46 protein-coding genes and 2 tRNA genes are annotated in these 57671 nt (G+C 34.8%); 24 read left to right on the forward strand and 24 right to left on the reverse strand.

Going from position 1 to position 57671, the window contains the following annotated elements; all coding sequences use genetic code 11:
* Nucleotides 1–40 precede the first annotated feature (40 nt).
* The 6 genes from DB891_RS14075 to DB891_RS14100 form a co-directional block, all read right to left on the reverse strand.
* The gene (locus DB891_RS14075; RefSeq protein WP_116764221.1) at nucleotides 41–2590 is read right to left on the reverse strand and encodes a S8 family serine peptidase; all 2550 of its coding nucleotides are present in this window, start codon (nucleotides 2588–2590) and stop codon (nucleotides 41–43) included.
* 340 nt (nucleotides 2591–2930) lie between these two features.
* A complete protein-coding gene (locus tag DB891_RS14080) occupies nucleotides 2931–3248 on the reverse strand; it encodes a hypothetical protein (protein ID WP_116764222.1) in 318 nt (105 codons plus the stop codon).
* Between the two features lie 649 nt (nucleotides 3249–3897).
* Complete coding sequence (locus DB891_RS14085) at nucleotides 3898–4350, reverse strand: nuclear transport factor 2 family protein (RefSeq protein ID WP_116764223.1); 453 nt, start codon at nucleotides 4348–4350, stop codon at nucleotides 3898–3900.
* A gap of 190 nt (nucleotides 4351–4540) precedes the next feature.
* Nucleotides 4541–4984, reverse strand: a complete 444-nt coding sequence (locus tag DB891_RS14090; RefSeq protein WP_223256110.1) for a nuclear transport factor 2 family protein — start codon at nucleotides 4982–4984, stop codon at nucleotides 4541–4543.
* Nucleotides 4985–5122: 138 nt separating this feature from the next.
* Nucleotides 5123–6862: a CocE/NonD family hydrolase gene (locus DB891_RS14095; protein WP_116764225.1), complete on the reverse strand. Its 1740-nt coding sequence runs from the start codon at nucleotides 6860–6862 to the stop codon at nucleotides 5123–5125.
* Nucleotides 6863–6992: 130 nt separating this feature from the next.
* Nucleotides 6993–8075 (reverse strand): NHL repeat-containing protein, encoded by a 1083-nt coding sequence (locus DB891_RS14100; protein ID WP_116764226.1) that lies wholly within the window; start codon nucleotides 8073–8075, stop codon nucleotides 6993–6995.
* A gap of 321 nt (nucleotides 8076–8396) precedes the next feature.
* Here DB891_RS14100 and DB891_RS14105 point away from each other — a divergent pair, with 321 nt between their 5' ends.
* Nucleotides 8397–9449 carry a sensor histidine kinase gene (locus DB891_RS14105; protein ID WP_116764227.1) on the forward strand — a complete coding sequence of 351 codons (1053 nt, stop codon included), beginning with the start codon at nucleotides 8397–8399 and terminating at the stop codon, nucleotides 9447–9449.
* 222 nt (nucleotides 9450–9671) lie between these two features.
* Here DB891_RS14105 and DB891_RS14110 read toward each other — a convergent pair whose 3' ends face one another.
* Complete coding sequence (locus DB891_RS14110; protein ID WP_116764228.1) at nucleotides 9672–12065, reverse strand: TonB-dependent receptor; 2394 nt, start codon at nucleotides 12063–12065, stop codon at nucleotides 9672–9674.
* 214 nt (nucleotides 12066–12279) lie between these two features.
* Between DB891_RS14110 and DB891_RS14115 the strand changes: the two genes are divergently transcribed.
* Both DB891_RS14115 and DB891_RS14120 read left to right on the forward strand, forming a co-directional pair.
* A complete protein-coding gene (locus DB891_RS14115) occupies nucleotides 12280–13335 on the forward strand; it encodes a sensor histidine kinase (RefSeq protein ID WP_116764229.1) in 1056 nt (351 codons plus the stop codon).
* Between the two features lie 15 nt (nucleotides 13336–13350).
* Complete coding sequence (locus DB891_RS14120; RefSeq protein WP_116764230.1) at nucleotides 13351–14049, forward strand: LytR/AlgR family response regulator transcription factor; 699 nt, start codon at nucleotides 13351–13353, stop codon at nucleotides 14047–14049.
* Between the two features lie 84 nt (nucleotides 14050–14133).
* Here DB891_RS14120 and DB891_RS14125 read toward each other — a convergent pair whose 3' ends face one another.
* Nucleotides 14134–14595: a hypothetical protein gene (locus DB891_RS14125; RefSeq protein ID WP_116764231.1), complete on the reverse strand. Its 462-nt coding sequence runs from the start codon at nucleotides 14593–14595 to the stop codon at nucleotides 14134–14136.
* 104 nt (nucleotides 14596–14699) lie between these two features.
* Nucleotides 14700–15329 carry a 16S rRNA (guanine(527)-N(7))-methyltransferase RsmG gene (gene rsmG, locus DB891_RS14130; protein WP_116764273.1) on the reverse strand — a complete coding sequence of 210 codons (630 nt, stop codon included), beginning with the start codon at nucleotides 15327–15329 and terminating at the stop codon, nucleotides 14700–14702.
* Nucleotides 15330–15435: 106 nt separating this feature from the next.
* Between rsmG and DB891_RS14135 the strand changes: the two genes are divergently transcribed.
* From DB891_RS14135 to purT, 3 genes are all read left to right on the forward strand, one after another.
* A complete protein-coding gene (locus DB891_RS14135; RefSeq protein WP_116764274.1) occupies nucleotides 15436–16527 on the forward strand; it encodes a fatty acid desaturase family protein in 1092 nt (363 codons plus the stop codon).
* A gap of 41 nt (nucleotides 16528–16568) precedes the next feature.
* A complete protein-coding gene (locus DB891_RS14140) occupies nucleotides 16569–17774 on the forward strand; it encodes a pyridoxal phosphate-dependent aminotransferase (protein WP_116764232.1) in 1206 nt (401 codons plus the stop codon).
* A gap of 331 nt (nucleotides 17775–18105) precedes the next feature.
* Entirely contained in the window at nucleotides 18106–19296 is a 1191-nt protein-coding gene (gene purT, locus DB891_RS14145) for a formate-dependent phosphoribosylglycinamide formyltransferase (RefSeq protein WP_223256115.1), read from the forward strand.
* Between the two features lie 212 nt (nucleotides 19297–19508).
* On the opposite strand, the gene DB891_RS14150 is transcribed toward purT, so the two are convergent.
* The gene (locus DB891_RS14150) at nucleotides 19509–20369 is read right to left on the reverse strand and encodes an AraC family transcriptional regulator (RefSeq protein ID WP_116764234.1); all 861 of its coding nucleotides are present in this window, start codon (nucleotides 20367–20369) and stop codon (nucleotides 19509–19511) included.
* Nucleotides 20370–20459: 90 nt separating this feature from the next.
* On the opposite strand from DB891_RS14150, the gene DB891_RS14155 reads away from it, so the two are divergent.
* From DB891_RS14155 to DB891_RS14195, 9 genes are all read left to right on the forward strand, one after another.
* On the forward strand, nucleotides 20460–20822 hold the full coding sequence (locus tag DB891_RS14155; RefSeq protein WP_116764235.1) for a DUF983 domain-containing protein: 363 nt from the start codon (nucleotides 20460–20462) through the stop codon (nucleotides 20820–20822).
* Between the two features lie 50 nt (nucleotides 20823–20872).
* Nucleotides 20873–21193 carry a DUF6370 family protein gene (locus DB891_RS14160; protein ID WP_116764236.1) on the forward strand — a complete coding sequence of 107 codons (321 nt, stop codon included), beginning with the start codon at nucleotides 20873–20875 and terminating at the stop codon, nucleotides 21191–21193.
* Nucleotides 21194–21772, forward strand: coding sequence for a Crp/Fnr family transcriptional regulator (locus DB891_RS14165; protein WP_116764237.1), 579 nt, complete (start codon nucleotides 21194–21196; stop codon nucleotides 21770–21772).
* 229 nt (nucleotides 21773–22001) lie between these two features.
* Entirely contained in the window at nucleotides 22002–24995 is a 2994-nt protein-coding gene (locus tag DB891_RS14170; RefSeq protein ID WP_116764238.1) for an amidohydrolase family protein, read from the forward strand.
* A gap of 1 nt (nucleotide 24996) precedes the next feature.
* The gene (locus tag DB891_RS14175) at nucleotides 24997–26298 is read left to right on the forward strand and encodes an amidohydrolase family protein (protein WP_116764239.1); all 1302 of its coding nucleotides are present in this window, start codon (nucleotides 24997–24999) and stop codon (nucleotides 26296–26298) included.
* A gap of 356 nt (nucleotides 26299–26654) precedes the next feature.
* Nucleotides 26655–27371, forward strand: a complete 717-nt coding sequence (locus DB891_RS14180; protein WP_116764240.1) for a pirin family protein — start codon at nucleotides 26655–26657, stop codon at nucleotides 27369–27371.
* Between the two features lie 97 nt (nucleotides 27372–27468).
* Nucleotides 27469–27753 carry a GNAT family N-acetyltransferase gene (locus DB891_RS14185; RefSeq protein WP_116764241.1) on the forward strand — a complete coding sequence of 95 codons (285 nt, stop codon included), beginning with the start codon at nucleotides 27469–27471 and terminating at the stop codon, nucleotides 27751–27753.
* 89 nt (nucleotides 27754–27842) lie between these two features.
* Nucleotides 27843–28160, forward strand: coding sequence for an OsmC family protein (locus tag DB891_RS14190; RefSeq protein WP_223256111.1), 318 nt, complete (start codon nucleotides 27843–27845; stop codon nucleotides 28158–28160).
* Nucleotides 28161–28162: 2 nt separating this feature from the next.
* The gene (locus tag DB891_RS14195) at nucleotides 28163–28393 is read left to right on the forward strand and encodes a (4Fe-4S)-binding protein (protein WP_116764243.1); all 231 of its coding nucleotides are present in this window, start codon (nucleotides 28163–28165) and stop codon (nucleotides 28391–28393) included.
* Here DB891_RS14195 and DB891_RS14200 read toward each other — a convergent pair.
* The gene (locus DB891_RS14200; RefSeq protein ID WP_116764244.1) at nucleotides 28390–28950 is read right to left on the reverse strand and encodes a sugar O-acetyltransferase; all 561 of its coding nucleotides are present in this window, start codon (nucleotides 28948–28950) and stop codon (nucleotides 28390–28392) included. The genes DB891_RS14195 and DB891_RS14200 overlap by 4 nt on opposite strands.
* A 178-nt stretch (nucleotides 28951–29128) precedes the next feature.
* Here DB891_RS14200 and fabD point away from each other — a divergent pair, with 178 nt between their 5' ends.
* Nucleotides 29129–30001, forward strand: coding sequence for an ACP S-malonyltransferase (fabD, locus tag DB891_RS14205; protein WP_116764245.1), 873 nt, complete (start codon nucleotides 29129–29131; stop codon nucleotides 29999–30001).
* A gap of 125 nt (nucleotides 30002–30126) precedes the next feature.
* Here the strand turns inward: fabD and DB891_RS14210 are convergent, their stop codons facing one another.
* The 4 genes from DB891_RS14210 to DB891_RS14225 all read right to left on the reverse strand — a co-directional run bounded on the left by DB891_RS14210 (nucleotide 30127) and on the right by DB891_RS14225 (nucleotide 33977).
* Nucleotides 30127–30321: a hypothetical protein gene (locus DB891_RS14210; RefSeq protein WP_116764246.1), complete on the reverse strand. Its 195-nt coding sequence runs from the start codon at nucleotides 30319–30321 to the stop codon at nucleotides 30127–30129.
* A gap of 102 nt (nucleotides 30322–30423) precedes the next feature.
* Nucleotides 30424–31626 carry a glycerophosphodiester phosphodiesterase gene (locus DB891_RS14215; RefSeq protein ID WP_116764247.1) on the reverse strand — a complete coding sequence of 401 codons (1203 nt, stop codon included), beginning with the start codon at nucleotides 31624–31626 and terminating at the stop codon, nucleotides 30424–30426.
* Between the two features lie 153 nt (nucleotides 31627–31779).
* Entirely contained in the window at nucleotides 31780–32793 is a 1014-nt protein-coding gene (gene galE / locus DB891_RS14220; RefSeq protein WP_116764248.1) for a UDP-glucose 4-epimerase GalE, read from the reverse strand.
* Nucleotides 32794–32846: 53 nt separating this feature from the next.
* A complete protein-coding gene (locus DB891_RS14225; RefSeq protein WP_116764249.1) occupies nucleotides 32847–33977 on the reverse strand; it encodes a DegT/DnrJ/EryC1/StrS family aminotransferase in 1131 nt (376 codons plus the stop codon).
* 181 nt (nucleotides 33978–34158) lie between these two features.
* On the opposite strand from DB891_RS14225, the gene DB891_RS14230 reads away from it, so the two are divergent.
* Both DB891_RS14230 and DB891_RS14235 read left to right on the forward strand, forming a co-directional pair.
* Nucleotides 34159–35394, forward strand: coding sequence for a 3-deoxy-D-manno-octulosonic acid transferase (locus DB891_RS14230; protein WP_116764275.1), 1236 nt, complete (start codon nucleotides 34159–34161; stop codon nucleotides 35392–35394).
* A 266-nt stretch (nucleotides 35395–35660) separates the two neighbouring features.
* Nucleotides 35661–35873 carry a hypothetical protein gene (locus DB891_RS14235; RefSeq protein WP_116764250.1) on the forward strand — a complete coding sequence of 71 codons (213 nt, stop codon included), beginning with the start codon at nucleotides 35661–35663 and terminating at the stop codon, nucleotides 35871–35873.
* Nucleotides 35874–36029: 156 nt separating this feature from the next.
* On the opposite strand, the gene DB891_RS14240 is transcribed toward DB891_RS14235, so the two are convergent.
* The 4 genes from DB891_RS14240 to mutS form a co-directional block, all read right to left on the reverse strand.
* On the reverse strand, nucleotides 36030–36377 hold the full coding sequence (locus tag DB891_RS14240) for a YegP family protein (protein ID WP_116764251.1): 348 nt from the start codon (nucleotides 36375–36377) through the stop codon (nucleotides 36030–36032).
* A 126-nt stretch (nucleotides 36378–36503) separates the two neighbouring features.
* Nucleotides 36504–36589: transfer RNA gene (locus DB891_RS14245), tRNA-Leu, on the reverse strand.
* 12 nt (nucleotides 36590–36601) lie between these two features.
* Nucleotides 36602–36677, reverse strand: a tRNA-Gly gene (locus DB891_RS14250).
* Nucleotides 36678–36826: 149 nt separating this feature from the next.
* Nucleotides 36827–39433 (reverse strand): DNA mismatch repair protein MutS, encoded by a 2607-nt coding sequence (gene mutS, locus DB891_RS14255; protein WP_116764252.1) that lies wholly within the window; start codon nucleotides 39431–39433, stop codon nucleotides 36827–36829.
* A 154-nt stretch (nucleotides 39434–39587) separates the two neighbouring features.
* Here mutS and DB891_RS14260 point away from each other — a divergent pair, with 154 nt between their 5' ends.
* From DB891_RS14260 to DB891_RS14270, 3 genes are all read left to right on the forward strand, one after another.
* A complete protein-coding gene (locus DB891_RS14260) occupies nucleotides 39588–40052 on the forward strand; it encodes a DUF1573 domain-containing protein (RefSeq protein WP_116764253.1) in 465 nt (154 codons plus the stop codon).
* A gap of 76 nt (nucleotides 40053–40128) precedes the next feature.
* Nucleotides 40129–40665, forward strand: coding sequence for an RNA methyltransferase (locus DB891_RS14265; protein ID WP_116764254.1), 537 nt, complete (start codon nucleotides 40129–40131; stop codon nucleotides 40663–40665).
* A 45-nt stretch (nucleotides 40666–40710) separates the two neighbouring features.
* Complete coding sequence (locus DB891_RS14270; protein WP_223256112.1) at nucleotides 40711–43605, forward strand: T9SS type B sorting domain-containing protein; 2895 nt, start codon at nucleotides 40711–40713, stop codon at nucleotides 43603–43605.
* A 2-nt stretch (nucleotides 43606–43607) separates the two neighbouring features.
* Here the strand turns inward: DB891_RS14270 and folK are convergent, their stop codons facing one another.
* Entirely contained in the window at nucleotides 43608–44744 is a 1137-nt protein-coding gene (gene folK, locus DB891_RS14275) for a 2-amino-4-hydroxy-6-hydroxymethyldihydropteridine diphosphokinase (protein ID WP_116764255.1), read from the reverse strand.
* A gap of 233 nt (nucleotides 44745–44977) precedes the next feature.
* Here folK and sppA point away from each other — a divergent pair, with 233 nt between their 5' ends.
* Nucleotides 44978–46735 carry a signal peptide peptidase SppA gene (sppA, locus tag DB891_RS14280; RefSeq protein ID WP_116764256.1) on the forward strand — a complete coding sequence of 586 codons (1758 nt, stop codon included), beginning with the start codon at nucleotides 44978–44980 and terminating at the stop codon, nucleotides 46733–46735.
* A 131-nt stretch (nucleotides 46736–46866) separates the two neighbouring features.
* Nucleotides 46867–49455 carry an AsmA-like C-terminal region-containing protein gene (locus DB891_RS14285; RefSeq protein WP_116764257.1) on the forward strand — a complete coding sequence of 863 codons (2589 nt, stop codon included), beginning with the start codon at nucleotides 46867–46869 and terminating at the stop codon, nucleotides 49453–49455.
* A 151-nt stretch (nucleotides 49456–49606) separates the two neighbouring features.
* Here the strand turns inward: DB891_RS14285 and DB891_RS14290 are convergent, their stop codons facing one another.
* The 3 genes from DB891_RS14290 to DB891_RS14300 form a co-directional block, all read right to left on the reverse strand.
* Nucleotides 49607–51475, reverse strand: coding sequence for an alpha,alpha-trehalase (locus tag DB891_RS14290; protein ID WP_116764258.1), 1869 nt, complete (start codon nucleotides 51473–51475; stop codon nucleotides 49607–49609).
* Nucleotides 51465–52685: an MFS transporter gene (locus DB891_RS14295; RefSeq protein WP_116764259.1), complete on the reverse strand. Its 1221-nt coding sequence runs from the start codon at nucleotides 52683–52685 to the stop codon at nucleotides 51465–51467. Before DB891_RS14295 ends, DB891_RS14290 begins: the two co-directional genes overlap by 11 nt.
* A gap of 83 nt (nucleotides 52686–52768) precedes the next feature.
* Nucleotides 52769–55417, reverse strand: a complete 2649-nt coding sequence (locus DB891_RS14300) for a TonB-dependent receptor (RefSeq protein ID WP_223256113.1) — start codon at nucleotides 55415–55417, stop codon at nucleotides 52769–52771.
* A gap of 157 nt (nucleotides 55418–55574) precedes the next feature.
* Between DB891_RS14300 and DB891_RS14305 the strand changes: the two genes are divergently transcribed.
* Entirely contained in the window at nucleotides 55575–56603 is a 1029-nt protein-coding gene (locus DB891_RS14305) for a LacI family DNA-binding transcriptional regulator (protein ID WP_116764260.1), read from the forward strand.
* A gap of 250 nt (nucleotides 56604–56853) precedes the next feature.
* Here the strand turns inward: DB891_RS14305 and DB891_RS14310 are convergent, their stop codons facing one another.
* On the reverse strand, nucleotides 56854–57648 hold the full coding sequence (locus DB891_RS14310) for a DUF2797 domain-containing protein (protein ID WP_116764261.1): 795 nt from the start codon (nucleotides 57646–57648) through the stop codon (nucleotides 56854–56856).
* Between the last annotated feature and the right edge of the window lie 23 nt (nucleotides 57649–57671).

Genomic DNA, 57671 nt, shown 5'->3' on the forward strand with positions numbered 1-57671 from the left:
AAACAAGAAAAGCCCCGGAATCTTTCAAATTCGGGGCTTGCTAAGGGCTTTTCTCGCCTAGTTTGCTAAATGTTGTACTCGCTTTTGACAAAGTATAGTTAGTTGGTTTTCTATCGTTAAAATTTTCCTTGAATGGTAGATTAAGAGCTGTTAATACCGGTTTATCAATTGGCTCTACATTTATAGCTCTTGATCTTTCAGAAATCAAACCACTTGTAATATCGATAGCACGAACAGTAAACCAATTGTTATCGCCAACTGTAAGATTAGTAAAAGTATATGTTGGATCATTAACAGTAGCAATCAAGTCAAACTGAGACCCATTTAATTTTAATACTTCATATTTTGCACCTACAATTGCATCCCAATCTAATTTATAAGATGTTCCTCCACAACCTGGAGCAACAATTACTAAATTTTTTGGTTCGGACATAATTGAAAAAGTTTCCGTTGAAACTTCAACTTTACTTCCTGCACTAATTCTAATTTTAGCATTTGGAACAAATCCGGCAGGTACTTTCCAAGCAAAATTTCTTGCAGCAGAAGGTACATCAGTCGCGACAATACTATAAGTACTCCCACCATCTACTGAATATTCAATATTAAAAGTTTTTTCATCACCTTCATAATCCCAACGGATGTATTCAGTTGTATCCGGATTAAATTTCTCTCCACCTATAGGATAGGTCAAAACTAATTCGGGTGCAACATAATCATAAACCACAGAAAACTCTTGTGTGTTTAATGGAATACTAGTTCCTGCAACGATAATTTTATAAGTCCCCGCAGCAGGTTTATCTAGTGTAATTTGTTCGATATTATTCAAATTATCTACTCCTCTTTTTGCATTTGCATTTGGAAGAGTTGGATCTAAAATCCAAGGAAGAGTTGTTACTCCATCCTTAACAATTTTAATATCTAAATTATTTACTAATATATCCGTAACTCCTGGAGTTGCTCCTATGTCAGAATAGGCAAGCATAACTTTTAAAGAAGTCAAACCCGCAGGAACAACAATTTCTTTTTCGTAAGATGCACCATTAGCAACCGAGGCAGTATAAAACATTTTATTGTCTAAAACTTTAATTGCTCTTAAGGCATTCAAATTCCCAAAACCATATTTGTAATCCGGCCCTGGATTTCCAGCATCTTTTGCAGTATTGGTAACTAATGCTTTCATCATCGAAGCCAAAGGCTTATCTGCATAAATATTTTTATATCTTTCATATAACAAAACTAATGTACCAGATGTCCCTGGAGTAGCCATTGAAGTTCCGTTCATAAATTGATATCCATTATTATAGTCTAATGAATAAACATTAGTCCCAACTGCTGAGATTTGAGGAACCAAACGCCCGTCCAATGTTGGTCCAAAGCTACTGTAAGAACTAATTAAATCATTAGGGTCATTTGCTGCAACATGAAGTGCGTTTTTTGAAGCTTTTGTAGAAGTATTAAAGCCTCCCGCATAAGCAGTTTGTGCGTTACCATTAGAATACACATTCAACAAATAAGGAAACTTAACCGTCACATCATCATCTCCACGATCTCCAACACCATACCTAACGGTATTATAACCAGACAAAAGATTTGATCCATAAGAATTTGAAGTAAGTTCTACACCATCATTAACAGCGGCAAGTTCTCTTTCCGCATAAACTGGCAAACCATTGGATTGAGTATTGAAATTCCATCCATACATTTGCACATCCGGTGCCATTCCTTTTGCTCTTGGATCTAATATACCTGCTCCACCTATAGTTCCAGAAACATGCGAACCATGTGATGATGGCGACTCATATTCCCTATTGATTAACCTTCCAGTATGATCTGTGTGTTTTTCGATGTTTCCATCCCAAATACCAATTTTCACCCCTTTTCCAGTTAGACCATAACCAAGTCCTGGAATATTAGAATTTAGCATATTGGCTTTGTGAGAAGTTACACCAGGAAGATTATCACTTTCAACTGGAGCAGAAATTAATTCTATATTTTGTACCCAGTTTAATTTTGCAATTTCATTTAATTTTTCATTAGTCACTTGGATATAGACCTGATAAAACGATTCCATATTCTTAAACCCTTTTATGCCTAATTGAGTTAAGTCTTCTGAAATAATTTTACTGTCCACTCCTTTAAAATAGCTGACTACCACTTTTACAGCATTACCCACTTTTGCGTACTCTGGAATGTCTCCGCTTACAATAGTTGGATCAATTTTAAAGTTTGAATCTATTGTAATTGATGTTCTAATATTTTTAGATACTGTCTTTTGACTGTAGTACTTTGAATCAATTGATACATAATACGCATTATTGGACAAATAACTAATAAGCGTTATTCCTTGATTCTTTAGCTCCTTTTGTTCAGCCAAAGTTGGGATTTTTGTAAATTGCAACAAAGTGTATTTATTTTTATCACTTTGTTTATTTACACTTTGTTTAAGCAGATTTGCTTGTTGCTTAAAATTTGAAGTTGTGGTAATTCTATGCCCATTGATTGAAATAGAATAATCATTTTGATAATTACTTTGCGACCATCCGGAAATCGCAAAAAGTATCACAATAAAATTGAGTACTGTTTTTTTCATTTGTGAGATTTTGGTTATTAAGAAGGCAAACCTAATTAATTAAAACACAAAAAACAAAGAATAAAAATTATTTTTTGTTATATAACCCACAAAACATCAATTATACTCATAAAAAAATAACAAACGATTGATTTTACTGCCTAAAAATAACAAAATCTCAAGTTCAAACCTTTCCGACTATATGTAAACTATTGTTTACAATAAATAATGATTAGTTCGGGTTTAAATTTTTTTGGTTGGTGATTTTGCAAAACCAGTATTGCCTTTATAGATTTATGATATTCTTCTACTCCCTACCGTTTTTTTTTGTAGATTGTAGTCACTTCGGCATAAGATAAGTTTAAATCACTACGGACCAAGTACATCTCCCCGACTGTATCATTTTCGTTTTTTGAAAACTTGCTTTGCAGGCAACAGCGGAAAAATCTAGTTCTTCAAACCAAACCTCCACGGTTTGTTGTCCTGACTGTAGTGTTTCAATACTTATGTATGCTTTATTTTCTTTATCCTCTAATGACAAAGCGACTTTTCGATTGCTTTTTAGAGCTATTATGAAACCTGAATTCAATTCTTTTTTACAACAATTCATATTCTCCGCTGAACTGTACCAACTGTCAGCTAAAACGTAATCAAATCTAAATTCCCCGATCGCACTCATGCAGCATTTATCAAAATAATTCATTTTCTGTAAATAACATTTCCGTTTTCTTAAACTAAAATAGCGCCGTTAAAAATATTATTTGCGTAGCAATGTTTCATTAACTTATCAATTTCCATTACCTTGTTTTGTCCGACAGTCAGATTTAATGTCGCTAGTTGAATGATGATGGTTAAAGCGATTACTTTTAATAAAGAATGATTTCATTTATTTTTCATTATTGTTTTTCAATTTATTTTGTTGATTATTATCGGTTTCTAAAAATGTTCAATAATGCCCCTTGCACCTTGACGAGGTCGGGGATTAAGGAAGCCTTCACTTTCGGATCAAGACAGACTTTGCAAATACAAAACTAACTTTAGATTCAGAACAAAGCCCCCAATCTTACCAAACTGCCCGTTGGTTTTTTATTTTTTTCCGTTATATATAAATTCGCTATTTCATCTATAAAATCCTGTGGGGGGGTTTGTTTATAATGGCTATTTAATAAATCTAGAATTGCAATTTTACGAAATTACCTGATGTCTGTTTCTTCTTCCACAGCAGTTTTCTTAGGCAATACTTGTTATATTTAATTTTCGAACCAAAGCATAAAGAAGAACGAATTCTAAATTATTTTGATTCCTACTAGAGTTAGAGTTTATTAACACTATTGATGTTCTGATACATTATTATACTGCCAAAGAACGTTAATAATTTTCCATTCTCCATTAGTCTTTACTATGTGCATGTAGTCAAACCATTCGTCAGCAATTAGCTTAACAGATGCAGTTAATGGAGACACATCCAATAATTTAATTTCTTTCTTCGGATTTTTCGAAAACTTATCACCATTGACATTATAGGTTTCTGCAAGAATAACCAAATTTTCCGCTGAAAATTCAGAAATATAATCTTTTTTCGCCTTTTTACTTTTGAAGACTGACCTTTTTACCACTCGAGGATGTAAAGCATCCTGCATTTGCTTGGGATTGGGATTATGTTGAGACTCAATATATGCAAGTGCCACTCTCCTGATATCAAGCGAGTCTTGAGTTGTCTGACCTTGAACTTTCAAAGCACCAACAATTAGAAATACAATAAAAAATGGAATTAATTTCATAAATATGTTTTAATTAAGATTTATCTTACGTTTAGTGATTTATTAACTCCTCAGATAGCAATTATTTACTTAGCAGTGACGATATTTTTACACTACTGCTTCCTAGCCTATTTACAAAATGACAGGACACAAAAACTAATATTTAGATTAAAAACAAAATCGCTCGTTTTGTGTCGTATTTTATTTTTTGTTATCGAGGTACTCTATAATATGCTTTTGAAACAATTCTCCAACCTTCTGAAAATTTGTAGAGTATCATATGGTCTGTGAAAATTTTCTTTTTATTTTTAAATAAGTTCAAAACCACTGTCGCAGCATTTCCTGAGGTAGTTATGCTTAAATACTCACATTCTGCCTTTGCTGTTGGGTTTCCTGCATTTTGCTTTCGTCCGTTTTCTATTCTTATTATCCAATCCTCTAATGAAAGTGGTGAAATGTCATTATTTTCTAAACTTAGCATTTTAAATGTAGGATGAAAACCTTTTCTTATTTCATCAATTGATCCACCATTATGTATTCCGCCTATATAAGCGTTTTCAATAACAGCTTTAATTAAATCGTCTTCGGTTTTAGTTTGCCCAAAAGTTAGTGTACTAATTAGAAATAAAAGGAGTATTAGTGTTGTCTTTCTCATAATTGATTTGTTAGTTGTTTTATTTTTGTTATAATTTTTACATTCTAAATTTCTATTAATCATTGACTTTAAAAGTACAAAAAGTTTTGAGGTTTGCCTTAAATTCTAAACTTCTAAAATTGACTTTTCATCTATCTATTATTTCCAAACCGGAATCTTTACAAAACTATCATTATACCATTTTACTTTTAATGGCTCTTTGGCATCTTCAATAGTTTCATCACTAACCCCTTTTCCTGTTCCATAATTTAATTGAGAAAATCGATTTTTATTCACATTGATAGCCACAAGTAAACGACTTCCTTTACTCAATTGCTTACTGACCAAATGTGTATTCGAAAAAGGGATAGATTCGATTTCATTTGGTTTCAACAAATTTCTTTTTGCAATGTCTTTGGCATAACTGGCACGACCTATAAAATAAGACAAATGAAAATAGTCTCCATTTGGCATTACTTCATATAAGGTAACACCAATATCCATATCTTTTTTGTTGATACTTACTTTTATCTCCCCTAAAAACGAACCATTAATTAACATCGATTCTTTCAAGGGTTCACTTATAAAAACAAATCCATTGCTGGTATCAATTTCTTTTCTAATAATGGGATCTGGGTAGTAATCATTATTTTCCGTTTGTCTATCAGCAAAATTAACTTCTTGATACAGATAACTTTTCTGAATCGGTTTTTTAGGATTTAAAGCGTAAAAATTCCCCGATTTACTATCAGTCAAATACATCTTCAAGAAATCATTGCTCATTTTGTCAAGAGACGGAGCACTTCGCCACTCATTTGCTCCCATTACTTGATAGTTAATTTTATCTTTAAGCATTTCTGGTTTCTGTCCGTTTTTCAAAATAAAATCGAACCATTGATATGTTATTTTTTGGGTATTGATCAATGCGTTTGAATCCACTTTATAGCCGTTCAATACAGCATCGCCTTCCCGTTGAGCACCCAAATGACTGTAAGGACCGATAATAAGGTAATGATTTGCTTTAGGATTATATTTATTATGCTCCCTCACATAATACAAACCTGAGTTCTGGGAGTCATTATAATATCCATCAATTGATAACACAGGAATATTTATTTGTGCAAATTCTTTTCCGTACGGTGCCATTTTCTGCCAATATTCGTCAAATAAAGGATGACTTATCCATCGTTGAAACAACCTATTGGGACTTCCGTCAATACTGTCTAGTTTTTTATAGGCAACACCTGTTTCCCACCATTTGTTTTGCATTTTTCTAAAGCGCTGTCTGTCATTCCCTGCAATAGTATCTAAGTATTTGTTATTCCCAACATAAAACGACCATTCGTAATTGGGATTTATAAAAACGTTGTTTTCCATTGGCAATCCCATTCCCGGTCTGTTGGCTACATAAGGAACTATAGTTTTAAGTGCAGGATGAAGTTTTTTACAAGCTGCCCATTGTGTAAATCCGTTATAACTACCTCCATACATACCTACACTTCCGTTACACCATTCTTGTTTACTTATCCAATCAATTACATCATAAGTATCGTTGGCGTCATTTTCATAAGGGAATATTTCATTTGAACTAAACCGCTTCCCTCTGGCATAAGCAATTACGCCAACATAATCCTTGTCTGCTGCTGCTTTTAAGGATTTAATATCTCTGCCTTTGTCCTGTACATAAATGGTATATTGAAGGATGACAGGTTTTGGAGTAGTGATTCCTTTTTTTCGCACCACCATAGCCGATATAAATGCACCGTCCCGGGTTTTAATCATCACACTGTCTTGAATGTTATATACACTTTTCGCATCTTCAAACTTTGTTGTTCTTGTTTGCTGTGCTGATGTGTTAAGTACAATCATAAAAAGAATAAAATTCAAAAATATTTTCATTGAGATGTGTTTTTTAAAATGTACATATTTGGTTTAGTAGGCGAATTCATGACCATAATACAACACAGTTTGTTAATTTTATAAAAATAAAAACCAGTACTTTTCTTAGATTTTGGTCTCAATTTAAAAATTATAACTGGAAACAAGAAATCGTATGAAAATTATCTATTTCTGTATTCTTCGGACCTTTAAAAGTATCATAGTTTACGACAAGCAATTTACCCTTATACATGATGGTTTCACAAGGATTATCCAATTGCCCGTCCGCACCATCATTGTTCCCATTTTCCCAAATCAAAGAGATCGTATTGGTATTTAAATCCAGTTGATGAACACTATTGTTGTCGTAATTTGCTATGAAAATAGAATTTCTTTTCTCATCGTAAAAAAAGCCATCGCAGCATTTTAATTTATCAGAATCAAAAACTACTTTTTTAGATTTTACTTTACCATCTTTAGTGAATTCAAATTTTGTAATCACACCATCTCCAAAATTCCCCGCATACAAATTCCCTTTTTTGTCGAATGCTATGCCGTCAATTCCAATTGAATTTCCTTTAATTTCGGGCTTCAAAGTAAATAGACTTACTAAATATTTTTCTTTTGTTGATGAATCTAGAACTATTTTGCTTCTATTTAATTCTTCTAATGAAAAACTATAAATACTGCTTTCTCTTTTCTTATCACCCAAAGCATCTGTTATATAAACTCTATTTTTAGACCATCTAACGGCTTCTCCAAAATTGAAACCTTCAGCCAAAACCTCCGCATATTTAGGGCTCCCTTTTTCGACAACGACCCTAATTAATCTCGAGAAATTTTCTTTCCCCGCGAAATATTGGTTATCCATCAAATATAAATTCCCGTCAGGACCAAATTCCATTCCCATCGGATGCACTCGTTTTGTGATTGGATGAAGTGGTAATTGATCAAACCAAGTTACTGGTTTGTCATTTTTATCGAAAGTTAAAATTTTAGATCCGTTTTTTTCAAACGAAGTAGGGTTTAATACCGATAAATAGAGGTTTCCTTTTTTATCCAAAGCCATTCCGTCTGGCGTTGTGCAGGTCTCCCCTAAATTGGCAAATAAAGTTGGCTTAATTGATCTGGAAGTTTCATTAATAGTAATCTCTTGTTTTGCTTCCTGCGAAAATAAGTTTAGGGAATAAACCACCATTGTGATAGTCATAGCATTTTTAAAAATTGATTTCATATTCTGATTTATTAGTTTTTAATTACTTTTTGACAACATTAAGACATACTCTGTTTCACTAGCCTTTCTAGTAACAACACGAACAATAGAATGATTTTAATTATCATGGCTTACTTTTTTTAAGCTAAAATAGCACAACAACATCATCCCTATTTTTATCAGCAGTTAAAAAAGCCGTTTCCGCATTCAAAGAATCGATTATTGAGCATTCCTGTATTCATGGGCTCAAATACTATTTTCAGAAGCTAAAATTCATTATTCGTCATACTGTATGAAGTATGCTTTGATAATTTATTAACTTTCCGCCTCCTAAAACACAATATGAATTTTCTCAAAAACACAGATTTAAAAAGAGTTGCAAGCCATTGCTTATTTTGGTTGTCCTTTATGCTACTATATATTTCTGGCAAGTCAGAGGATACGGGATATTATTCCTTTATTTTTATATATAGCTTCAAAATTTTAGTACAAGCGATTGCGGCTTACGGATTAATTTATTGGATTATCCCAAATTTGCTAAACAAAAAAAAACACCTCCTTTTCATACTGTTTTCCATCAGCTGGCTGTATTTTGTTTTTGCTTTTTTAATGGTATTGAAGTATTACTACCTCGAGCCAAAATTTCCAGGTTTTTTCGACGATTGGTTTGGACATAAAATGTCAGTCCCAGAAAGATTAACTTCTTTTAAATTGATATTCCGTGAATTCTCCTTTATAACGTACCCAATTATTATAATGGGCTTTATTAGCTTTAACAGAAAACAACAACGCCTTTTAAAACTAGAAGAAGAAAAAAAATCAATGGAGCTCAAAGTGCTGAAAAACCAACTGAATCCTCATTTTCTATTCAACACCCTAAACAACCTCTATGCTTTGACACTCAAAAAAGACGACAAAGCGCCCGAGATTATTGCCAAATTATCCGAAATATTAGATTTTGTCTTGTACCGTTGCAATGATGATTTTGTTCCTATAGAAAAAGAAATTTACCTGTTAGAAAATTATATTTCATTAGAGCAACTCCGGTATAATGAAAACAGATTGGACATTTCGTTTACCAAAGACATCCAAGAAAACAGCAAAATTTCACCGCTGATTTTGTTGACTTTTGTTGAAAACGCTTTTAAACACGGCGTAATCAATGAAACCGAAAAAGCAGTAATTCGCATAAATTTGCAAACCAAAAAACAGCAAATTATTTTTAGTATCGAAAACACAAAACCTCAAAACAAAACTGCGAAAGCATTTGAAAAATCACAAATAGGACTCGAAAACGTCCGAAAACAATTGGATTTACTGTATCCTAAAAAGCATCAGTTGGAAATAGATGAAACCCAAAGAAAGTTTGTTGTGAAACTCATGCTTACCGTTTAAAAATCTCTATGGTATAGGATCGAATTCCATAGTTCCATTTTATCAGATGCGGAATTTGGGATAAGAAAACTTTCAGATTTTGTCAGTGTGAGCATAGCTGAAGACCAGCCTGTGGGTCTTCGACTACGCTACCATTGACGTCTTTAGAATAAAAATTCCACCTCAGACTGACAGCTCTCCATACTTTTAGATTGTCTCTAGTGATTTTAAATTGCTGTCAAATTAGCTCCCCGTCCTGCTTCTTTCCTCTTCATTACCCGTTACTCTTTGCTTAGCGTCACTCTTTTTATTCCCAAATTTATACGAAACAGAAAGCTGAAAAGATTGATTGTCATAATAATTTTTACCTTCTTGATAAACACCATTAACGGTAGAACTACTATTTATTTTTTCGGTTTTAAATATATCTGTCCCTCTTAAGGACATTTTTAAATCTTTATTCCACAAAAGATATTGAAACGCCAGAGAAAAAGAACTCATTTCTCTATTAGTAGAAATACCGTCTATACCCGGAAAACTATACCAATAACTCACATTAAAAAGTAGTGTTTTATCGGCATTCAAATTAAAATCATTATTGGTTGACAACCTCGAATTGAATCCCTTTTGTTCCCTTCGGGCAACGGTTAAACTAGATTTAGAAATAGCATAATTGAAATCGACCGCATTATTGCTTGTCCACCATTTGAATCCATCGAAAACATAATTCTCCGAAATTCCATAACGTTGTGTATCTATATAATTTTCGCTTGTATGTAGAATCTCATTTGAATTAGGGTCAACGATTGTAACCTCTGAAATTAAATTATTCTCATAACTAAAATAAAACTTACTTTCAATTTTTTTATAAGTATAGGTTAGCTCTGTATTATCAATAAATGCAGGTTGCAAAAATGGATTACCTTTAAAAGATTGAAAAGGGTTCCAAAAATGAGTGTTAGGATTCAAATCCCTAAATTGAGGTCTTTCAATTCTTTTGCTATAGCTAAAGCTAAAAGTCGAATTGTCATTTGCGATATAAATCAAATAGGCGGTTGGGAAAAACTTAATGTAATCTTTATTAATTGATTGGCTTAAGCTTCCAGCAAAAATCTTGGTTTGGGTAGTTTCCATTCTTAATCCAAATTGGGAGTCCCAGTGATCATTTATTTTTTTGCTTCCCGATAAATAAACCGCTTGTATGTTCTCGGTATAGTCAAACTCACTTTGCTTGAAAGGCATTTCTAAAACTGGTTTATCTACCAAGCCACTATTGAAGGCTGAAATGTTATTATTTGATTTTGAATTCGAAACTTTACCACCAAAACTCAAAGTCGCCCATTTTGTGGGGTAATCAAAATCTAATTTCCCCGATACGTTCGTTATGCCTTGTATATTGCTATTTATTCCTGCAAAATACTGCTGAGAGTACGGATTTTCGACAACCGAAATACCATTATAAGTTCTACTATCTGTTGTTTTATAATTAAAATAATCCAGATTTAAAGTGATTTTTTTGCCTAAAGAATCAATTTTAAATTCATTATAAAAATTGAATGAACTAATACCTACTTTTAGCGTCGCTACTCCTCCATTTGACTTTAAATAGCTCGTGATGTTACCATTGGCATTATCATAAATACCTGTAAAAGGACTATCCGTGAATAATGGTTGGGAATTATTAAATAATGTTTGTCCACCCACAATCCATTTTGGAGTTATTTGATAATCAATACCAAATTTTCCATAGATTCTCGTATTTACACTTTTGTACGAGGAATTAGTGTGCCACATTTCTGTTGGAAAATAAGTATAATCATCTTGGATATTGTATCTTTTGCCAGACAAATAATTTAAAGACGATGTAATACCTAATTTATTTTTATTATAATTGAAATTACCCATTACAGCACCCTGGCTATAAAATCTTTGAAGGTAAGTAGATCCTACCAAGGCATTCCAAGAATCTTTTTTTGCTTTTTTTAATTTAATATTAACCAAACCACTTTTACCTTCAGCCTCATATTTAGCAGGTGGTGTTGTAATTACTTCTATACTTTTAATATTATCGGATGGAATTGATTTCAGATAATTAGCCAAGTCTTCCTCAGAAAGTTGGATGATTTTATCATCGATCATAACAGCTAAATTGCTTTTCCCAATAATAGTTATATTGTCATTCTGCACTTTTATCCCTGGAGTGACTCTAAGCGCTTCCAAAGCATCTCCTCCTGTGGCATTAATCGAATTTTCGACATTAAAAACCAAACGATCTACTTTTCTTTCGATCAGTTCCTTTTTCACTCCAACTACAACCGACTCTAACTGAATTGCGTTATCAATTGTTATAACGCCCAAATCTAAAGCAGCCGTTAACGATATGTTTTTTGTAAACAAAAGCTCATTTACTTGTCGAATTTCCAATATATAATTTCCTTGGTTTACTTCTAAGACAAAGTCCCCTTTATCGTTTGTAAGTTCGCTTTTTCTATTTTTGGCATCTTCGCCTATTAGAATAACTTCGGCAAAAACGACAGGATTACTTGCAGTAGTTACAACATTCCCAGTAATTTTAAACTGGGCAGACATTGATGTACAAGAGAATACCAAAAAGGCAATAATGTATTTTAATTTCATGGTTTACTTTTTTTGGGCTAAAGTAATCCTGTAATCTTAATCTTAATTTAGACGCAAATAAAAAGACAACTTTAGCATATGAAGAATGCATTTTCCAATAATAATGCATTCATGGGCTGGAATGCCGTTTTCATAAGCTAAAGACCATTATTTGTCTCATACAATAAACCAAGCATATATATTTTAGTAACTTGCATGCTTATAAAAGCATAGTATGAATTTTCTAAAAAACATAAACCTAAAAAGAATTCTAAGCCACAGTTTGTTTTGGTTTGGTTTTTTGATAATACACTTTGTTACAAAAAGTTTTGACTATAAAAAATACGATGACCTAGTTTATATCTTTCTTTCTGAAACAATTATTCAAGCTATTGGAGCGTATGTCTTGATTTACGTTTTGATCCCTAATCTTCTCATTCCAAAGAAATACCTCCTTTTTATTGTCCTTTTTGCTATTTGGTTATACCTTGTTTTTACAATGCTTACAGCCCTCAAATATTTTCATCTTGAACCCAAGTTTCCTCAGTATTATTCGGAATGGGATAAATGCCCCAACACATTACTTCAAAGATTAATCAGTTTTAGGTTGTTCTTTACAAAAACCATTTGGTTGTTTTTCCCTGCTTCAGTTATTGGATTAATTCGTTTTTACAAAAACCAACAACATCTTTCCAAAATAGAAGAAGAGAAAAAATCAATGGAACTCAAAGCCCTAAAAAGCCAACTGAATCCTCATTTTTTATTCAACACCCTAAATAACCTCTATGCTTTGACACTCAAGAAAGACGATAAAGCACCCGAGATTATTGCCAAATTATCCGAAATATTAGATTTTGTCTTGTACCGTTGCAATGATGATTTTGTTTGTATAAAAAAGGAAATCAACCTACTGGAAAACTATATTTCATTAGAAAAATTACGGTATAATGAAAACAGGCTAGACATTTCGTTTACCAAAGACATTCACGAAGACAGCAAAATTTCACCGCTAATTCTGTTGACTTTTGTAGAAAATGCTTTTAAACACGGCGTAATCAATGAAACCGAGAAAGCAGTAATTCACATGAATTTAGAAACTAAAAAACAGCAAATTATTTTCGGCATCGAAAATACAAAACCCCAAAACGAAACGGCAAGAAGATCAGACAAATCACAAATCGGACTCGAAAACGTTCGGAAACAACTGGATTTATTATATCCAAAGAGACATCAATTGGATATAGAAGAAACTCAAAAAATGCACTTAGTTAGGCTAACGCTAAACATTTAAAATATAAATTTCAATATGAAATACAAATGCATCATCGTTGACGACGAACCTTTGGCAAGAGAATTAATTGCGTCACATTTAGCCCATTTCGATAATTTCGAATTGGTTGCTTCTTTTGAAAATGCCTTGACAGCATACACTTTCTTAGAATCAAACATAATAGATTTGATGTTTCTGGATATTGAAATGCCATTACTCAAAGGAAATGATTTTCTAAAAAAACTAAAGAATCCGCCTAAAGTAATTTTCACAACTGCCTACAGAGAATATGCCATAGAAGGCTACGAACTCAATGTGATTGATTATCTTTTGAAACCCATCACTTTTGATCGCTTTTTTGTTTCGATAGAAAAATTCAAACAATTACAAATTCCGAAAGCACCTGAAAATTTAACCAACGAAGATCACATATTTGTGTCTTCCGGCAGTAAAAACATCAAGATTATTTTCGATCATATTTTATTCGTAGAAAGTCTCAAAGACTACATTACCATTCATCTCGAAAACGGAAAATCACATCATCTTAAGCAGAATATTTCCGCTTTCGAAAAAGTATTGGATTCAAATTTTGTCCGAATCCATCGCTCTTATATTATTCAGGCAAAAAAACTAACCGCATACTCGAAAAACGAAGTAGAAATAAATGCGATAGAAATTCCAATTGGAAGTAGTTATAAAGAGACTTGGCTGGATTATTTAAAAGATCAAAAATAAAACCCCATAAGAATTCAAAACATTTTGAGTTCTTATGGGGTTTATATTTTGAAATTAAAATCACCTATAAAAGTGCTTTTTTTATTATCTCTCTGCCGATTTATTTATCTCTTCAAAAATAAACTCTGAATTATCGTAATCTATAGGGGCATCGTGTGAAAAATAATGAATATTCATATAACTCATTGCCAAACCTTTACCTAACATAATCTTATTCCCCCTTCTTAATAAAGCGATAGGAACTATATTGTTATTCCCACCATAGGTCTTATAGTTATATAGCCCTATCAAGGTATCTCCACAAATTTTCCCTCTTATATCTCCCGAATCTTTACCTAAAGTCCCATATCTTATCTCATACATACCTGTAAAATGGGTTTGGGTCAACGATATTGATAAAAAGGCTGTATCCTTACCATTTACAGCTTGATAAAAAGATTTTTTTTCTTTGAATCTCTTTTCTTTAGCACAACCACATAATAGCGATAATAAAAGAATAGAAAATAAAGTAGTAAAATTTGCCAATACCCTTTTCCCTTTATACATAGTTTACTAAAATCATTTTATCAAAATAAGAGCAAAAAAATTCTCGCCTTATAAAACAATCCTCTTTAAATTCTTGTGCGGTTTGTTTTTCAAATACAAATAATCTACACTACAAATTTCAACGGCAAATGCACCACTTTCTTGGTTTCAAAAAACTCATCATCAAAGAAATCAGAAATATTATATTCGGTGGCTTTAGGAAAATCTTTCAATTCCTCTGTTAAGTCTCCTCCTTTTAGATAAAGAATACCGTTTTTCAATTCGTGTTTACTTTGCTTCTTAATTTTAGTTTTCACCCAAGAAACAAAATCAGGCATATTGGTCACTGCACGGCTTACTATAAAATCGAAATCCCCTTTAACATTTTCGGCCCGAAGTTGCTCAGCTTTTACATTTTTTAGTTCTAAAGCTTCGGCAACAGCCTGAACTACTTTTATTTTTTTGGCAATAATATCAATCAGAAAAAAACGGGTTTCCGGAAAAAGTATCGCCAATGGAATCCCAGGAAATCCACCTCCAGTTCCCACATCCAAAACATAAGTTCCGGGTTCAAACTTATTTACTTTGGCTATAGCCAAAGAATGCAATATATGTTTAGTGTACAAAGAATCAATGTCTTTACGGGAAATAACATTGATTTTTTCATTCCAATCGTGGTATAAAAAATCCAATTTTTGAAACTGTTCTATCTGAATATCAGATAGGTTAGGAAAATACTTTAGAATCTCGTCCATCTTAAAAATTTTTAACAAAAGTACTGCTTTTAGCTCATAAATATTTAACTCAATATTGTATATTGAAAATTTATATTGGTTACCTTTGCAAATATTCAAAAAACATATGAACAATACCGCACCTACATTTGCAAAACAAGACAACCTAAAGTTTTTTAGAACGCTTAACTCCCGAGTAAACAGCTATTTCAAAGAAAACAATATAGAAAAAACTGGAAACTGGAAAATCCACTTAAAGACTGTAATTCTTTTTACTGTTTTTCTTGTTCCTTATTTCTTGATATTAACTTTAGACATGCCATTTTGGGCACACCTTCTATTGACCATTGTTATGGGAATTGGGATGGCCGGAATTGGAATGAATGTTATGCACGATGCCAATCATGGATCTTATTCTACCAAAAGCTGGGTTAATAAAATCATGGGAGGAACCATATACGTATTAGCCGGAAACGTACACAACTGGCAAGTGCAACACAACGTATTACACCATACCTATACTAATATAATTGGTCATGACGAAGATCTAGAAGCAGGAAGAATCATGCGTTTCTCCAAAGAAGCAGAATGGCATAAATTCCATAAATTCCAACAATATTACGCTGTATTTTTATACGGATTGTTGACTTTCAATTGGGCAATCACTACCGATTTTAAACAAATGAGCAGTTACCTAAAAAGAAAATTATCTTATGGCGAGCCAAAAAGTCCCAAAACACTTTGGACTACATTAATCATCACAAAAGTCATTTACTTATCGATTTGGATCGTTTTACCTATCGTTATTGGAATCACTTGGTGGAAAGTACTTATTGGATTTTTCATCATGCATTATACTGCCGGACTAATCTTAAGTATTGTATTTCAATTGGCACATGTTGTCGATGAAGCCGCTAATCCACAACCAAACGAAGCTGGCGAAATGGAAAACACTTGGGCCATTCATCAATTGTTCACTACTGTGAATTTTGCTCCAAAAAACAAAATTGTAAACTGGTACACAGGAGGATTAAACCACCAAATCGAGCACCATATTTTTCCACACATTAGCCACGTTCATTATGGTAAAATTGCAAAAATCGTAAAAGAAACGGCCAAAGAATGCCAATTACCATATTACGAATACAAAACAATGTCAGCAGCTGTTGTTGCACATTTCAAACATTTAAAAACACTGGGGTTAAAACCAGCACTATAATAATTATCTAAAAAAGAATAAACCAAAAAAATTACATTTTAATGAGCAATCCACTTTCAGACAGAATTAACAATTTAGCTACATCACAAACATTAGCGATGGCTGCATTGGCAAGAGAATTAAAAGCACAAGGAAAAGACATTATCAGTTTAAGTTTAGGAGAACCAGATTTTAATACTCCGGATTTCATCAAAGAAGCTGCCAAAAAAGCGATCGATGAAAACTACAGCACATACTCTCCAGTAGAAGGTTACGCAGAATTGAAAGAAGCAATCTGCAGAAAGTTCAAAAGAGACAATAACTTAGATTACAAACCATCACAAATTGTGGTTTCAACAGGAGCCAAACAATCTTTATACAACATTGCACAAGTAATGCTTAATGATGGTGACGAGGTAATTTTACCAGCACCATACTGGGTAAGTTATTTCGAAATTGTAAAATTATCAGGAGGAGTTCCTGTAGAAGTTCCAACTTCTGTAGACACGGATTTCAAAATCACTCCAGAACAATTAGAAGCAGCTATTACACCAAAAACAAAAATGATGTGGTTCAGTTCTCCTTGTAACCCAAGTGGATCGGTTTACAACAGAGAGGAATTAACTGCCCTAGCCAAAGTTTTAGAAAAACACCCTAACGTATACGTAGTATCAGACGAAATTTACGAGCACATCAACTTCTCAGGAACTTTCTGCAGTATTGCATCTATTCCTGGAATGTTAGAAAGAACCATAACTGTAAATGGAGTTGCCAAAGCATTTGCCATGACAGGATGGAGAATTGGATACATTGGAGCACCTGAATTTATCGCAAAAGCTTGTATCAAAATGCAAGGTCAAGTAACCAGTGGAGCTAACAGTATTGCTCAACGCGCTACGATCACTGCTGTAGATGCTGATCCATCTGTTTTGAAACACATGGTTGACGCTTTCCAAAGCCGTAGAGATCTAGTTGTTGGATTGTTGAAAGAGATTCCAGGAGTAAAAATCAACGTTCCAGAAGGAGCTTTTTATGTATTCCCAGACGTATCTTCTTTCTTCGGAAAAACATTAAGAGGTACATTAATCAAAGATGCTAACGATTTCTCTATGTATCTTTTAGGTGAAGCCAATGTAGCAACCGTAACAGGTGACGCTTTTGGAAACCCAAATTGCATCCGTTTCTCTTACGCAACCAGCGAAGATTTATTAAAAGAAGCATTACGTAGAATTAAAGAAGCCGTATCGCTTACTGAAATTCTGGCTTAATATATTATTGATTTAAATTGAAGTTTCAGGTTTCAGGTTTCACAACTTGAAATCTGGAACTTTTTTTCTTTTAAGAACTTATGGAGCGTGCCACCATAAAGCAAAGGGGCCAACTTACCATCACGGTGAGTAGGCCCCTTCCCTTTATGCTGTCGGGCCATCCATGCTACTTCGGTAGCTTATTCCTGTCCCTCACGCGAGCAAGCGGGTAAAAACGAGATTAGAATATTTCCCAAAAAAGAATTAATCAACCTCAAAAAAAATTACACACAAAAACGTATTTTTGTTACAATTACACAAAACAAACTAAACGCATAAACAGCATAACCCTATTAAACTTCTTTCAATGAAAATACTACTTCTAGGCTCAGGCGAATTAGGAAAAGAATTTACAATCGCTGCACAACGCATCGGACAAACCGTAATTGCTGTTGACAGTTATGAAAATGCCCCAGCTATGCAAGTAGCACACGCTTTTGAAGTCATCAATATGCTCGATGGAGACGCTTTAGACCAAATCGTTGCCAAACATCAACCCGATTTCATTGTTCCCGAAATAGAAGCCATCAGAACAGAGCGTTTTTATGATTACGAAAAGCAAGGTATCACAGTAGTTCCATCTGCAAAAGCAGCAAACTTTACCATGAACAGAAAAGCCATTCGGGATTTGGCTTCCAAAGAACTAGGGTTACGCACCGCCAATTATCGTTATGCTACTTCAGCCGAAGAACTGCACAAAGGCGTTGAAGCCGTTGGAATGCCATGTGTAGTAAAACCATTAATGTCTTCCTCCGGAAAAGGACAATCAACCATCAAAACTGCTGACGATATTGACAAAGCCTGGCAATACGCCGTTGAAGGCTCCCGTGGCGATGTTGTGGAAGTTATCGTTGAAGCTTTTGTTAAGTTCAATTCGGAAATTACATTACTGACCGTCGTTCAAAACAGCAACCCCACTTTATTTTGTGCGCCTATCGGACACAGACAAGAACGTGGCGATTACCAGGAAAGCTGGCAACCGGCAAAAGTATCCGACAAAGATCTATACGAAGCACAAGACATGGCCGAAAAAGTAACCGAAGCTTTGGGTGGGGCGGGATTATTTGGAGTTGAATTTTTCCTTACCGATGACGGCGTTTATTTCTCAGAATTATCACCTAGACCGCACGATACCGGCATGGTCACTTTGGCGGGAACGCAAAACTTCAATGAATTCGAATTGCATTTGCGCGCCATTTTGAGTCTCCCGATTTTTGAAATTACTTTAGAAAAAGCAGGAGCGAGCGCTGTAATTTTGGCTTCCGAAATCCCGATAGCTATCGGGACAACAAATCCTACTTACACCGGAATAGAAAAAATTGCCGCTTTACCCAAAACTGATTTTAGGATTTTTGGCAAACCGACTTCAAGACCGTATCGCAGAATGGGTGTAGCCTTAGTCAATGATACTTTAGACACTCCAATAGAAGAAGTAGTAGAAAAAGCAAAAGAAGCCGCCAAATTAGTCAAAGTACATTCTTAATTTATTCGTGAATATAATTCAAAAAAAACATTTTTTTACCACATAGAGACATAGAAATAAAACTTCTGAATAAAGAGATAATAGAAATAGCACTATTTTTCACACAGCTTGACTATGTGAAAAGTAAAACATCTATCAAATTCTTTCAAACACTATAATTTCTATGCCTCTATGTGGTAAAAATCAATTATAACCAACAGATGACTTATATATTACTTAGAAACCCGAAAAGCTGTAGGCGTCATTGCTGTATGCTTCTTGAATAATCGTACAAAATAGGAATAGTCTTCGAAACCCAACACTGTTGCAATTTCGTTGACTGTTCTTTTTTTATCCATCAGCATTCTTTTGGCTTCCAAAATAATTCTGTCTGTAATCACCTGAGTAGTGGTCTTTTTCAAGATTTCATTGCATATCCTATTCAAATGCTTCAGCGTAATATGCAGTTGTGACGCATAAAAAGAAGGCGCTTTTTCTGTCCAAAAATATTTCTCCAAAAGTGCGTCAAAATTTTTTATTTTCAGATTATAGGAATGTGTCTCCAGAACAAAATCTTCATTGTACTTTCTAGCAATTTCGATGTGAATACTATCCAACAAGTTCATAATTTTATCTTGCTTCATCATTTTATCCCCTTGATACTCCTTTAGCATATTGTAAAAATAAGGTTCTAACGCTTTTGACTCATTAGCATCAAAAAACATTTCAGGAGAACTCCCCAATGAAGAATAAAACGAATAAGCATTTATTGTCTTTTGCCTAAAATAAAGATTGTACATCTCTTGAGAATAGAATACAACAAAACCATCAATATCATCAGACAAATCCCAATGATGCATTTGTCCAGGTTGCATAAAAAACATACTCCCGGACTGAATCTTAAAAGTATCAAAATCGATATCATGCGTTCCGGATCCTTTGGTAAAAAAAACCAACACATACGAATTATGTCTATGCGGCTCTTCTACAAAACTATGGTCGATTAGGTGATTCTTGAAGGTGTTGATATACAAATCACAATTGACCGCATTGCAATTGAATCGCTGAATGGAATAAACGGGATATTTCCTCATGACTTCTTCAATGTCTTTATTGTGCTATAATTAGCGAATATAGAAAACATCTGTGAGACGAATAAAAAATACCTTTGAAAAAAATAAAAAATGTCACACACACTCGTTCACATCCTAAATAACGATTGCCCACATTGCCTCGAAGGGAAAGTATTTAACGAAAAAAACATCTTCTTAAATATTGGATTTCCAAAAATGAATCAATATTGTCCCCATTGTCATTTCAAATTCGAAAAAGAACCTGGTTATTTCTTTGGCGCCATGTATGTAAACTACGGATTAACTGTAGCACAAGGAATAGCCACTTATTTAATTGCACAACAATTTTTTACTGAAACTTTCGACTTGAGAATCATTGCTGTTATTGCCATAGTCATTGTATCGATGGCCTCATTCAACATTCGCCTTTCCAGATTATTGTGGATTTATATGTTTAAAAACTATTCCATTTAGAATTAAAGCTAAAATAAAATCATTATCTTACGACTTCAAATTTAGTCTAAATGAAAAATCTATTCTCAATCGCATTATTATTTACAGCACTAATGTCTAGTGCTCAAGAAAAAAAAGAAGTTTTAAAATCCCAAATTGTAGAAGTTTCCTGTGGTGAGTGTAATTTTGGATTAAAAGGAAAAAGCTGTGATCTGGCCGTCCGCATCGATGGAAAAGCCTATTTTGTAGATGGAACACGCATAGACGATCACGGGGATTCACATGCCAAAGATGGTTTTTGCGAAACCATCAGAAAAGCAGAGGTTACAGGAGAAATAATCGACAATCGTTTCAAAGTCACCTCCTTTACTTTACTTCCTGAGAAGAAATAAATGGCTTTAATACTCGAAAACATCGGGCAACACGTAACGCTCACAAAACAAGAGCAAGAACTTTTCTTGTCCAAAACAGAAATACACCATTACAAAGCCAAAACCATTTTATTAAATAGTGGCGCGATTTGCAAACATTCTTATTTTGTAAATTCTGGCATTCTACGCAGCTTCAACATTAATGATAATATTGTTGAACACGTGTTGAGTTTTGCCTGCCAAGGTTGGTGGATTGGCGACATGTATAGTTTGCTTTCGCAAAAACCGGGCAACCTGTTCATAGAAGTTTTAGAAGATGCTGAAGTGGTTTTATTATCCAAAGAAAATCAAGAAATATTGTATCGAGAAATTCCTAAACTGGAACGTTTCTTCAGGATACTGACCGAAAACTCCTTGGTCGCCAACCAAGAACGTTTAATGGACAACCTCAGCCTTACTGCCGAAGAACGGTTCGAAAAATTTTGCAAAAAATACCCAACCCTTCTTCAGAAAGTCCAACAAAAACAAATTGCTTCCTATATAGGAGTAACTCCTGAGTTTTACAGCAAAATGAAATCTAGATTGTTAAAGAAACAGTAATTGGTGATTTAAAAAAACAAACACACTAAATTTAATTCCAAGATAAAATGCCTTAGAATAAATCAAAAAAGATGTGGCAAATCTGAGATTCTTCCTCTTTAGATCGATACTAAAATCCTCATTCAATCAAAATAATGAAATTTTTGACTATATTTTTTCCTAAATTAGCAAACAAATAACTATTGATTTAACTAATCAACAATAATCCATAAAAACAATCATCTAACTTATGAAAAAAATCCTACTCCTTTTCTTTTTCGGACTATTCATCCCTGAAATTAGTGCGCAAGACTACTTTCCAAATAACGAAAGTGTACAAAATAAAAACAACAATTATACCGCTTTTATAAATGCCAAAATTTATATAACTCCAACCCAAATTATAGAAAAAGGGACTTTACTTATTCAAAACGGAAAGGTGATTGCAACTGGAACCGCTGTTTCAATTCCTAAAAATTGCTTAACGGTAAACCTAGAAGGCAAATCTATTTATCCTTCGTTTATTGATATTTATACCAGCTTTGGAATAGAGCCACTTAAAAAAGGAAGTGATACTGAAAGAAATCCTTTGTATGACACTAAACGTACCGGTTATTATTGGAATGAGAGTATTCGTTCAGAAGTAAATGCTTATGATAGCTTTAAATACGACCAATCGAAATCGGAGGAGTTATTAAAAGCTGGATTTGGTGTTGTTGGATCGCATGTGCAAGATGGTATTGCCAGAGGAACAGGTATCTTGGTTGCTCTTAATAACGACAACAAAAGTAAACGCCTATTATCGGATAAAATCTCGAATCATTTTAGTTTTACCAAAAGTGTGAATACAAACCAGTCTTACCCCACTTCATTGATGGGCTCTATGGCATTGCTTCGTCAGTTATACCTGGATGAAAACTGGTATAAAAATGGCAACGCTACTACTACCGATTTATCATTAAAAGCATTAATAGATAATGAAAAATTGGTTAAAATATTCACCACCGAAGACAAATTGAATAGTTTGAGAGCGTCTAAATTGGGTAAAGAATTTGGTTTTGACTATGTACTGAAAGGATCTGGAAATGAGTTTGAAAGAATAGAGGAGATTAAAAAGACGAATTTAAAATTCATTATCCCAATTAATTTCCCTGAAGCATATGATGTTTCTAATCCTTATCAAGCCGATCGCATGGAATTGGCCGATTTGCGCTTTTGGAATCAAGCACCAACGAACCTTAAAGTCCTATCTGACAACGGTATTGTATTTGCTTTGACAACGGATAAATTAAAAAAAACAGAGGATTTTAGAGCCAATCTTTTAAAAGCTATTAAATATGGATTTGATTCCACCAAAGCATTAGAGTCATTAACAACAACCCCAGCTTCTTTAGTGGGGAAAGGCAATGAAATCGGAAATTTGAAAGTGGGAAGTACTGCCAATTTTTTAATTACATCTGGAGCCATTTTCGACGAAAAAACAATTTTATTCGAAAACTGGGTTCAAGGAAATAAATATGTGGTCAATGATATTAATGCTAAAGACATCAGAGGAAATTATGACCTAACAATTGACAAAGACGTATTCAAATGGACCATTAGTGGCGAAATCAACAAGCCAAAATCTGAACTAACGGCAAATTCTAAAAAAGTAAATTCAAAACTGGCGATTTCAAACAATTGGATTTCAGTTATTGTTAACCCAAAAGACTCTTCTAAAACAAACTTCACCCGATTGACAGGCTTTGTAGAAGATCTAAAGAATCTTTCTGGAAAAGCCGTTTTATATAATGGAAAAGAAGTAAAATGGTCTGCTTTGAAAACGGCACCTTTTAAGGAAGAAGTAGATTCTACTGCGTTTCAAAAAGCGAATGTGATTATTCCTATAACGTATCCCAACATTGCTTACGGTAACACTCAGAAACTCGTACAAGAAACGTTGTTATTTAAGAATGCCACCGTTTGGACGAATGAGAAAGATGGAATTCTAAAAGACACCGATGTATTGGTTAAAAACGGAAAAATAGTCACCATCGGAAAGAATATTTCTGACGCTTCGGCTAAAATTATTGACGCCACTGGGAAACATCTTACTAGCGGTATTATTGATGAACATTCACATATTGCTATTTCTAAAGGGGTGAACGAAGCCGGACACAACTCCAGTGCAGAAGTAACTATTCAAGACGTTGTTAACTCTGAGGACATCAATATTTACAGAGATTTGGCAGGGGGAGTTACCATTTCACAATTGCTACACGGTTCCGCAAACCCAATAGGAGGTAGATCAGCCATTGTAAAATGGAGATGGGGTCTATCCGCAGAAGAAATGCTATACAAAGACCAACCTAAATTTATCAAATTTGCATTGGGAGAAAATGTAAAACAAGCCAATTGGGGAATTAAAGATCCTACCCGTTTTCCTCAAACAAGAATGGGTGTCGAACAAGTTTTTACCGATTATTTCCAACGTGCAAAAGAATATGATGCTTCTTGGAAAGATTATAACTCGAATGGAAAAAAAGGTAAAACCAAAGCACCTAGAGTTGATTTAGAATTACAAACATTGGTTGAAATTTTAAATCAAGAACGATTCATAACCTGTCATTCCTATGTACAATCAGAGATATTGATGATGATGAATGTTGCCGAAAAATTTAATTTCAGAGTAAATACCTTCACTCACATTTTAGAGGGATATAAAGTGGCCGATAATATGAAAGCTCATGGCGTTGGTGCTTCGACATTCTCGGATTGGTGGGCATATAAATTTGAAGTAAACGATGCAATCCCATACAACGGTGCGCTCCTTCATAATCAAGGAGTCGTAGTTGCATACAATTCTGATGATGCTGAAATGTCAAGACGATTGAATCAAGAGGCCGCAAAAGCGGTGAAATACGGAAACATTTCCGAAGAAGAAGCTTGGAAATTTGTAACCTTAAACCCTGCAAAACTGTTGCATATAGACGACAAAGTAGGAAGTGTAAAAGTTGGAAAAGATGCCGATTTGGTACTTTGGAACAACAATCCTTTATCTATTTATGCCAAAGCAGAGAAAACAATGATTGATGGAGTGGTCTATTTTGATATTCAAAAAGACGAAGCGCAACGATTGTCTATTACCAAAGAAAGAAACGAGTTAATTGGACAATTGCTACAGGAAAAAGTTAAAGGAACTCCTTTGCAAGAGCCTAATAAAAAAGAGAAAGTTGAATATAATTGTGATACTTTAGAACAATAAAATGAGAAAATTAGCTATAACTATACTATTTGTATTTAGTGTCTCTATACATACAAATGCACAGCAAACCCCAGCGCAAAAGCAAACAAAATCAATATTGATTCTTAATGCTACAGCACATTTGGGTAATGGAAAAACAATTGAGAATTCTGCCATTGGTTTCAAAGACGGAAAAATCACTATGGTTTCCGATTCTAAAACGATGCAAACCAGCACTCTTTTTGACACTACAATTGATGCCAAAGGAAAACATGTTTATCCAGGATTCATAATTCCAAATTCAACTTTGGGGTTGGTTGAAATTGATGCGGTAAAAGCTTCAGATGACGAGTCAGAGATCGGTATTATGAATCCTAATGTAAGAAGTATTATTGCCTATAATGCGGCTTCAAAGGTCATTGAGACTTGCCGTCCGAATGGGGTTTTAATTGCTCAAATTACACCGCACGGAGGAAGAATTTCGGGAACATCATCGATTGTTCAACTGGACGCTTGGAATTGGAAAGATGCTTTAATTAAAGTAGATGATGGAATCCATTTGGATTTTCCTTCTATTGCTTCTAAAAGCGGATCGTGGTTCGAGCCAGGAAACCTTACCGAAAACAAAGATTACAACAAACAAATAGATGAAATAAGAGCCTTTTTGTCTAGTGCTAAAGCCTATTTAGCTGAGCCTACAAAAGAGCGAAACATCGTTTTAGAATCAACTAAAGGTTTGTTTGATGCAACTCAAACTTTGTTTATTTCAGCTAACGAGCAGAAACAAATTATAGATGCGATACAACTTGCTCAAGAAAGCGGTATTAAGAAAGTAGTCATCGTTGGAGGATTTGAAGCTTACAAAGTGGTTGATTTATTGAAAAAAAATCAAATCGGTGTGTTTTTAAAAAGTGTGCATGAGATGCCAACAAAAGAAGATCAAGATATTGACATGCCGTATAAAATGGCAAAAATATTAGTCGATAACGGGATTGTTGTTGGCTTAGAAAACAGCGGAGGCAAAGAACGCATGAACACCAGAAACTTGCCTTTTCTTGCTGGAACCTGTGTAGCTTATGGATTAGACAAAGAGCTAGCGTTACAATTGATTACTTCTAACACGGCAAAATTGCTAGGAATAGACCAACAATTAGGAACACTCGAACTAGGAAAAGATGCTACTTTGTTTATTTCCGAAGGAGATGCCTTGGATATGCGTACCAATAAATTGACGGATGCTTTCATTCAAGGACGAAAGATTGATTTAGAATCACATCAAACTAAGCTTTATGAAAAGTACAAAATCAAATACAATCAACAATAGCTGTAGCAGTTAGACTAAACGTTTTTAAAGCGTTTGACTTATACTAAACATCGATTTAGTTGACAAGCCGAAAGTCTACAAGACTGTATCACTTATTTATTAGCCACGAATCTCACTAATTAGTGAAATTCGTGGCTAAATTATTTTAATACCGTCTGTTATTTCAAAATAGTCCAATAAAATTGTACTAAATGAAATATACAACGGCATTATACCAAATCCATTGGACTATAATAATTAATGGTATAACAAGCTAAAGCACAAAACACCAAATACTCTCTTCTTAATCTAGATTAAGTGTCAACGCTAAAAACGGATGTAAATTTGTATAACAAAAATCACTAAATTTATACATCATGGAAAATACAGTTTTACACAAAGCCGACACAAGAGGACACGCAGACCACGGATGGTTAAACGCTTATCATAGTTTTAGCTTCGCCAGTTGGTACAATCCGGATAGAGTTCAATTTGGAACTTTACGCGTTTTGAACGACGACACTGTTGCAGCCGGAATGGGTTTTGGAACACATCCACATGACAATATGGAAATCATTACCATTCCACTTGAAGGCGATTTGGCTCATAAAGACAGTATGGGAAATACGGAAGTGATAAAAAACGGAGACGTTCAGGTGATGAGTGCCGGAACTGGAATTCAACACAGTGAGTTCAACCCCAACGCGGATCAAAGAACTAAATTATTGCAAATTTGGGTTTTCCCAAAAGTTAGAAATGTAGAACCACGTTACCAACAAATCACATTAAATCCAGAAGACCGAAACAATAAACTACAACAAATCCTTTCCCCAAATGCAGAAGATGCAGGAGTATGGATTCATCAGGACGCTTGGTTTCATTTGGGTAAATTTGACAAAGACACCGCTACTACCTACGAATTAAAAAAAGAAGGAAATGGTGTTTATGCTTTCATCCTTTCTGGTACTGTAACCATCAATGGACAGGAATTGGAAACCCGCGATGGTTTCGGAATTTGGGATACTGCAGCTTTGGACATTAAAGCAACAACAGATGCCGAGTTTTTATTGATGGAGATTCCGATGGAATATTAAATAGACACCAAGTTACTATGACACTAAGATTAAAAGCTTAGAATCTTAAAAAAACTCAGAATCTTAGAAACTCAGAATCTCAGCAACTTTAAAAAAAATGAACGAAACAGTAAATATAGAATTCAATGACAAAAACGGTAATTTTAATATTACTTCCGAAGGCAGGAAAGTAGCCCTAATGACTTTTGTATTTGCCGGGCCAGATAAAATCATCATTAATCATACCGAAGTATCCCCCGTATTTAACGGAAAAGGATTGGGGCTGAAATTAGTGGAAAAAGCCGTTGAAGTTGCAAGAGAGAAAAAGTGGACTATCATTCCTTTATGTCCTTTTGCTAAAAAAACGTTTGACAGAAACCCCCAATTTAAAGATGTATTATAATGAAACCTTTTTTTGAAAATGATATACTTGGCCACATAGGTTCCCAAAATTATCTATGTAACATTTCTTGGCGAAACGGGCAATTCCTTATGGACGAACCCGAAAACAAAGGCGAAAAAGATTTAGGAATAGATCCATTTTCTACTTTATTGTCTTCTTTGGCGGGTTGTACTCTTTCTACTTTAAGGATGTACATCGATAGAAAAGAATGGACTATCCCAGAAATAAATATTTCACTAAATTTATATCAGGAAACAGAAAGCGAATTGACAACAACCATCAAAAGAAACATTACCTTTTCGAAAGAAGTTAGCACCGAACAAAAAGAGAGACTGCTTTTAATTGCTGACAAATGCCCAATTTCAAAATTACTTAAAGGAAACATAACCATTAACACCACCCTTTAATCATGGATCCAAAAGATATTAAAAAAGAATACACCAATGGTGAAGTCACCATTGTATGGCAATCCGGAAAATGCATTCATTCCGGTAATTGTGTCCGCAATAATCCAGACGTTTTCAAACCTAAAGAACAGCCATGGATTACACCCGAAAATTCAACAACCGAAAAAATTATCGAGACCGTCAACAAATGCCCATCGGGAGCATTGACTTTTTACATGAATAAAAAAGATTAATCCAAATTCAATTTCCGAATCACTTTAGCAGGATTACCAACTGCTAAAGAGTTTTCGGGAATATCTTTGGTTACTACAGATCCGGCTCCAATTACACAACCAGCTCCAATAGTTACTCCTGGACAAATTACCGAATTCCCTCCTATCCAACAATCATCTCCAATGGATACGGGTTTTGAACTTTCAACGGTTCTTCTTTCTATAGCATTCAGCGGATGGGTTGCTGTGTAAATATGAACACCCGGAGCAAAGAAAACATTGTTTCCAATAGTCACTTTCATCGTGTCTAAAACTACACAATTGACATTGAAATACACATTCTCTCCCGAATGAATATTATACCCATAATCACAATGAAACGGCGGTTCTATATACAACCGTTTATGGGAATTCGGCATTAACTCCCTCAGAATGGCTCGAGATTTCCCGTTCATCAAATATTCGGTAACATTCAATTTATGCAATAGTTTTTTGGCTCTGATACGCTCTTCGGTAAGCTGTTTGTCATTGCTAAAATAGATTTCGCCCAAAAGCATTTTTTCTTTTTCGGTCTTCATTGTTTATGAATTTTATTAGTAACAAACCTTGAGTAAAAATAGTAAAACGGCATCGTATTCAGTTATCATATTCGAAGAAAACAAAGTTTAAAACACTATTATCTCAAAAAACACTATTTTTGTACTTTATTAAACTTCGCTTATTTTAAAGCAACTTTTAAACTATAAACAAAAAAATATGAAGGCATACGTATTTCCAGGTCAAGGCGCACAATTCACAGGAATGGGCAAAGACTTATATGAAAACTCCCCATTAGCAAAGGAATTATTCGAAAAAGCGAATGAAATTTTAGGTTTCCGCATTACCGACATCATGTTTGAAGGGACTGCAGAGGAATTGAAAGAAACCAAAGTTACCCAACCAGCCGTTTTTTTACACTCGGTTATTTTGGCTAAAACATTGGAAGATTTCAAACCAGAAATGGTGGCTGGACACTCTTTAGGAGAATTTTCGGCATTGGTAGCCAATGGTGCTTTGTCTTTTGAAGACGGATTAAAATTAGTTTCACAACGAGCGTTGGCAATGCAAAAAGCCTGTGAAATAAAGCCTTCAACAATGGCTGCCGTTTTAGGATTGGCAGACAATATTGTAGAAGACGTTTGCGCTTCTATTGACGGAGTTGTGGTGGCTGCAAACTACAACTGTCCTGGACAATTGGTAATTTCTGGAGAAACCACAGCTGTGGAAAAAGCCTGTGAAGCAATGAAAGCCGCTGGTGCAAAACGTGCATTATTATTACCTGTTGGTGGAGCATTTCACTCGCCAATGATGGAACCTGCAAGAGAAGAATTAGCTGCAGCTATTGAAGCGACTACGTTCTCGACTCCTATTTGCCCAGTATATCAAAACGTGACTGCAAATGCCGTATCTGACGCAAACGAAATCAAGAAAAATTTAATCATTCAATTGACCGCTCCGGTACGTTGGACTCAATCAGTACAACAAATGATTGCCGATGGTGCATCTTTATTTACCGAAGTAGGACCTGGAAAAGTATTGGCTGGTTTAATTGGAAAAATTGACAAAGAAGCTGCGACGTCAAACGCTTAAAACTAGTAATCAGTGGTCAGTTTTTTAGTGATCAGTCGTTGTCTATAAATATAATTCCCATGAACTGATGTTTGTGGGGATTTTTTTTAAAAACTTTTAGAGATGCACTGCGGTGCATCTCTACTTTATTTTCCCCGCCATGTTCGTATTCTTTTATGCATTTCTGCTTTAAACTGTTCTAGAGTATAGCCATTTTTCATCTCTTCATCAAAATCAAAAGTAGTCCTGTCTATGTCTTTAAATTTAATTTTCGAAACTTCATAATCAACAGAAGGTTCTTCAACTTTATTTATTTTCGGATTTTCTTTTTTAGCATTCATGATAAGCTTATTTACTTAACAAATTTACAATTAATTACTTAAACCAAAAAATCGCAAACTATCATCACGATAATTTGCGATTAATTTTATTGCATAGCGAAATTATCTTGCCTGAACAGCCATATCTGTAAAATCAGAAAACAAACCATCCAATCCTAATTTATAGAAAGCTTGGTATTCTAAAATCGGGTTGTTATAATAGTTGTGCAATAAGCGTCGTCCTTCATTTCTAAATGTATAAGCATGCACTTGTAATCCTTTTTTATGCGCATCCGAAATTAATGTGCTTGGTGGTAACGCCTCTTTATCGGAATCATCAATTTTTCCATCTGCATTTATATCATCGGCTTTGCCATCCTTATTTGCATCAGTCCCTTTATACGAAATAATAAAAGGCTTCCATGGACCAATCCCATTAGCATAGGTTTTAACAAAATCCAACCCTTCTTGTGTCCTAAAAAAACCATAATCTCTAGCATCTCCTTTTAAATGCCAATCGTACGGTTTTCCGTCAGAAATAATTTCACCGGCTGGAACCGTAAAAATTAAATCCCCATTTAAAGTCACATCATAACAACTTAACAATTGAATGATTTTTACGGTCGATTTACTTCTGAGGTATTGCAAATTAGAAACTTCAAATGACTGAACATAAACTGGAGATGAGGCATCATTCCAACCTTCGGCAGTCAAAACCTCCAACAGTTTATCCGTGATTTTTAAGTTTAGCGCTTCGTGAAAAGAAGGATGCTTTGTTTCTGGATAAATCCCGATAATTCGTCCTGTTTGTGCCGATTTTTGTTTTGCCAAAGCAATCACTTCCGCAAATGTTGGAATCGCATACAGATTATTATAGTGTTGTGAGCGTTCTGCCAAAGCTTGTTTCGCTTTTAACTGTTTAATTTCCGCCAAAGTAAAATCGCAAACAAACCAATCCGTCACCATCGCTCCATCAATATTTTTGGTGCTTTTTTTGGATGCGAAAGCAGGAATATCAGCCACGTTTGTTGTTCCAGACAGCATGGGTTCATGACGCACCACCAGTTGGCCATCTTTTGTCATTACCAAATCGGGTTCTATAAAATCGGCTCCCATTTCTATAGCTTTGGTATACCCTTCAATGGTATGTTCCGGCAAATAACCCGACGCACCACGATGGGCAACAACTATAGGATTTACTCCTGTCAAAGTAGGATACTTATTAGTTTCTTCTACTGGATCATTTTGGTCATCTTTATTACAAGACAATAATAACAACGCACCACTCAAAAAAATGGCGCTTCTTAAAACATGAATTGAGGTCATAATTTTTATTTTTCACAAATAAATTCAATTTCCCTACAATTAACGTTAGCACTGAGTTAAGTAACTGTTATAAAATTTTACAAAAAAAGCCAAACTATCAATTGATCGTTTGGCTTTTTTAAATTCTGAAATTTATGTTCTAGATTCTAAAATCTAACCTCTTATTTTCTGTTCCCATTTCCAAGCACTGGCCATGGCTTCATCCAAGGTTGATTGTGCTTTCCAACCCAATACATCATTTGCTTTATCGGTATTGGCATACGCCTCTGTAATATCGCCTTCTCTGCGAGGTACAATTTTATAAGGAAGTTTTTTATTACTCACTTTTTCAAAACTATGAATCACTTCTAGAACAGAACTTCCTGTCCCTGTTCCTAGATTAAATGTTTCTACTTTTTCTAAATTCTTTTTGCTTAATAACCGTTGTAACGCAATAACGTGGGCTTTTGCCAAATCGACTACGTGAATATAATCACGAATGCAAGTTCCATCAGTAGTAGGATAATCATCTCCAAAAACAGCTAATTCTTGACGCAAACCAAAACCAGTTTGTGTAATAAATGGCACTAAATTTTGAGGCACCCCGATTGGTAATTCTCCGATTTCTGCAGAGGGATGTGATCCAATCGGATTGAAATAACGCAACAAAATAGCATTAATACTACTTACTTTAGCCACATCGTTAATAATTTCTTCTCCGATTTTTTTGGTATTACCATAAGGCGACATCGGTTGTTGCACAGGAGCATCTTCGGTAATTGGCATTTTTTCTGCCTGTCCGTAAACGGTGCAGGAAGAACTAAAAATAAAGTGGGCTTTATCCTGTTTTGAAAGCTCCTGCAAAAGATAGATCAAAGAAGCAATGTTGTTTTCGTAATACAACAATGGATTTTCCACACTTTCTCCAACTGCTTTGGATGCCGCAAAATGAATAACTCCCGAAACATCGTTGTGCTTTTTGAAAAAACTACGAACCGCTTCCTTTTCTCTTACATCTAATTTTTCAAAAATTGGTGTTTTACCGGTAATCGCAACAATCCCTTTCAAAACGGCCTCTGAAGAATTGGAAAGATCATCTATAATAACCACTTCAAAACCTTCATTTTGCAATTCTACAACGGTATGCGAACCGATAAAACCTAAACCTCCTGTAACTAGTATTTTCATGTTTCTTTTTTCATCTTATAAAAAAAGACGTGATAAATCGCGTCTCTACGGCATTATTTTAAATACTCTAAAACGCTATCCGTTATAAATTTAATTTGTTCATCGTCTAATTCGGTGTGCATTGGTAAGGAAAGTACTTCTCGAACCAACTGATTCGTTACTGGAAAATCTTCCTCTTTGTAACGAACATCCAGATAAGCTTTTTGCAAATGCAACGGAATCGGATAATAAATTGCACAAGGAATTCCTTTGTCTAATAGATGTTGCATCAAACCGTCTCTGTCTGCATTGATAATTCTCAGCGTATATTGATGAAAAACGTGACAATCGCAATTGTCACAAATAGTTGGAGCAATAATATTTTTGTGTCCTTCAAAAGCAGCAGTATATTTTCTGGCAGCATCTTGCCTAGCCTTTCCATAAGAATCCAACAAAGGTAATTTAGCATTAAGAACCGCAGCTTGAATACTATCCAAACGAGAATTCACTCCCACTACATCGTGATGATAACGTTCGTACATTCCATGATTTACAATGCCTCTAAGAGTATGAGCCAAAGCATCGTCATTAGTAAAAATGGCACCACCATCACCATAACAACCTAAGTTTTTGGAAGGAAAAAAAGATGTAGAGGAAACATGCCCTATAGTACCCGCTTTCTTTTTAGTCCCATCAGAGAATTTACAATTGGCTCCAATGGCTTGTGCATTGTCTTCAATTACAAATAAATTATACTCGGTGGCAATAGCCATAATCGCTTCCATATTGGCTGCACGACCAAATAAATGAACTGGCACAATGGCTTTAGTTTTTGGAGTAATTGCTTTTTTGATCGCATCAATAGAAATATTCATATTTACCATATCCACATCTACCAAAACTGGAGTTAACTGCAATAAAGCAATCACCTCAACCGTAGCTGCAAAAGTAAAATCGGCCGTGATTACCTCATCTCCAGGTTTTAGCCCAAGTCCCATCATGGCAATCTGCAAAGCATCAGTACCGTTGGCACAAGGAATTACATGCTTCACATCAAGATAATCCTCTAATGATTTTTGAAACGAATGAACCTGAGGTCCATTAATATAAGTATTAGTATCCAAAACTTCTTGAATAGAAGCATTTACAGTTGCTGCAATTTTATCGTATTGACCTTTTAGGTCAACCATTTGTATTTTTTTCATGTATTCCTTTTTAGCACCCCCTATTTTACACAGGAGTAATTAATCGAAGTATTGAGATTTCAAGACTTGGCTACCAACAACCTAAACTTTCTTGAAAAGCGGAACAAAAATAGTTATTTAATGAGTTCAAACCAATCAAAATAATATAAAGAAAATGTATTTTAGCACAAAAAAAACACTGATGCATTTTCTTTATAATTTATTCATCCAATTTGCCCAATTTATATTGAAAATTGTAGCCCTTTTTAGTCCAAAAATCAAACTTTTTATAGAGGGTAGAAAAAATGTCTTTTTAACTTTAGAACAAAAAATAAAACCAACAGACAAAACCATTTGGTTTCACGCTGCCTCATTAGGAGAATACGAACAAGGACTACCCGTAATTGAAGAAATAAAAGAAAAATACCCCAATCACAAAATTGTGGTTACCTTTTTTTCTCCATCGGGTTATGAGGTTCGAAAAAACAATACCGTTGCCGATGCAACTGTTTATTTGCCTTTGGACACGCCAAAAAACGCAAAACAATTTTTAGAGCTAGTTCATCCAGATCTTGTATTCTTTATTAAATATGAATTTTGGATTAATTATTTGGATCAACTCAAAAAACAAAACATACCTACTTATTTAATTTCTGGAATTTTTAGAGAAAAACAATTATTCTTTAAGTGGTATGGTGGATTTTATCGAAAAGCATTAAATACTTTTACTCATTTCTTTGTTCAAAATGAAAACTCAAAAAAACTAATAACCGAATTAGACAAAACCAATGTTACCATTTCTGGCGATACCCGATTTGACAGAGTAGTGGCCATTTTAGAAAAAGACAACACATTAGATTTTATTGCGGAATTTAAAAACAACAGCCTAACCCTAGTCATAGGCAGTTCTTGGCCAAAGGACGAAACCTTACTAATTGAATACATTAATTCATGTACTCTCGATGTAAAGTTTATCATCGCTCCGCACAACATAAAAACAGAACAAATTGAAAATTTAAAGAATAGCATCACCAAAAAAACAGTTTTATTCTCAGAAAAAGAAAACAAAGATTTATCCCAATACAACGTATTTATTATTGACACCATAGGCATCCTTACCAAAATTTACAGTTATGCCGACATCGCTTATGTAGGTGGTGGCTTTGGAAAACCCGGTGTTCACAATATATTAGAACCCGCTACTTTTGGAGTACCCATAATTATAGGCCCAAACTATTCCCATTTTGATGAGGCAACTAGTTTAGTACAATTAGGCGGTTGTCTTTCAATAACCAATCAACAGGAATTAGATCAATTTTTATCTAACCTCATTCAAAACAATGAGACAAGACGTGATAAAGGACAAATCTGTAACACTTTTGTACAAAAGAACAAAGGAGCCACCAATAACATTATGACAAAAATCATTAGCCTTTAATCTCTTTTAAAAGCATACGAAGTAAACAACGTAAAGTCCTTACAATTGTACCACACAAACCAGTCCATTATAGCTCTAAAATCACTCACAGCGAGTTCGTAAGAAAACCCATTCCATAAAATACAATTTAGTTTTTTGCAATCATCCCAAAACCCTAAAGCACTGAGAGAAAATTATTTTAAAAAAATAAATGAAAAAATATTTTACATATTAAAAATTTTATATCTTTGCCCCGAATTAATAATTAACCTTTATATTAAATTAAGATGAAAAAAGTATTTTTAAGTTTAGCTGTTGTTGCTGTATTAACTGTTGTATCATGTAAAAAAGCTGACGCTGCTGCTGAAGAAACTGTAGCTGTAGATTCTACTGCTGTTGTTGCTGACACTGCTGCTGTTGTTGCTGATACTGCTGCTGTAGCTGTTGATTCTGCTGCTGCTACAACTCCTGCTGCTACTGAAGCTCCAGCTGCTAAGTAATTTCAAATTACGCAAGAAAAAAATAAGCTGCATTTATGCAGCTTTTTTTTGCCTTTATCTCAACAAATCTATGTTTTTTTTTACATAGGTGAGATTCCAAAAAAAATACCATCCCGAAATCGAGATGGTATTTTTTTAACTTTTAAAAATCAAAATTTAATCTATAAAAATTAAATCATTATCCGAAAAATCTAACATTTCAGAAACCGATGCATATTTAATAATTTCATCAATTCCTTTTTGAACCCTCAATTCCGTGGTGTATTTCCTGCTGATAGCAAATGGTGCTCCATCCAAAAATAGTTTGAAAAAATACTTCCCTCCAGCAGATTTGAATTTATAAAAAGTCGCCAAATCAATGTTGTTTTTAAAATACTCCACCCCTTCTTCACATTCAAACTTAAGTTCATATCTCAAACTTGTAAAAATCACTTTCCCTTTTCTAGAAGTAAATACAAACTTATATTGATCATCAAATCTTTTACTTATCACGAAAGCACCCATAAAATTTCAGATTGTAGATTATAGAATTTAGATTTTTAGATTTCAAATCACAGGCTGATATAAAAGCTGATTTATTCAGACATTATTATATAAAAAAAGCTCCAAACATAGTTTGGAGCTTTCTAGTACTCAGAGCGGGACTTGAACCCGCACGAACATTGCTGTTCACTGGATTTTAAGTCCAGCGTGTCTACCAATTTCACCATCCGAGCATTATTTGGTGTTGGAGCGAAAAACGGGGCTCGAACCCGCGACCTCGACCTTGGCAAGGTCGCGCTCTACCAACTGAGCTATTTTCGCATTTTCAATTCTTAAAAAGAACCGCAATACTTATTTCGTATTGCGGTTGCAAATTTAGGACATTTATTGAATTACACAAGCCTTTTTCAGAAAAAAAATCAAGATAAAATTTAACCTTCTGACAACGATTACTTTAAATAGAAGAAAAATTATTTCCTGGATAACATTCTTTTAATTTCGTTGAGTTTCATCAATGCTTCCACAGGTGTTATGGCATTTATATCTAAATTAACGATCTCCTCTTTGATTTCTTCCAACAAAGGATCATCCAAATTAAAGAAACTCATTTGCATTTCTTCTTTCGCTGATTTTATTCCGTTTAACACATCGCTCGAATGATTTCTCTCTAACTTCTTTAGCATCTTTTGCGCTTTCGAGATTACCAATTGAGGCATCCCCGCCATTTTGGCCACATGAATACCAAAACTATGCGCACTTCCCCCTTTTACTAATTTTCGAATAAAAAGCACAGTATCTTTTAATTCTTTCACAGAGACGTTGTAATTCTGAATTCGAGGCATCGACTCACTCATCTCATTCAACTCATGATAATGCGTTGCAAATAATGTTTTGGGTTGCGACGGATGCTCATGCAAAAACTCGGCGATAGCCCAAGCTATAGAAATCCCGTCATAGGTACTCGTTCCTCTTCCGATTTCGTCTAACAACACCAAACTTCGATCGGATATATTATTCAAAATAGAAGCCGTTTCATTCATTTCGACCATAAAAGTAGATTCACCCATCGAAATATTATCCGAAGCTCCTACTCTAGTGAATATCTTATCAACAATTCCCATTCTAACGCTTTCTGCAGGCACAAAACTTCCCATTTGGGCCAGCAATACAATCAAAGCCGTTTGACGCAATATCGCCGACTTACCCGACATATTGGGGCCCGTAATCATAATCAATTGTTGCGTTTCTCTATCCAAGAAAACGTCATTGGTAATATACGGCACTCCAACAGGCAATTGCTTTTCGATTACAGGATGCCTTCCTTCTTTTATTTCCAGTTCGAATGTTTCATCAATTTCTGGACAAACGTATTTATTCTCTATTGCCAATTGCGTAAAAGAGCACAAACAATCCAACTGCGCCACCAAATTGGCATTCATTTGAACCGGTTTAATATAGGTAGCAATCCAACTCACTAATTGTTCAAATAATTCGTTTTCAATTTTTTGAATTTTTTCTTCAGCACCTAGAATTTTAGTTTCATATTCTTTCAGCTCTTCGGTAATGTAACGTTCGGCGTTGACCAATGTTTGTTTTCTGATCCATTCTGTTGGCACTTTATCTTTGTGCGTATTTCTAACTTCGATATAATACCCAAAAACATTATTGAACGATATTTTCAGAGAAGAAATTCCTGTACGTTCCGACTCCCTTTTCTCAATCCCGGCCAAAAACTGTTTCCCCGATGTAGATATGTCACGCAAATCATCCAATTCAGCGTTAATTCCTCTAGCAATCGCATTCCCTTTGGCCACAGCCACAGGAGCATCTTGATTTAAGGTTGTTTTTATCTTCTCACGCAACAAATCACAACTGTTCAAACTATCCCCAATTACTTTTACCGCTTCTTGTGGACTTTCTAACGCCAATGATTTAATTGGGATAATGGCATCCAGAGACTCTTTCAAATACACCACTTCACGAGGCGAAACTTTACCCGTAGCAATTTTGGAAATCAAACGCTCTAGATCCGAAATCTGTTTGATTTGATTTTGGATACTTTTTAAAATATCTTGATTTTCTTTTAAATAAGAAACCACTTGATGACGGCTTTTTATTTTATTATTATCCTTTAACGGCAAAGCCAACCAACGTTTCAACAAACGCCCACCCATTGGCGAAAGCGTTTTATCAATTACATCCAATAATGTAACGGCATTTGGATTGTAACTGTGATACAATTCAAGATTTCGAATCGTGAATCGATCCATCCAAACGTAAGCATCCTCAGCAATTCGCTGAATAGCTGTAATGTGCTGCACTCTATTATGCTGCGTTTCGGATAAATAATACAGAATCGCACCCGAAGCGATAATCCCTTCTCTCAATTCTTCGATTCCAAATCCTTTTAGCGAAACAGTTTGAAAATGCTTCGTTAAGGTTTCGAGAGCATAATCTTCTTTGAAAATCCAATCTTCCAAATAGAAATTATGGAAATCCTCTCCGAAAATTTCGCGGAATTCATTCTTATTATTTTTTGGAACCAAAACCTCACTTGGATTGAAATTCTGAAGCAGTTTATCTATGTATTCTGCATTCCCTTGAGCGGTAAGGAATTCACCTGTAGAAACATCCAAAAAAGAAACCCCAATCGTTTTATTGGCAAAATAAATCGCTGCCAGAAAGTTATTGGTTTTGGACTGCAAAACCTCGTCATTCATAGAAACCCCTGGCGTCACCAGTTCCGTAACCCCACGTTTTACAATGGTTTTGGTCATTTTTGGATCTTCCAATTGGTCACAAATGGCAACCCGAAGTCCTGCTTTGACTAATTTTGGCAAATAGGTATTGATAGAATGATGCGGGAAACCAGCCAAAGCGGTCTCTGTTTCGGAACCCGCGCCTCTTTTGGTTAACGTAATCCCTAGAATTCTTGAAGCCCGAACGGCATCTTCTCCAAAAGTTTCATAAAAATCCCCAACGCGAAACAACAAACAAGCATCCGGGTATTTCCTTTTGATTTCGTTGTATTGCTTCATTAATGGAGTCTCCTTAACTATCTTTTCTTTTGCTGCCAAAATTATTGTATTTGAATGAATAAAAAACTCAGCGAATTTATAATTTTATACCGCAAAAAACTAAGATGAAAAAAATTAAATTAGTTTTAAGATAACTTTACATTACAATTTTGTTTATTTGTATAAATTTGTAAATTAATTCAAAAAAAAGACTATGAAAAAAATATTTCTACTAGCTATGCTTACTGTTTTAGGAACAACGATTTCTAACGCTCAAGAAACTTCAAAAAAGAGCAAGAAAGCAAAAACCACAGCTGCTGCGGCTTTGCCAAAAGTAGATGGAGCAGGAATGGTTTTTGAAAACGAAACTATTGATTACGGAACTATAGCTCACAATGCAGATGGTAACCGTCAGTTTGTATTTACTAACAACGGAAATAAACCATTAATCATCACAAACACGCAAGGATCTTGCGGATGTACTGTACCTACTACACCAAAAGAACCAATTGCGCCAGGAGCAAAAGGAGTTATTGGAGTAAAATATGCTACTGACAGAGTTGGTCCATTTACAAAAACAGTTACTGTAACGTCAAATGCTGCAGGACAACCATCAAAAACACTTACGATAAAAGGAAACGTTGCTCCAGATGCTGCCCCAGCTGTGACAAAAAGCTAACATTCCCTTTTTATACCATACAAAGAACGGCTTCCTAAAATTTAGGAAGCCTTTTTTATAAACCATTACCCAAACCATGAGAAAACTAGAAAACAGCGAACTAGAGAGAAAATCAATTGAAGATTTTAAGAAATCAGAAAAAACACCCTTGATATTAGTTTTGGATGACATTCGCAGTTTACACAATATCGGATCTGTATTTAGAACCGCCGATGCTTTTTTGATCGAGAAAATAATCCTATGCGGTATCACTGCCACTCCACCAAATAAGGAAATTCATAAAACCGCACTTGGCGCAACCGAAACCGTAACTTGGGAACACCACGAAAATGTTTTGGAAGTTATTGCTGATTTAAAAAAAGAAAACATCATGACTCTCGCCATCGAACAAGTGGAAAGTTCTGTTTTTCTTCAAGATTTTAAAGTCGACAAAACCCAAAAATATGCTTTAATCTTCGGAAATGAAGTTTACGGAGTCGCTCAGGAAGCTGTGGCTCTGTGTGATGGCTGTATCGAGATTCCACAATTGGGAACCAAACATTCGTTGAATATTTCGGTAAGTGCCGGGATTGTGGTTTGGGATTTGTTTAAAAAATTGAAATGGAATTTGTAGATTTGTTAGTAATTGAATTTGTCCTATTGTTTTCTTGATTGCTTTATGAAAAAATCATTTTGTCTTTTTTTACTTCTCGCTAATTTTTTTGGCTACGCCCAATATACTGCAATTCCAGATGTGAATTTTGAAAAGGCATTGATTAATAAATATATTGACTCAGGCTCACCCGACGGAAAAGTACTTACAGCAAGTGTGAGTGGACTAACTAGTTTGAATATTTCCGCGAATAATATTACTAATTTAACAGGCATTGAGGATTTTTTGTCATTAAAAGATTTAGATTGTAGTTTTAATCTTTTAACTAGTTTGGATATTACTAAAAACACTTCTTTAACAAAGTTTCAATGCAAAGAAAATCAATTGTCTAACCTAGACATTTCTAAAAACACGACTTTAACATATTTGAATTGTTATGAAAATAAATTAATCAGTTTAGATGTTACTAAAAACACTCTATTAACGTATTTAAATTGTGGTAGAAATGAATTAGCAAATTTAGATGTTTCAAAAAACATAGTTTTACTTACTTTACAATGTGAAATCAACAAATTGAACAGCTTAGATGTTTCAAAAATCATTTCTTTAACTACTTTAAATTGTAGTTCTAATTACCTAACAAGTCTGGATGTTTCAAATAATATTTATTTGACATATTTAGAATGCATGATTAATAAAATAACCAGTTTAGATTTTTCAAAAAATCCTAAACTGACTTATTTAGGATGTATGGTTAATGAATTAACTTACCTTAATTTAAAAAACGGTAACAATACCATTCTGACTAGTCTTATTTCGGCATACAACCGTTTATCCTGTATACAAGTAGATAATAAAGTGTATTCGGACATCAATTGGAAAAGCTGGAAAGAAAATACCACTAGTTATTCTCAAGACTGCAGTAAAACCTCCAATACGACTAACCCTCCTGTAATAACAGCAACAGGAAATCAAAGCTATTGCCCGCTCACCAATATAAAAATAGTAAATGACGTAACAATTACAGATATTGATGACACGAGTACTGATGCTATTTATATTCAAATTTCATCGGGTTATAACAATTTACAAGACCAATTATTTCTAAATAACGTTTTAGCACATCCTACCGTTACAAGTAACTGGAATGCGAGTGAAGGAAAATTAACTTTAAAAAGTCCCATCGGAATACCCGTAAGCTATACCGACTTTGAAAAAGCTATTAAAGATATTCAATTTAAGAACTCTTCACCAGCGCCTACAGGTATTAGAAATTTTTCAATCAGTATAGGACAAGCCAATTATTTGCCTAGAAATGGTCATTATTACGAATATGTTCCCAACTTAGGAATAACCTGGACAAACGCAAAAAACGCCGCTGACATCCGAACTTATTACGGACTAAAAGGTTATTTGGCTACGATAACCGCAGCAGATGAGGCGCAATTAGCAGGAAAGCAGGCGCCAGGAGCAGGTTGGATTGGAGGCACCGATTCTGAAACAGAAGGTGTTTGGAAATGGGCAACTGGACCAGAAGCGGGTACTGTTTTTTGGAATGGACTTGCGAATGGTTCAACTCCTAACTTTGCTTTTTGGAATTCAAATGAACCCAATCAATATGCTGGTGTAGAAGAAGACTTTGCCCATATCACAGCGCCTGGAGTAGGAGTAGCAGGCTCTTGGAATGATTTACCAATTGGAGGTGATCCAAGCGGAAATTACCAACCCAAAGGATACATTGTAGAATACGGCGGAACCATTGGAGATCCAGTTTTACAACTTTCCACTAGTACTACTTTGACTATAGCATCCATAACTGACACCAAACCAGCATCCCGATGTGATGCAGGAACAATTACCCTTCAGGCAACCGCTTCCGCAGGAACCATCAATTGGTATGATGCCACAATAGGAGGTACTAATATGGGAAGCGGGCCCAGTTTTACCTCTCCAAACATCAACACTACAACCTTTTATTATGTTGAAACAACAACTGCAAATTGCTCAAGCACCAGAACTGCAGTAGAAGCCAAAATAAATACCACTCCTACAATTACCAGTACAAACTCTGCTGTAACCAATTGTGGTTCTGGATTATTTACTCTAAAAGCAACCACTAGTGCCGGGACTGTAAATTGGTACTCTCAAACAGGAGGTGTAGTCGTGAATACAGGATTATCATACACCACTCCTTTCATAGCAGCAAGCACGACCTATTTTTCCGAAGCCACAAATAACGGATGCACAAACAACACCAAAGTCCCTGTTGATTTAATTGTTTACCCGCTACCTGTTGTTGCCGATGAAACGGTAAAAAAATGCAGTTCCAGTACAGTTCAATTAGACGCATCGCTTCCAAATATGACCTATCTTTGGTCAACTGGCGAGACCACCCAAACCATAGAAGTTCCATCTAATGGAATTTATACCGTAGATGTAACCAGCCTTGCACCCGAAAACTGCACGAGCCGAAAAACAATTACTGTACAAGAAGACAACAAACCTGAAGTAAAAATAGTAATCGTTGATGAGACTACAGTAACTATAGAATTAATAAAGGAAGAAGACTACTTTGAATACTCAATAGACGGCATTCATTACCAAAGCTCGAATGTGTTCACCAATGCACCCAGTGGATTACAAACTGCCTATGCACGAGATGTCAATAAATGCAACACCGACAGCGAACCTTTTGTAGTAATTATTGTTCCAAAATATTTCACCCCAAACAACGACGGGTTTAATGATGTCTGGGAAATAAAAGGATTAGTCAATTATCCGCTAGCAGAAGTTAGTCTTTTTGACCGTTATGGAAAACTAATCGCTCAATTGCACGGTTTTAATCGCAGTTGGGACGGCACATATAACAAAAATCAGTTACCCGCAACCGATTATTGGTATGTAATAAAACTAGACAAAGACAGCCCAGAAGTTAAAGGACATTTCTCTTTGAAAAGATAACATCACAGACTACTCTTTTCCTGAATTTTATTCAAAACAAAAAGATAATCTTCCTGTTTATTTACAAAATCACGATTGGAAACATCGATAACCAAAACATTCAGGTTGGTTTGGGTTTTAATGTATTCCAAATACCCTTTGTTTATTTTTTCTAAATACTCCGCTGTAATGTCTTGCTCGTAGCTTCTTCCTCTATTTTTTATATTTTGCAACAAACGCTCTGTATTTTGATACAGATAAATGTACAAATCGGGTTTTGGCATTTCTTTATAAATAATATCAAACAAGGTACGATACAACCTAAACTCATCATCGCCTAAAGTAATTTTAGAAAATAATAACGATTTAAAAATATGATAATCAGCTATGATAAAATCTTTAAACAAATCAAACTGAGATAAATCATCCGATAATTGCTGATACCTATCCGCCAAAAAAGACATTTCAAGAGAAAAAGCATATCGGTTTTGATCCTCATAAAATTTAGGTAAAAAAGGATTGTCCGCAAAACGCTCCAATACTGTTTTGGCATTAAAATCTTGAGCCATTTTTAGTGCCAAAGTGGATTTTCCAGCACCAATATTCCCTTCAATGGCTATATAATTGTATTGATTTAATATTATTTTATCCAAAGGACTTCTTAATTCTTGCACTACCTCACAAACACTATCGTCTGGAGTAATTTGAAGTAATTCTGAAATCGACTTTTTAAAAACGGGATGTTCCCAATCTAAATTCAAATCCTGAAATGGCAACAAAACAAATTTTCTATTTTGCATTAGCGGATGCGGAACTTGAAGATGTTCAATATGGATCACTTCAGCATCAAAGGCAACTACATCAATATCTATAATCCTGGATTGATAGCCCGCATTTTCGTTGCGAATGCGTCCCAATTTTTTTTCAACTATCAAAACCTCTTCAAGGATTTGCTCAGGAGTTTGAGAAGTATGCAAAACTAATGCACAATTATAAAAAGCCTCACTTTCAAAACCCCAAGAAGGCGTTTCGTATAGTTTGGAAACTTTTATAATGGTACCTATTTCTTGGTGGATCAGTTCAAGGCATTGCTCGATGTTTTCCAATCGATTGCCTTGATTACTCCCCAGAGATAAAACGACTTGATGTTGTAAATTCATATTCTGCCAATTGTATTTTAATTTAGTATAACTAAATTTCTGGTAGAATACCGATATAACAAAATAATAGTACAATTCATTGGACTATATATTTTGTATAATCGGTATTGGGCACAAATTAACTAAAAGAATTTTAGAATAGCAGTATATTTGCCAGGAGTGTTGTAATTTATTTTCATCGTTAACTGTAACAAATCAACACTTTTTACTACTTATTAGAAAAATAGATTGATATGAGATTTTTAGGAAATGTAATGGCAACCATTATTGGTATTTTTGTTTTTTTTATGTTGTTTTTCTTTGGAATTGTTCTCATAGGAGCGCTTTTTGGAGGAGAATCTGAAGGGGTTACCGTTAAAAGCAATTCGGTTATCGAACTAAACTTAGAAAATATCAGTAATGACTATGCCGGAAAATACAAAGATCCTTGGATGGAAGTTTTTTCAGAAAAAAAAGGCATTGGTTTTATAGATGTACTTAACGCTATTGAAGCGGCTAAAACAGACAGTGACATCAAAGGAATATCTATCTTGAATGAAGATTCCTCATTGGGATTGGCGCAAAGTAAGGAACTAAGGGAAGCTTTAATTAGTTTTAAAAAATCAGGAAAGTTTGTTATGGCCTATGCCAATAATTATTCACAAAGAGATTACTATTTAAACTCTGTTGCTAACACCATTTACTTGAATCCGGTTGGAGATCTTGACTTTAAAGGATTATCGACCGAAGTAATGTTCTTTAAAGATTTACAGGAAAAATCAGGAATAAAAATGGAAGTCATTCGACACGGAAAATACAAAAGTGCCGTTGAACCCTTTCTTGAAAACAAAATGAGTGATGCCAATAGAGAGCAAACAACTGCATTGTTAAACTCCGTTTGGAATTCAGTTCTAGCGGATATTTCAGCAAGTCGAAACATACCAACAGCAAGATTGAACGAAATTGCAACCGGTTTATTGGCCCGCACTCCAGAAATGGCCAAAGCAAATAAACTTATTGACATTATCGCTTATGAAGATGTGTATCATGACGCCATCAAAAAAGCGCTAAAAGTAGCAACCGACGAAGATTACAACAAAGTATCGATGTCCGATTATGCCCAAAAAGTAACGACTACTTCAATAAGTACAGATACAGACAACCAAATTGCTGTGATTTACGCACAAGGCGAAATTGGAAGTGGCGAAGGCGATGTCAATACCATTGGAGAAGGTTCCATGCGCCGTTCTTTGCAAGAAGCCAGAAAAAACAAAGACATTAAAGCCATCGTGCTTCGAGTAGATAGCCCAGGCGGAAGTGCCTTAACCTCCGATTTAATTTGGAGAGAAATTGAATTGACCAAGAAAGTAAAACCAGTCGTGGTATCAATGGGGAATTACGCAGCCTCTGGAGGATATTATATTGCCTGCAATGCGAATACTATTTTTGCAGAAAAAAACACAATTACCGGCTCTATAGGTGTTTTTGGGGTATTACCGAACTTTAGCCAGTTGTCTACCAAAATTGGGATCAACACCGAACAAGTAATGACCAATGAAAACGCCAATTACAGTCCGTTTGTTCCTTTAAACGAAAAATTCAAAGGCGTTACCCTTGAAGGTGTAGAACGTGTTTACAAAACATTTATCACTCATGTTGCCGAAGGACGAAAAATGACGGTTGCACAAGTAGATTCTATTGCACAAGGTCGCGTTTGGACAGGTACTGAAGCCAAAAGAATTGGATTGGTAGATAAAATCGGAAATTTAAATGACGCTTTAAAAGAAGCAGCCTCATTAGCCAAAATTAAAACCTACTCTACCCAAAACTTCCCAGAATACGAAAAAGATTTTAGCGATCTATTGGCTAGTTTCCCTTTTGCAAAATCAAAAAAGGCTTTAATCAAAGAGGAATTGGGTGAAGAAAATTATTTTCTTTTACAACAAATTAAGAAAGTGCAATTACAAAAAGGAATTCAGGCCAGAATGCCTTTTGAAATTTCGATCCAATAATTTTTTTACATCTAATCTTAAACCCTTTCAGACTAATAAACTGAAAGGGTTTCTTTTTATCATAATTTTACAAAACAACTAATTAATAAACCCTTATTTTTGTATAAAATAACCCAATTCATTCAATATATATGCTAAAGAAAATTTTAAAAATCGTTGGAATTGTATTGGTAGTCCTAGTTGCTTCTCTATTTGCCATTCCGTATTTCTTCAAAGACCAAATAAAAGCCAAAATTAGCGAAGCCATAAACAAAAAAGTAGATGCTACAGTTTCCTTTGCGGACGCTGATTTAAGTTTATTCAAAAATTTTCCGAAAGCAACGATAACGCTAGATCAATTATTGATTATCAACAAAGCGCCTTTTGAAGGAGATACTTTGGTTTCATTGGGCGAATTGAATTTAAACATGTCCATCAAAGAATTGTTTAAAGGAAAAGAGGAAGCGATACAAATTGAGGGCATTACTTCAAAGAACGGTTTTATCAATATCATTTTCAATAAAGATGGAATCGGAAATTTTGACATTGCTTTGAAAGACAATAAAGCAAAAGACGACACCAAAAGCGACCCTATGTTATTGAAAATTCAGAAATACCAAGTTGAGAATTTTAAGTTCCAATATTTTGATGAAGGGTCACAAGTACGAATGATCATTGATAGCTTAAATCACGAAGGCACTGGAGATTTTAATGCCTCAAAATTGGATTTAGACACCAAATCGACTGCTAAAATATCGCTTGACATGGGCAAGATCAATTATATGAAAAATGTTGCCTTGTCATTGGATGCCGTTTTAGGAATTGATTTAGATAAGAGCAAGTATACTTTTAAAGAGAATAAAGCATTAATCAATCAATTACCATTAGAATTTGATGGTTTTATACAGATGGTGGATGCGGGACAGCTATATGATTTAAAATTCAAAACACCAACTTCCTCCTTCAAGAACTTTTTGGGATTGATTCCTGCTGTTTATGCGTCTAGTTTAGAAGGCGTAAAAACTACGGGAGATTTTACGGTTAATGGTTTTGCCAAAGGAATGCTGACGGATACTACTATTCCAAAATTCCGTATTGCCATTGCTTCAAACAACGGTTCTTTTCAATATCCGAACTTACCCAAATCGGTTCAAAGTATTGTAATTGACACCAAAATTGTAAATGAAACGGGTATAATGAATGACACCTATGTCAATCTGGACAAACTTTCTTTTAAAATAGATCAAGATATTTTTAACGCCAAAGCCAATATAAAAAACATTAGCACCAATGCTTTGGTTGATGCCGCTTTGAAAGGAACCATCAACTTAGCCAATCTTTCTAAAGCGTATCCTATAAAACTGGACAAACCGCTTACTGGAATTTTGAAAGCAGATGTGACGACCAAATTTGACATGGCTTCGGTGGAAAAAAGTCAGTACCAAAATATTAATAATGCGGGAACCATCGGTGTGACTGGATTTAATTATGCTGACGCAAATGGCAAAAACATGGCCATCAGTTCGGCTTTGGTACAATTTAACCCGAGTCAAGTGCATCTGAAACAGTTTAATGCCAAAACAGGAAAAAGTGACCTTAGCGTAACGGGAGTTTTGGATAATTTTTACGGTTTTATGTTTAGAAAACAAGAGTTGAAAGGGAATTTCAATCTAACTTCCAATCAGCTTGCAGTCGATGATTTTATGACAACCTCTGCAGCTCCTGTAGCTGTTGCCGCAGAAAACCAAAAAACCAAAAAAGCCGAACCGTTAAAAATCCCTTCTTTTTTAAATTGTACGCTTACCGCAAAAGCCAATACGGTTTTGTATGACAACTTAACCTTGAAAGCGGTTTCGGGAAAAATGATTATCAAGGACGAAAAAGTGACTTTAGAAAACGTAAAAACATCCATTTTCGGAGGAACTATTGGTGCCAGTGGCGCTGTTTCCACAAAAGGCAAAACACCCGTTTTTGACATGAATCTTAATTTAAACCAAGTTGATATTCAACAAAGTTTTACCCAATTGGATATGTTGAAAAAAATAGCTCCAATAGCGGGAATCGTAAATGGAAAAATAAATACAACCATCAAATTAAACGGAAACCTAGACGCCACTGAAATGACGCCTGATTTAAAAACCCTTTCAGGTGATTTGGTGGGACAATTGCTTTCAACTACCTTGAATGCCAATAGCTCGACGATGTTAAAAGCGTTGAGTTCTAATTTAAAATTTATTGATTTAAATAAAGTGAATCTCAACGACATCAAGGCAGCTCTTACTTTTAAAGATGGAAAAGTAAATGTAAAGCCATTTGATATAAAATACCAAGACATTAAAGCAGTGGTAGGTGGTACTCATGGTTTTGACCAAAGTATGGATTACAACATCAAATTTAATGTTCCTGCCAAATACCTAGGCAAGGAAGCCAATGCCTATATATCGAAAATGTCACCGAGTGATGCTGCTAAATTTGATAACATTCCTGTAACGGCATTAATGACGGGAACTTTTAGCAATCCTAAAATTTCGTCGGATATGAAAACGGTATTGACCAACTTGACTATGCAATTGGCCAAACAGCAATCGGATAAATTGGTAAAAAAAGGAACTTCCGAATTGGATAAATTGTTAAACAAAAACAAGTCAACAACAGCGGACACCACTAAAACGAATGCCCAAAAAGAGGACATCAAAAAGAAAGCAGGAGATTTATTGAATAGTTTGTTTAAGAAAAAATAGCTTTGATGCAAAACCCGACAGGTTTGAAAAAAACCTTTCGAGTTTATCGAATAAGAAAAGTTCGAAATATACTTTATCACACCAAAAAAGCCTAATAGTATTAAATACTCTTAGGCTTTTTTATGCATTATCTTGTCCTGGAAGAAACTGACTACAAAAACAATTTATCAGGATCAGTTAATTTTTCTAATTCTTGTTTTAGGTTTATTCTTAAAATACTCAACCCAAATTGATACGAGGCATTCATCCAACCAAAACCTTCTTCCGTAATATAATCGAATGCTGTTCCTACATTACCATACTCGGCAAAAATTTTGAGAGAACTGGTTTCTAAATTAAATTTTTCAGGAATAGTTCCGTTATAATCTACAGCGTTCCGTGTAATAAGCCACAGCCAGCGGTAAACCATTTCTTGAGCTTCATCTATATAATTATAGTTCAATAATCCTTCCCATAAAAACATTTGATGTGGCGCCCATCCAAAAGGGTAATCCCATTGGCGCTGCGGAGAATTGACATCTATATCCGCAATTGCATCTTTGGTACTTCCTGCAATTCCCCCTTTTAATTTGAATTTCGGCAATGCTGTCTTCACCAAAACCTCGGCTTGTTCCGCACTGCATAATTTTGCCCAAAGCGGATAGAAAGTCGTAGCTGCTTCAAATTGATGTGATTGTTCTGTTATAAAATTATAGTCAAAATAGATTCCTTTCTTTTTATCCCAACACAATTCATCTATTTTTTCTTTTCTTAAAACTGCTTTTTTACTCCAATATTCTCTGGAGTAAACTATGTTTTTATCATATTGGAAATGATTATCAAATTCGCTTTCAATCAAGAAAGCAATATCCGTTTCGTACTTATAAAGCAAACTATTCAAATCTATCATATTCAAATCGGCACAAACATTGACCAAGCGATTGGTGGTGTCGTGCCCACTTTCTCGCATGCTACGATCATGAACAAAATAAGCATCAAGATTGGCATCAACAATTTCTCTTTCGAGGTATTTTTTTTCAAAATCACGCAAAGGCAAATTGTACAGCAAAGCATACTTTTCTAGAACATCATCAAAATGCCCAACCTCAACTTCAAACGGAAGGCCAATTCCTTCCGCCTTGTATCGGCTTAGTCCATTTGGCGTAAGCCTTTTTCCTTCTTCCATCCAAACCGTTTGGTATTCTTTGATAGCAGTCTTCAGATGTTTTGCGATCCAAGATGCTTTTGGCTTTGATTTTTTTACAATGGCAACAATCAAAGAAGTGTACAATGGTGGTTGTGTTCGGGTCAGATAATAACTTCGATTCGCATTGAGAATTTTACCATAATGGTCGATCTGATATTTAAAGTTCTCGGTGATGGCAATGGCAAGTTCCAATTTATCATCTAATAAAAGTCCCATTGCAATAAAATAGCTATCCCAACCATACATTTCATTGAATCGTCCGCCTGGGACCACAAACGGAACCCCTTTTGTTTGACTATCTTCCTGATACAAAGCCAAAGCCAATATTCCCGGCTTTTTGTTTAAGGTCTGCTCATATTCTGATGAAATATTTTCGGGTAACTGAACGACTTTTAATTTTGGAATCGATTTTTCAAGATTTTTAAAATATTCAAAAGCCAAATCATCCTTTTTAGGGACATATAAATACGAAATTGCGTTTTCTATCTTTTCATCTTCTATAATCTTCACAACCCCTTTCGCATCAATAGTTCTGGTCAACCCTTGCCAATATAAATTTTTTATTTTTCTGGAAATGCGACTTACCGGGTTTTCTATTATTTCGGAACTTTCTATTTCGGCAAATTCTGCATTATTCATTTTGGACAATGCCAATTCCTGCAATAAATTGGAGAGATGATAGGTTCCTTCTATGAGTAACGAATTTCCGTTTTCATCTTCCAATAAAAAACTTTTTGGACCTTGATCGTCTATCGTAATTTTTTTATCGCCATCCGTATCTTCCTGAGCTAATAAACTCTGAAGTGTTTGGTTTATGTTTAGTTTAAATTTCATTTTTGGCAGTTATTTTTTTTAGAATAAAAAAAGAAATCAATAATAGTGACATTGGGATTAAGGTGTAATAAAATGCGTTTTCCGGTCCTTGATTCTGGAACAACCAACCAATAATCCTGGAACCCAATGTACCTCCAAGTGCTGAAAAAACAACAATTAAACCCGTCATTGAGCTATGCAGTTTTTTTGGCAAAGAACTCAATATAACCGAATTGAGCAACGGATAAATAGGCGCAATAAATAATCCAACAAGTGGAAATGCAAAACCAATTAATGGTATATCACGGAAAGAATCGATTGTTTTCACTTCAAGTCCAACCGTTTTTGGCAGCACGAAAATCACAATCAACATGGCACATACAATACAAAAACTCAGTACCCAAATCCAGTTTATTCTTTTGGTAATTTCGCCCGCTAAAATTCTCCCAATTGCTAATGAAATGGCCAGAATACTCGCCATCATTATACTATTATTCTCAGACAAATGAAGCACTTTATCATTGAATGTTGGCAGCCAAGACATAATCCCTTGTTCGATCATTACAAATAAAAAGGCACTGACAACAAAGACAACAACCAATAATTTTGTCATTAATTTGAACATTTGCGAAAAATCATCCGCTAGATTCACACCTGGAATTTCTGTTGGATTCTCTATTTTCATAAAAAATAAAAAGCCAAATGAAAGTAATGACAACAAAGCCAAAAGCCAATATACATTGAGCCAGGAATTTGGATTAGCATCATCATTGAAAGCTGGGAATAAAAAATAAGCCAACGCAATTCCAATCATAAAAACCCCTTCAACACTGCTCATTAATGCATTGTGCTCCCTTTGATTTTCGGTTATTGTACCAATTAGTGAGTAGACCGATACTTTTATTAGTGCAAAGGATACACCAACGGTTGCAAAAAGCAATTTTGCATAATTAAAAGAGTTCCCATAAAACATGGCGATACAGGCAAAAGTCACCAGTCCTAACCCGATAAGCATTGCTTTTTTATAACCAATTCTTGGTAAAAAAGAAGCGATTAAAAATGAAACAATTGCAATGGGCAAATCCTTAAAAGCTTCCAGAATACTAGCCTGCAATTCATTTACACCATAATTTTTTTGTGCTTTTAAAATCACAATTCCTACGCTGTTCAGCAAAATAGCAAATACAAAGTAATTGAGATATAGCGCTGTTGTTATTCCTGTTTTTTTCATGATAATCTTTGGTTTACTGACGAATGTAGCAAAAACCAAATGCTGTTATGAAAACAACATTTGGCTGAACTAATTAATACAAACTAAAAGTTAATTGCTACAGAGAATCTGAAAGCACGTCCTAAAATAGGTCTTGCCAAAAACACATCGCTCGCAGATGATGTTGTCTGTCTAGGATTCCCTTCTGTTAAACCAATTTCATTAAACAAGTTAGAACCATCAAGGGCAAATCGTAAATTATTTACTTTGTAATTTAGACCCGCACCAACTTCTTTAAAAGCAGGTAAAACTTGTTTATTATCTTGGTTGGTATATTTTTTGTCAAAATAAGAATATTGAACATATGCAGTTAATCTTTCTGTTATATCAACTTCTGGTCTTACAGCGCAGAAGAATTTAGGAATTCTACGAGCAGCATTCCCGTTATAATCAAAAGTGCTTCCATCAGCATTTGAACCAGTAAAATTATCATATTCCGGATTTTGAACCGTAAAGTTAAAGTTCAATCTCGCCATTTTATATTTTACATTCGTTTCTACTTCTAAACCTAAATTGTTTACATCGGCAAATTTATTTTCAGATGATCCATCGGCTAATATGTCTGTAAAGGCAACATTTTTTAAATTCATGTGAAACAAATTGGCATTCACAGAAAGAAATGAATTTGCGTATTTGTAACCCAACTCCAATTGATTGACAAAAGTATTTTCCAGTTTACTCAAATCACTTGCATTGTCATAAAATGATTCCTCAATTGGCGATCTAAAACCATGACTGTATCTTAAATAAGACGCCATATTATCATTAAACTTATAATTTCCTGCTCCTGTATAAGAAACCTCACTTACATCATATTTCCAGTACGTATAAGGATTTCCCTGAATTGTAGTCACGGCGTCATCGGCAGTATTATTATCTAAAACACCTAGATTTTCGGCAAAGAAACGAGCATTGTCCCTGTATCCTGAATATTGGTTTTTATCATATCTTAAACCCACATTAAATGTCAATTTATCCGTTGCCTGAATTTCGGCATCTACATAAACATCATTTAATTTTCCTTTGGTTTGTGCGTCTCTTTCAAGCCAAGTAATTCTTTCGATACCATTCCAAGTATGGGATATCCCAGTTGCCGTGTTATTTACATTTACCAATCTTGGATTGTCTGTAACATCAACCAAATAGTTACTCCAGTTCCAGTATTGATTTGATTTCCAATTTGAATAATAGTAGCCAACGGTAAGATTAACAGGTTTCAAGTCGAAACCGAAAGATAGATTATTGGCAAAATTCTCCATTTGTTTGTGAATGTACCAATGATCCGCTCTCATAATCAATGAATTTACGTTTAATGCCGCATTGTTATCCACATAAGTATAACTCAAATCTCCTGTATTTACAGGAGCTAATCCTTGCACATCTGTCGCGTAAGCCGTTTGTGACCAAGGTCCACCGGTGCTGAAAATAGCATTGTAATTCAAATCTATTTTTGTGCTTCTGAATGCATTTTTTAAGATAACTTTCTCCGATATTTTCTTTTTGAGTTCGGCTCCAATCGCATCAACAACAGGATGAACACCATCTTCTAAATTGGCATTAAAAGTTCCTCCACCGTATTGAGGCACAATTAAATGCGAGAAATTTGCAGAAGTCAAAGTACCATAATTGGGATCAAATCCATCTATTCCTTCAACTTTTCCATTATTGCTTTTTAATGGAATTGGCAAATAGAATGTATTTCTGTCATCTAGTTTCTTGTAGTTTAATCTCAAATACCCTCCATCATCAAACTTATAAGTCAAATTCATTTTTACCTGTCCGCCTTTGTTTGCTGTAAAACCAGTTTTCCTAATTCCATCATCGGCTCTGTAAAATCCACCAACATTAAAGAACAATTTATCTTGAACCAATGCTCCGCTTAAATTAAGGTCTGTTCTGAATAAACCATAATCTCCAACGGTAAGTTTTGCTCTTCCTTGAAAATCATTTTGCCCCGTTTTTGAAATAAAATTGATAATTCCCCCTGGAGCATTCGATGCAAAAATAGATGCCGAACCACCTCGAACGGCTTCCATTTTACTAACGGTTTCATCAAGTCTATACCAATTATCAGCATTGGCAAACTGCAAAGCGCCGTCTTCAAAAACCGGTAAACCGTCTTCCTGAATTTGTACATATTCATACGCTCCAGCCGATGGAATTCCTCTTGCAAAAAGGTTATTCCCCACTTCTCCACCCGATGTTTCAACAACAAAACCTGGAATAGTTTGAAGAATAGCTGCTGTACTAATTGGCGCTCTGTCCTCGATCGCTTTTGCTCCCATAGTGGTAATAGCAATGCTTGATTCCAATTTTGATCTCGGGTTTGATGAACCCGTGATAACCACTTCTTTCAAACTTTGTGACTCTGATTCTATGCGTAAATCTAGCGTTATACTTTCGTCTTCCTTAACAGAAACATTCTTTTGAGTTGATTTGTATCCAATGTTTGATACACGAATGGTATAACTTCCCGCAGAAAGATTTAAAAATGCATATCCACCATCAAAGCCTGTACTCACCGCTTTTGAAGTTTCTAGAATAACGACATTTGCGCCTGGAATCGTTTGTCCGTTTTCGTCGAATACTTTTCCAGAAATAGTGCTTTTTCCCTGTGAAAAAGCCATCGCTGGAAGAATAAATACCAGCAGCATTAAAAATAATGCAACTGGATGATAATTTAACTGTTTCATGATATTTGTTATTTGGTTAGTTAATTGTGGGGTAAAACTATAGCCAATTTAATTAGGTCGATGGAGATTTTTTGCCGAAAACGTTTTCGATTTGCCGAAAACGTTTTCGACGAATAAATTTAACTAATTATCAATTAGTTTTATTACATTTATTATTATGAATGATACCAGACTTATTGATATTGCAGCAGCCTTAGGAATTTCTGTCACTACGGTCTCAAAAGCATTAAAAGGATATACTGATGTTAGTGCAATCACTCGAGCAAGAGTTCTTGAAATGGTAACTTCTATGAATTACAAACCCAATGTCAATGCCGTAAACCTTAGGACAAACGAAACAAAAACCATTGGGGTTATTATTCCTACCATGGTGCATCATTTTTTCTCTAGTGTTCTTAACGGTATTTTAGACGAAGCCGAAAACAGAGGCTATCTCGTTATCATTTTGCAATCAAATGAAAAATATGAGCTGGAAAAAAAGCAAATTGCATTGCTGTTACAAAAAAGAGTTGATGGCATTTTAATTTCGTTATCAAATGAAACAGACGATTTCACTCATATTAATGAAGCCATAAAAAAGAACACTCCCGTAGTATTATTTGACAAAATTGCTAAACTGGTAAATTGCTCCAAAGTGGTAATTAATGACCGAAAAGCCGCTTATGATGCCGTTACTTATTTAATCGAAAAAGGATATAAAAAAATCGCCCATTTTAGAGGTTCTTATACTCCTCAAAATTCAATTGATCGTTTTTTAGGATACAAAAAAGCATTAGAAGACCATAATATCCCTTATGATTCTTCGCTGGTTTATTTATGCGATCACAATGCCGATTTTGAAGACGGCTATGCCAATGCCCAAAAACTGGTTAATGACCATAAAGATGTCGATGCCGTTTTTGCGGTCACTGATTTGGTTGCTATCGGAATTATAAAACACCTCAACGAAATGCAAATCAAAATCCCGGAACAAATTGCTGTTTTTGGTTTCAGTAATTGGTTTATGTCAACCGTAATTTCTCCAAAACTCACCACTATTGACCAGCCTGGTTATGAAATTGGTCAACGAGCCGCCTCAATTTTGATAAATGAGATAGCGCAAATTAAAGAACATCTTCCTGTTACGCATCAAATTATTGAACTCCCCACACAGATTATTGAGAGAGAATCTACGCTAAGAAGCTAAGAGATTTAAGAATGAAGATTAACGATTTTTGATTTCAGATTTCGTATCGTGTAATCTAAATATTGCTGATTTTTTTCGGTTTTTTATATCTGACCCGAGCCTAAAAGGCGAAGCAAATCAAAAATCGTTAATCAAAAATAATTTATAAAAACTCCATAACTTAATTACATTGCACAATAGTCAATCGCAGCATTAAAAATAAAATAATTTCCTAAAATGGAAAATGCGACTGAATACTGTGTCCCAAAAATTACAACTCAACTCTTACCACATATCCCTCAGAACCACGAATATTAAAAACCGTACCATCTTCAAAAATGAGGTATTGTCCTTTGATTCCCGTTAGTTTCCCTTGAAATTGAGGCGTTTTATCTAAACTCAAACTGCTTACTTTAGTTGGGTATTGTAAAACAGGATAATGCATCTCATACAAATCATTTTTTTGCGAATGGAAATATTCCTGAACTTCGGAAGGGATTAGATTCTCAACTTTCATTCTTTCGGCAACTAAATCTATTTGTTCTACATTGTTGGTTAACATTTTTCGCCAATTGGTTTTATCGGCATAATGATTTTTCAAGGCTACCTCTGTAATTCCGGCCAAGTATCGATTAGGAACTTCAACAATAGCAATGGCTTGGGTTGCGCCTTGGTCGATCCATCTTGTAGGCACTTGTGTTTTTCTGGTTACCCCTACTTTGACCTCACTGGACAAAGCCAAATACACAATATGGGGTTGCAATTGCACGGATTCTTCATAAGCCAAATCTCGATCCTGAATGCCAAGATGGGCAGTACTCAACTCGGGTTTCATGATCCAATCACCTACCGCAGCACTCGAATAGAAACAATCATAACAAAATCCTTGACGAAAAATTTTTTTCTTCTTCCCGCAATTCAAACATTGATACCCTTCAAAATTGATTTCCAGTTCTTTGTTTAATAGCTGATTTACGTTCAAAAAACTATTTTCGAAAACCAAGTAATATTGAATGGGATCTCCAAATTCGGTTTGCATTTTAGAAAGTACACCTTGGTATGTCATGGGATTTTTGATTTTAGATTGCA

The organism is Flavobacterium laiguense (assembly GCF_003097655.1).
Classification (GTDB): domain Bacteria; phylum Bacteroidota; class Bacteroidia; order Flavobacteriales; family Flavobacteriaceae; genus Flavobacterium; species Flavobacterium laiguense.

Bases quoted from the DNA above. Each gene is read 5' to 3' on its own strand.
- DB891_RS14075 (WP_116764221.1), bottom strand. From the start codon at position 2,590: ATGAAAAAAACAGTACTCAATTTTATTGTGATACTTTTTGCGATTTCC.
- DB891_RS14080 (WP_116764222.1), bottom strand. From the start codon at position 3,248: ATGAGTGCGATCGGGGAATTTAGATTTGATTACGTTTTAGCTGACAGT.
- DB891_RS14085 (WP_116764223.1), bottom strand. From the start codon at position 4,350: ATGAAATTAATTCCATTTTTTATTGTATTTCTAATTGTTGGTGCTTTG.
- DB891_RS14090 (WP_223256110.1), bottom strand. From the start codon at position 4,984: ATGAGAAAGACAACACTAATACTCCTTTTATTTCTAATTAGTACACTA.
- DB891_RS14095 (WP_116764225.1), bottom strand. From the start codon at position 6,862: ATGAAAATATTTTTGAATTTTATTCTTTTTATGATTGTACTTAACACA.
- DB891_RS14100 (WP_116764226.1), bottom strand. From the start codon at position 8,075: ATGAAATCAATTTTTAAAAATGCTATGACTATCACAATGGTGGTTTAT.
- DB891_RS14105 (WP_116764227.1), top strand. From the start codon at position 8,397: ATGAATTTTCTCAAAAACACAGATTTAAAAAGAGTTGCAAGCCATTGC.
- DB891_RS14110 (WP_116764228.1), bottom strand. From the start codon at position 12,065: ATGAAATTAAAATACATTATTGCCTTTTTGGTATTCTCTTGTACATCA.
- DB891_RS14115 (WP_116764229.1), top strand. From the start codon at position 12,280: ATGAATTTTCTAAAAAACATAAACCTAAAAAGAATTCTAAGCCACAGT.
- DB891_RS14120 (WP_116764230.1), top strand. From the start codon at position 13,351: ATGAAATACAAATGCATCATCGTTGACGACGAACCTTTGGCAAGAGAA.
- DB891_RS14125 (WP_116764231.1), bottom strand. From the start codon at position 14,595: ATGTATAAAGGGAAAAGGGTATTGGCAAATTTTACTACTTTATTTTCT.
- rsmG (WP_116764273.1), bottom strand. From the start codon at position 15,329: ATGGACGAGATTCTAAAGTATTTTCCTAACCTATCTGATATTCAGATA.
- DB891_RS14135 (WP_116764274.1), top strand. From the start codon at position 15,436: ATGAACAATACCGCACCTACATTTGCAAAACAAGACAACCTAAAGTTT.
- DB891_RS14140 (WP_116764232.1), top strand. From the start codon at position 16,569: ATGAGCAATCCACTTTCAGACAGAATTAACAATTTAGCTACATCACAA.
- DB891_RS14150 (WP_116764234.1), bottom strand. From the start codon at position 20,369: ATGAGGAAATATCCCGTTTATTCCATTCAGCGATTCAATTGCAATGCG.
- DB891_RS14155 (WP_116764235.1), top strand. From the start codon at position 20,460: ATGTCACACACACTCGTTCACATCCTAAATAACGATTGCCCACATTGC.
- DB891_RS14160 (WP_116764236.1), top strand. From the start codon at position 20,873: ATGAAAAATCTATTCTCAATCGCATTATTATTTACAGCACTAATGTCT.
- DB891_RS14165 (WP_116764237.1), top strand. From the start codon at position 21,194: ATGGCTTTAATACTCGAAAACATCGGGCAACACGTAACGCTCACAAAA.
- DB891_RS14170 (WP_116764238.1), top strand. From the start codon at position 22,002: ATGAAAAAAATCCTACTCCTTTTCTTTTTCGGACTATTCATCCCTGAA.
- DB891_RS14175 (WP_116764239.1), top strand. From the start codon at position 24,997: ATGAGAAAATTAGCTATAACTATACTATTTGTATTTAGTGTCTCTATA.
- DB891_RS14180 (WP_116764240.1), top strand. From the start codon at position 26,655: ATGGAAAATACAGTTTTACACAAAGCCGACACAAGAGGACACGCAGAC.
- DB891_RS14185 (WP_116764241.1), top strand. From the start codon at position 27,469: ATGAACGAAACAGTAAATATAGAATTCAATGACAAAAACGGTAATTTT.
- DB891_RS14190 (WP_223256111.1), top strand. From the start codon at position 27,843: ATGGACGAACCCGAAAACAAAGGCGAAAAAGATTTAGGAATAGATCCA.
- DB891_RS14195 (WP_116764243.1), top strand. From the start codon at position 28,163: ATGGATCCAAAAGATATTAAAAAAGAATACACCAATGGTGAAGTCACC.
- DB891_RS14200 (WP_116764244.1), bottom strand. From the start codon at position 28,950: ATGAAGACCGAAAAAGAAAAAATGCTTTTGGGCGAAATCTATTTTAGC.
- fabD (WP_116764245.1), top strand. From the start codon at position 29,129: ATGAAGGCATACGTATTTCCAGGTCAAGGCGCACAATTCACAGGAATG.
- DB891_RS14210 (WP_116764246.1), bottom strand. From the start codon at position 30,321: ATGAATGCTAAAAAAGAAAATCCGAAAATAAATAAAGTTGAAGAACCT.
- DB891_RS14215 (WP_116764247.1), bottom strand. From the start codon at position 31,626: ATGACCTCAATTCATGTTTTAAGAAGCGCCATTTTTTTGAGTGGTGCG.
- galE (WP_116764248.1), bottom strand. From the start codon at position 32,793: ATGAAAATACTAGTTACAGGAGGTTTAGGTTTTATCGGTTCGCATACC.
- DB891_RS14225 (WP_116764249.1), bottom strand. From the start codon at position 33,977: ATGAAAAAAATACAAATGGTTGACCTAAAAGGTCAATACGATAAAATT.
- DB891_RS14230 (WP_116764275.1), top strand. From the start codon at position 34,159: ATGCATTTTCTTTATAATTTATTCATCCAATTTGCCCAATTTATATTG.
- DB891_RS14235 (WP_116764250.1), top strand. From the start codon at position 35,661: ATGAAAAAAGTATTTTTAAGTTTAGCTGTTGTTGCTGTATTAACTGTT.
- DB891_RS14240 (WP_116764251.1), bottom strand. From the start codon at position 36,377: ATGGGTGCTTTCGTGATAAGTAAAAGATTTGATGATCAATATAAGTTT.
- DB891_RS14260 (WP_116764253.1), top strand. From the start codon at position 39,588: ATGAAAAAAATATTTCTACTAGCTATGCTTACTGTTTTAGGAACAACG.
- DB891_RS14265 (WP_116764254.1), top strand. From the start codon at position 40,129: ATGAGAAAACTAGAAAACAGCGAACTAGAGAGAAAATCAATTGAAGAT.
- DB891_RS14270 (WP_223256112.1), top strand. From the start codon at position 40,711: ATGAAAAAATCATTTTGTCTTTTTTTACTTCTCGCTAATTTTTTTGGC.
- folK (WP_116764255.1), bottom strand. From the start codon at position 44,744: ATGAATTTACAACATCAAGTCGTTTTATCTCTGGGGAGTAATCAAGGC.
- sppA (WP_116764256.1), top strand. From the start codon at position 44,978: ATGAGATTTTTAGGAAATGTAATGGCAACCATTATTGGTATTTTTGTT.
- DB891_RS14285 (WP_116764257.1), top strand. From the start codon at position 46,867: ATGCTAAAGAAAATTTTAAAAATCGTTGGAATTGTATTGGTAGTCCTA.
- DB891_RS14290 (WP_116764258.1), bottom strand. From the start codon at position 51,475: ATGAAATTTAAACTAAACATAAACCAAACACTTCAGAGTTTATTAGCT.
- DB891_RS14295 (WP_116764259.1), bottom strand. From the start codon at position 52,685: ATGAAAAAAACAGGAATAACAACAGCGCTATATCTCAATTACTTTGTA.
- DB891_RS14300 (WP_223256113.1), bottom strand. From the start codon at position 55,417: ATGAAACAGTTAAATTATCATCCAGTTGCATTATTTTTAATGCTGCTG.
- DB891_RS14305 (WP_116764260.1), top strand. From the start codon at position 55,575: ATGAATGATACCAGACTTATTGATATTGCAGCAGCCTTAGGAATTTCT.
- DB891_RS14310 (WP_116764261.1), bottom strand. From the start codon at position 57,648: ATGACATACCAAGGTGTACTTTCTAAAATGCAAACCGAATTTGGAGAT.